51 protein-coding genes and 1 riboswitch (1 of these 52 cut by a window edge) are annotated in these 56,869 nt (G+C 71.2%); of the genes, 22 read left to right on the top strand and 29 right to left on the bottom strand.

Annotation, left to right across the window (positions count from 1 at the left end):
- Positions 1 to 457 carry the start of an elongation factor Tu gene (gene tuf / locus ACFWB8_RS15860; RefSeq protein WP_385226322.1) on the bottom strand. The gene continues 725 nt to the left of window position 1, outside the view, so only the first 457 of its 1,182 coding nucleotides appear in the window; it begins with the start codon at positions 455 to 457; its stop codon lies beyond the left edge, outside the window.
- A gap of 249 nt (positions 458 to 706) precedes the next feature.
- Positions 707 to 1,423 (bottom strand): DNA alkylation repair protein, encoded by a 717-nt coding sequence (locus ACFWB8_RS15855; RefSeq protein ID WP_385226320.1) that lies wholly within the window; start codon positions 1,421 to 1,423, stop codon positions 707 to 709.
- A 49-nt stretch (positions 1,424 to 1,472) separates the two neighbouring features.
- On the opposite strand from ACFWB8_RS15855, the gene ACFWB8_RS15850 reads away from it, so the two are divergent.
- From ACFWB8_RS15850 to lnt, 5 genes are all read left to right on the top strand, one after another.
- Complete coding sequence (locus ACFWB8_RS15850) at positions 1,473 to 2,189, top strand: TVP38/TMEM64 family protein (protein ID WP_385226318.1); 717 nt, start codon at positions 1,473 to 1,475, stop codon at positions 2,187 to 2,189.
- A gap of 48 nt (positions 2,190 to 2,237) precedes the next feature.
- Entirely contained in the window at positions 2,238 to 3,116 is an 879-nt protein-coding gene (locus ACFWB8_RS15845) for an undecaprenyl-diphosphate phosphatase (RefSeq protein WP_385226316.1), read from the top strand.
- 121 nt (positions 3,117 to 3,237) lie between these two features.
- Entirely contained in the window at positions 3,238 to 3,414 is a 177-nt protein-coding gene (locus tag ACFWB8_RS15840) for a hypothetical protein (protein WP_385226314.1), read from the top strand.
- A gap of 69 nt (positions 3,415 to 3,483) precedes the next feature.
- Complete coding sequence (locus ACFWB8_RS15835; RefSeq protein WP_385226312.1) at positions 3,484 to 3,954, top strand: nuclear transport factor 2 family protein; 471 nt, start codon at positions 3,484 to 3,486, stop codon at positions 3,952 to 3,954.
- A gap of 54 nt (positions 3,955 to 4,008) precedes the next feature.
- Positions 4,009 to 5,544, top strand: coding sequence for an apolipoprotein N-acyltransferase (lnt, locus tag ACFWB8_RS15830; protein ID WP_385226310.1), 1,536 nt, complete (start codon positions 4,009 to 4,011; stop codon positions 5,542 to 5,544).
- Here lnt and ACFWB8_RS15825 read toward each other — a convergent pair.
- A complete protein-coding gene (locus ACFWB8_RS15825) occupies positions 5,489 to 6,394 on the bottom strand; it encodes a Gfo/Idh/MocA family protein (RefSeq protein ID WP_385226308.1) in 906 nt (301 codons plus the stop codon). The genes lnt and ACFWB8_RS15825 overlap by 56 nt on opposite strands.
- Before the next feature lie 83 nt (positions 6,395 to 6,477).
- Between ACFWB8_RS15825 and ACFWB8_RS15820 the strand changes: the two genes are divergently transcribed.
- On the top strand, positions 6,478 to 7,002 hold the full coding sequence (locus tag ACFWB8_RS15820; protein WP_385226306.1) for a DinB family protein: 525 nt from the start codon (positions 6,478 to 6,480) through the stop codon (positions 7,000 to 7,002).
- Positions 7,003 to 7,098: 96 nt separating this feature from the next.
- On the top strand, positions 7,099 to 7,671 hold the full coding sequence (locus ACFWB8_RS15815) for a hypothetical protein (protein ID WP_385226304.1): 573 nt from the start codon (positions 7,099 to 7,101) through the stop codon (positions 7,669 to 7,671).
- 41 nt (positions 7,672 to 7,712) lie between these two features.
- On the opposite strand, the gene ACFWB8_RS15810 is transcribed toward ACFWB8_RS15815, so the two are convergent.
- The 7 genes from ACFWB8_RS15810 to ACFWB8_RS15780 form a co-directional block, all read right to left on the bottom strand.
- Entirely contained in the window at positions 7,713 to 8,270 is a 558-nt protein-coding gene (locus tag ACFWB8_RS15810) for a hypothetical protein (protein ID WP_385226370.1), read from the bottom strand.
- Positions 8,271 to 8,365: 95 nt separating this feature from the next.
- Entirely contained in the window at positions 8,366 to 9,034 is a 669-nt protein-coding gene (locus tag ACFWB8_RS15805; RefSeq protein ID WP_385226368.1) for a uracil-DNA glycosylase, read from the bottom strand.
- Between the two features lie 112 nt (positions 9,035 to 9,146).
- Positions 9,147 to 10,730, bottom strand: a complete 1,584-nt coding sequence (locus tag ACFWB8_RS15800; RefSeq protein ID WP_385226302.1) for an ABC transporter substrate-binding protein — start codon at positions 10,728 to 10,730, stop codon at positions 9,147 to 9,149.
- Positions 10,731 to 10,882: 152 nt separating this feature from the next.
- Positions 10,883 to 11,665 carry an SDR family oxidoreductase gene (locus tag ACFWB8_RS15795; protein WP_385226300.1) on the bottom strand — a complete coding sequence of 261 codons (783 nt, stop codon included), beginning with the start codon at positions 11,663 to 11,665 and terminating at the stop codon, positions 10,883 to 10,885.
- A 29-nt stretch (positions 11,666 to 11,694) separates the two neighbouring features.
- Positions 11,695 to 12,456 carry a 3-oxoacyl-ACP reductase FabG gene (gene fabG / locus ACFWB8_RS15790; RefSeq protein WP_385226298.1) on the bottom strand — a complete coding sequence of 254 codons (762 nt, stop codon included), beginning with the start codon at positions 12,454 to 12,456 and terminating at the stop codon, positions 11,695 to 11,697.
- A 136-nt stretch (positions 12,457 to 12,592) separates the two neighbouring features.
- Positions 12,593 to 12,976, bottom strand: coding sequence for a DUF3037 domain-containing protein (locus ACFWB8_RS15785; protein ID WP_385226296.1), 384 nt, complete (start codon positions 12,974 to 12,976; stop codon positions 12,593 to 12,595).
- Positions 12,973 to 13,812, bottom strand: a complete 840-nt coding sequence (locus ACFWB8_RS15780; RefSeq protein WP_385226294.1) for a HipA family kinase — start codon at positions 13,810 to 13,812, stop codon at positions 12,973 to 12,975. Before ACFWB8_RS15780 ends, ACFWB8_RS15785 begins: the two co-directional genes overlap by 4 nt.
- Positions 13,813 to 15,254: 1,442 nt before the next feature.
- Here ACFWB8_RS15780 and ACFWB8_RS15775 point away from each other — a divergent pair.
- The 7 genes from ACFWB8_RS15775 (at position 15,255) to ACFWB8_RS15745 (ending at position 29,129) form a co-directional block, all read left to right on the top strand.
- Positions 15,255 to 18,074, top strand: coding sequence for a DUF6603 domain-containing protein (locus ACFWB8_RS15775; RefSeq protein ID WP_385226292.1), 2,820 nt, complete (start codon positions 15,255 to 15,257; stop codon positions 18,072 to 18,074).
- Positions 18,074 to 20,248: a hypothetical protein gene (locus ACFWB8_RS15770; protein ID WP_385226290.1), complete on the top strand. Its 2,175-nt coding sequence runs from the start codon at positions 18,074 to 18,076 to the stop codon at positions 20,246 to 20,248. The genes ACFWB8_RS15775 and ACFWB8_RS15770 overlap by 1 nt, the downstream gene beginning before the upstream one ends.
- Before the next feature lie 3 nt (positions 20,249 to 20,251).
- Complete coding sequence (locus ACFWB8_RS15765; RefSeq protein ID WP_385226288.1) at positions 20,252 to 23,683, top strand: hypothetical protein; 3,432 nt, start codon at positions 20,252 to 20,254, stop codon at positions 23,681 to 23,683.
- 51 nt (positions 23,684 to 23,734) lie between these two features.
- On the top strand, positions 23,735 to 24,595 hold the full coding sequence (locus ACFWB8_RS15760) for a hypothetical protein (protein ID WP_385226286.1): 861 nt from the start codon (positions 23,735 to 23,737) through the stop codon (positions 24,593 to 24,595).
- Complete coding sequence (locus ACFWB8_RS15755) at positions 24,595 to 26,325, top strand: hypothetical protein (protein WP_385226284.1); 1,731 nt, start codon at positions 24,595 to 24,597, stop codon at positions 26,323 to 26,325. Before ACFWB8_RS15760 ends, ACFWB8_RS15755 begins: the two co-directional genes overlap by 1 nt.
- A gap of 46 nt (positions 26,326 to 26,371) precedes the next feature.
- On the top strand, positions 26,372 to 28,111 hold the full coding sequence (locus ACFWB8_RS15750; protein WP_385226282.1) for a hypothetical protein: 1,740 nt from the start codon (positions 26,372 to 26,374) through the stop codon (positions 28,109 to 28,111).
- A 256-nt stretch (positions 28,112 to 28,367) separates the two neighbouring features.
- The gene (locus ACFWB8_RS15745; RefSeq protein WP_385226280.1) at positions 28,368 to 29,129 is read left to right on the top strand and encodes an NPP1 family protein; all 762 of its coding nucleotides are present in this window, start codon (positions 28,368 to 28,370) and stop codon (positions 29,127 to 29,129) included.
- Positions 29,130 to 29,136: 7 nt separating this feature from the next.
- On the opposite strand, the gene ACFWB8_RS15740 is transcribed toward ACFWB8_RS15745, so the two are convergent.
- Complete coding sequence (locus ACFWB8_RS15740; protein WP_385226278.1) at positions 29,137 to 29,757, bottom strand: cysteine hydrolase; 621 nt, start codon at positions 29,755 to 29,757, stop codon at positions 29,137 to 29,139.
- 76 nt (positions 29,758 to 29,833) lie between these two features.
- Here ACFWB8_RS15740 and ACFWB8_RS15735 point away from each other — a divergent pair, with 76 nt between their 5' ends.
- Positions 29,834 to 30,310 carry a pyridoxamine 5'-phosphate oxidase family protein gene (locus ACFWB8_RS15735; protein WP_385226276.1) on the top strand — a complete coding sequence of 159 codons (477 nt, stop codon included), beginning with the start codon at positions 29,834 to 29,836 and terminating at the stop codon, positions 30,308 to 30,310.
- A 39-nt stretch (positions 30,311 to 30,349) separates the two neighbouring features.
- Here the strand turns inward: ACFWB8_RS15735 and ACFWB8_RS15730 are convergent, their stop codons facing one another.
- Positions 30,350 to 31,249, bottom strand: coding sequence for a LysR family transcriptional regulator (locus tag ACFWB8_RS15730; RefSeq protein WP_385226274.1), 900 nt, complete (start codon positions 31,247 to 31,249; stop codon positions 30,350 to 30,352).
- A 74-nt stretch (positions 31,250 to 31,323) separates the two neighbouring features.
- On the opposite strand from ACFWB8_RS15730, the gene ACFWB8_RS15725 reads away from it, so the two are divergent.
- Complete coding sequence (locus tag ACFWB8_RS15725; protein WP_385226272.1) at positions 31,324 to 32,292, top strand: DMT family transporter; 969 nt, start codon at positions 31,324 to 31,326, stop codon at positions 32,290 to 32,292.
- A gap of 22 nt (positions 32,293 to 32,314) precedes the next feature.
- Here the strand turns inward: ACFWB8_RS15725 and ACFWB8_RS15720 are convergent, their stop codons facing one another.
- On the bottom strand, positions 32,315 to 33,646 hold the full coding sequence (locus tag ACFWB8_RS15720) for an aminotransferase class I/II-fold pyridoxal phosphate-dependent enzyme (protein WP_385226270.1): 1,332 nt from the start codon (positions 33,644 to 33,646) through the stop codon (positions 32,315 to 32,317).
- A gap of 37 nt (positions 33,647 to 33,683) precedes the next feature.
- Between ACFWB8_RS15720 and ACFWB8_RS15715 the strand changes: the two genes are divergently transcribed.
- Positions 33,684 to 34,400, top strand: coding sequence for a pyridoxamine 5'-phosphate oxidase family protein (locus ACFWB8_RS15715; protein ID WP_385226267.1), 717 nt, complete (start codon positions 33,684 to 33,686; stop codon positions 34,398 to 34,400).
- On the opposite strand, the gene ACFWB8_RS15710 is transcribed toward ACFWB8_RS15715, so the two are convergent.
- Positions 34,382 to 35,350 (bottom strand): DMT family transporter, encoded by a 969-nt coding sequence (locus ACFWB8_RS15710; protein WP_385226265.1) that lies wholly within the window; start codon positions 35,348 to 35,350, stop codon positions 34,382 to 34,384. The genes ACFWB8_RS15715 and ACFWB8_RS15710 overlap by 19 nt on opposite strands.
- A 165-nt stretch (positions 35,351 to 35,515) precedes the next feature.
- A complete protein-coding gene (locus ACFWB8_RS15705) occupies positions 35,516 to 36,472 on the bottom strand; it encodes a DMT family transporter (protein ID WP_385226263.1) in 957 nt (318 codons plus the stop codon).
- 171 nt (positions 36,473 to 36,643) lie between these two features.
- Between ACFWB8_RS15705 and ACFWB8_RS15700 the strand changes: the two genes are divergently transcribed.
- Positions 36,644 to 37,072, top strand: coding sequence for an SRPBCC family protein (locus ACFWB8_RS15700; protein ID WP_385226261.1), 429 nt, complete (start codon positions 36,644 to 36,646; stop codon positions 37,070 to 37,072).
- 105 nt (positions 37,073 to 37,177) lie between these two features.
- On the opposite strand, the gene ACFWB8_RS15695 is transcribed toward ACFWB8_RS15700, so the two are convergent.
- Positions 37,178 to 37,801 (bottom strand): PadR family transcriptional regulator, encoded by a 624-nt coding sequence (locus tag ACFWB8_RS15695; protein WP_385226259.1) that lies wholly within the window; start codon positions 37,799 to 37,801, stop codon positions 37,178 to 37,180.
- Between the two features lie 190 nt (positions 37,802 to 37,991).
- On the opposite strand from ACFWB8_RS15695, the gene ACFWB8_RS15690 reads away from it, so the two are divergent.
- Entirely contained in the window at positions 37,992 to 38,825 is an 834-nt protein-coding gene (locus ACFWB8_RS15690) for a PhzF family phenazine biosynthesis protein (protein ID WP_385226257.1), read from the top strand.
- A gap of 43 nt (positions 38,826 to 38,868) precedes the next feature.
- Here ACFWB8_RS15690 and ACFWB8_RS15685 read toward each other — a convergent pair whose 3' ends face one another.
- Entirely contained in the window at positions 38,869 to 39,693 is an 825-nt protein-coding gene (locus ACFWB8_RS15685) for a CPBP family intramembrane glutamic endopeptidase (RefSeq protein WP_385226255.1), read from the bottom strand.
- 55 nt (positions 39,694 to 39,748) lie between these two features.
- Entirely contained in the window at positions 39,749 to 41,290 is a 1,542-nt protein-coding gene (locus tag ACFWB8_RS15680; RefSeq protein ID WP_385226253.1) for a glutamate-cysteine ligase family protein, read from the bottom strand.
- Positions 41,291 to 41,787: 497 nt separating this feature from the next.
- On the opposite strand from ACFWB8_RS15680, the gene ACFWB8_RS15675 reads away from it, so the two are divergent.
- Positions 41,788 to 42,408: a hypothetical protein gene (locus ACFWB8_RS15675; RefSeq protein WP_385226251.1), complete on the top strand. Its 621-nt coding sequence runs from the start codon at positions 41,788 to 41,790 to the stop codon at positions 42,406 to 42,408.
- A gap of 269 nt (positions 42,409 to 42,677) precedes the next feature.
- A complete protein-coding gene (locus tag ACFWB8_RS15670) occupies positions 42,678 to 42,866 on the top strand; it encodes a DUF5999 family protein (protein ID WP_385226249.1) in 189 nt (62 codons plus the stop codon).
- A 60-nt stretch (positions 42,867 to 42,926) separates the two neighbouring features.
- Here ACFWB8_RS15670 and gcvP read toward each other — a convergent pair whose 3' ends face one another.
- Positions 42,927 to 45,812, bottom strand: coding sequence for an aminomethyl-transferring glycine dehydrogenase (gene gcvP, locus ACFWB8_RS15665; protein ID WP_385226247.1), 2,886 nt, complete (start codon positions 45,810 to 45,812; stop codon positions 42,927 to 42,929).
- Between the two features lie 196 nt (positions 45,813 to 46,008).
- A riboswitch (glycine riboswitch) is annotated at positions 46,009 to 46,107 on the bottom strand.
- A gap of 113 nt (positions 46,108 to 46,220) precedes the next feature.
- Here gcvP and ACFWB8_RS15660 point away from each other — a divergent pair.
- A complete protein-coding gene (locus ACFWB8_RS15660) occupies positions 46,221 to 46,589 on the top strand; it encodes a PRC-barrel domain-containing protein (RefSeq protein ID WP_385226245.1) in 369 nt (122 codons plus the stop codon).
- A gap of 3 nt (positions 46,590 to 46,592) precedes the next feature.
- On the opposite strand, the gene ACFWB8_RS15655 is transcribed toward ACFWB8_RS15660, so the two are convergent.
- The 10 genes from ACFWB8_RS15655 to ACFWB8_RS15610 all read right to left on the bottom strand — a co-directional run bounded on the left by ACFWB8_RS15655 (position 46,593) and on the right by ACFWB8_RS15610 (position 56,699).
- Positions 46,593 to 48,071, bottom strand: a complete 1,479-nt coding sequence (locus ACFWB8_RS15655) for a DNA polymerase IV (RefSeq protein WP_385226243.1) — start codon at positions 48,069 to 48,071, stop codon at positions 46,593 to 46,595.
- Positions 48,072 to 48,125: 54 nt separating this feature from the next.
- Entirely contained in the window at positions 48,126 to 48,764 is a 639-nt protein-coding gene (locus tag ACFWB8_RS15650) for a MerR family transcriptional regulator (protein WP_385226241.1), read from the bottom strand.
- 192 nt (positions 48,765 to 48,956) lie between these two features.
- A complete protein-coding gene (locus tag ACFWB8_RS15645) occupies positions 48,957 to 49,430 on the bottom strand; it encodes a bifunctional nuclease family protein (RefSeq protein WP_030009777.1) in 474 nt (157 codons plus the stop codon).
- A 98-nt stretch (positions 49,431 to 49,528) separates the two neighbouring features.
- A complete protein-coding gene (locus tag ACFWB8_RS15640; protein ID WP_385226239.1) occupies positions 49,529 to 50,290 on the bottom strand; it encodes a MerR family transcriptional regulator in 762 nt (253 codons plus the stop codon).
- Between the two features lie 19 nt (positions 50,291 to 50,309).
- Entirely contained in the window at positions 50,310 to 50,852 is a 543-nt protein-coding gene (locus tag ACFWB8_RS15635) for an FHA domain-containing protein (RefSeq protein ID WP_385226236.1), read from the bottom strand.
- A 487-nt stretch (positions 50,853 to 51,339) separates the two neighbouring features.
- Positions 51,340 to 52,161, bottom strand: coding sequence for a DUF881 domain-containing protein (locus ACFWB8_RS15630; protein WP_385226234.1), 822 nt, complete (start codon positions 52,159 to 52,161; stop codon positions 51,340 to 51,342).
- 5 nt (positions 52,162 to 52,166) lie between these two features.
- Entirely contained in the window at positions 52,167 to 52,499 is a 333-nt protein-coding gene (locus ACFWB8_RS15625; RefSeq protein ID WP_030158423.1) for a small basic family protein, read from the bottom strand.
- Positions 52,496 to 53,398: a DUF881 domain-containing protein gene (locus ACFWB8_RS15620; RefSeq protein WP_385226232.1), complete on the bottom strand. Its 903-nt coding sequence runs from the start codon at positions 53,396 to 53,398 to the stop codon at positions 52,496 to 52,498. Before ACFWB8_RS15620 ends, ACFWB8_RS15625 begins: the two co-directional genes overlap by 4 nt.
- A gap of 114 nt (positions 53,399 to 53,512) precedes the next feature.
- Positions 53,513 to 56,008, bottom strand: a complete 2,496-nt coding sequence (locus tag ACFWB8_RS15615) for a sugar phosphate nucleotidyltransferase (protein WP_385226230.1) — start codon at positions 56,006 to 56,008, stop codon at positions 53,513 to 53,515.
- Positions 56,009 to 56,108: 100 nt separating this feature from the next.
- On the bottom strand, positions 56,109 to 56,699 hold the full coding sequence (locus tag ACFWB8_RS15610) for a CDP-alcohol phosphatidyltransferase family protein (RefSeq protein ID WP_385226228.1): 591 nt from the start codon (positions 56,697 to 56,699) through the stop codon (positions 56,109 to 56,111).
- Positions 56,700 to 56,869: the final 170 nt, after the last annotated feature.

The following is a 56,869-nucleotide window of genomic DNA, read 5'->3' as shown; positions in this document are numbered from 1 at the left end:
CCTCCAGCTCGACCAGGTCGGTGAGCTCGGGGTCGCCGGCGTCGGCCTTGTTGAGGGCCACCACGATGTGGTTGACGCCGACCTGCCGGGCGAGGAGCACGTGCTCGGCGGTCTGTGGCATGACCCCGTCGAGCGCGGAGACGACGAGGATCGCCCCGTCGAGCTGCGCGGCGCCGGTGACCATGTTCTTGACGTAGTCGGCGTGGCCGGGCATGTCGACGTGGGCGTAGTGGCGGGTGTCGGTCTCGTACTCGACGTGCGTCAGGTTGATGGTGATCCCGCGGCGGGCCTCCTCCGGGGCCCGGTCGATGCGGTCGAACGGCACGAAGGAGGCGCCGCCGCGCTCGGCGAGGACCTTGGTGATGGCGGCGGTGAGGGTGGTCTTGCCGTGGTCGACGTGACCCATGGTGCCGATGTTGAGGTGCGGCTTGGTGCGCACGAAGGCCGTCTTGGCCATGATGTTCTTCCCGTGTGGTCCGAAGCTGGAACGGGACCCCTGGAGCGAGCCGACCCTCCCCCTGTGGGGTCCGCCGGACTGTCCGGGAAGGGTCAGCTTCGTGCGCCGTCGAGTGCGGCGGGTGCCTCTGCGAAGACGGCAGCCTTCGGCGCGTCCGCGACTGCGGACGGCGCTGCGAGGAAGGCGTACCGGAACATGGGGCCGATCCTGCCGCAGTGGGAGCGGACCGTCGAATGAATTTCCCCGCGTCTACAGGTTCTTCAGGGCCTCTCGCACCGAGAGCGGGGACAGCGTGTTCCGCTCGGCGGCGACGAAGGCGCGGACCGCCGCCGGGTCGGTCTTGGCGTACTCGCGCAGGCACCAGCCGATCGCCTTGCGGATGAAGAAGTCCGGACGGGCCGCCTGCCGCCGGCAGTAGGCGAAGAGCCGCCCGCTGTCGGTCGCAGACTTGTAGCGGAGCTGGTGGAGCAGGGCGGTGCGGGCCGCCCAGAGGTTCTCGTCCTCGATCCACTCGTCCATCACGGCGGTGAGGGCCGGGTCCGCGGCCACCAGCGGGCCCACGGTGTGCGCGGCGAGCACGTCCACGGTGTCCCACCACGGCACGGTGACGATCAGGTGCCGCACCACCGGCAGGAAGCCCGAGGAGCACCGCGACGCGTGCCGGCGCAGGTAGTCGGCCGCGAAGTACTGGTACTCGCGCTCCGGGAGCCCCCAGCAGCGCAGCGCGAGCGCCGCGCAGTCCGCCTCCGTCGGCGCCGGGGTGTCCTTGGTCACCGCCCGGGACAGCTCGCGGCGCAGCGGGGTGCGGATCCCGAGGAAAGGAGCCGCGCCCTTCATGTACGCGGCCATGTGCCGGGCCTGCTCAGGGTCGGCGGCGGCGCCGTACGCCGTCACGAGGCGCTCCGTCAGCAGGTCCGCGAGGGCGCTGCGGGGAACCGGTGGGCGCCGCTCCTCGTTCGACAGCATGAGGCCCAGATTACGGCGGGGGGCCGTCCGGGTCGGTTAGTCTCCCGGAATGTCCCTCCTCCTCGCGCCGTGGACCCGGCTGGCGCTGCTCGTCGTGCTGCTCGCGTCGGCGGGCGTCGGCGTACTGCTGTACGAGCCCCAGCGCCTCCTCTCGGAGGGGTGGCCTCCGGGGCTCCCGATGGGCACGGCGGTGCTGCTCTTCGCCGCGACGTACGGACTGTGCACGGCGGCCTTCGTGCCCCGCCCGCTGCTGAACCTCGCCGCGGGGGCCGTCTTCGCCACCCAGTTCGGCCTGGTCGCGGCCGTCGGCGGCACCGTGCTGGGCGCCGGGATCTCCTTCGGGCTCGGCCGGATCATGGGCCAGGAGGCGCTGCGCCCACTGTTGCGCGGCCGCTGGCTGAAGGCGGCGGACAGCCAGCTCAGCCGGCACGGGTTCCGCTCGATGCTCGCCGTCCGGATCTTCCCCGGTGTCCCCTTCGCCGCGGCCAACTACTGCGCCGCCGTTTCCCGCTGCGGCTGGCTCCCCTTCCTGCTCGCCACCGCGATCGGCACGGTTCCCAACACCGGTGCCTACGTGATCGCCGGCGCCAGCGCCTCCTCCCCCGGATCCCCGGCCTTCCTGGCCTCCTTCGGCTTCATCGCCGTCTCGGGAGTGGTCGCGGCGGCCGTCGCCTGGCGCAAGCGGGACCGGCTCGCGCCCGCTCCGCCCCGCGAACTGACGCCGTCACACCCCCCCGTGGTCACGGCCGCACCGCACGGGCCCTAGCATCGGACGCGAACTTCCCGACGATCACAAGGACGAGCACACCCCGACATGAGCTGGTTCGAATCCCTAATCCTCGGTCTCGTCCAAGGGCTCACGGAGTTCCTCCCGATCTCCTCCAGCGCCCACTTGCGGCTGACCGCGGCGTTCGCCGGCTGGCAGGACCCGGGTGCGGCCTTCACCGCCATCACCCAGATCGGCACCGAGGCCGCCGTGTTGATCTACTTCCGCAAGGACATCGCGCGGATCGTCTCCACGTGGTTCCGCTCGCTGTTCAAGAAGGCGCTGCGGTCGGAGCAGGACGCCAAGATGGGCTGGCTGGTGATCGTCGGCTCGATCCCGATCGGCGTCCTCGGCCTCGCCTTCAAGGACCAGATCGAGGGCCCGTTCCGCGACCTGCGGCTGATCGCCACGACCCTCATCGTGATGGGCGTCGTGCTGGGCATCGCCGACCGGCTCGCCGCACGCGACGAGGAGGGCGGCCGGCACCGCGCCATCCGCGAGCGCAAGACGCTCAAGGAACTGGGCGTCAAGGACGGTCTGATCTTCGGACTCTGCCAGGCGATGGCCCTGATCCCCGGTGTCTCCCGCTCCGGTGCGACGATCTCCGGCGGTCTGCTGCTGGGCTTCACCCGTGAGGCGGCGGCCCGTTACTCCTTCCTCCTCGCCATCCCGGCCGTCCTGGCATCGGGTGCGTTCGAGATCAAGGACGTGGTCGAGGACCCGGGTCACATCTCCTGGGGGCCGACGATCTTCGCGACGGTCATCGCCTTCGTCGTGGGCTACGTCGTCATCGCCTGGTTCATGAAGTTCATCTCCAGCAAGAGCTTCATGCCGTTCGTGATCTACCGGATCGCGCTGGGCATCGCCCTGTTCATCCTGGTGGGAACGGACGTACTGAGCCCCCACGCCGGCGAGTCGAGCCAGTAGGGCGCCAACACTCACCGCTTCGCGTGAACCGCGGGCCGCTCGGGAACGTTCCCGGGCGGCCCGCGCGTCATTATCCCAGGAGAAGACCTGGAGGGTGAAGGCAAGCAGCAGGGGGTGTCCCATGGGTCGAGTGGTGCTGGAGCGGTTTCCGGCCGGAAGTCCGAGGGGGAGCTGGCCCGCCGAGGAGTACGCGGCGCAGCGGATGCGCGAGGGTGTTCCGGCCGAGGTGGTGATGGACCTGGCCAGTGACGCGTTCCTCGTGGTCGTGCGCCAGCGGGAGGCGCTTTCCCGTCACTGATCGCCCGTACGGAGATCCGGTGCGCGCAGGCCCCTTGGCCTCCGGGTCCCACAGCCCCACACTGACCCGATGACGCAGCGTGTGGACCTAGCGACCGTAATGGACCGGCTCGCGATCGACGAGGTGGTGACGGGGTACGCGGTGGCCGTGGACGACGGCGACTGGGCGGCCTACCGCGCCCTGTTCACGCCGGGCGGGCGGGCCGACTACCGCTCCGCCGGCGGGATCGAGGGTCCGGCCGGCGAGGTCGCGGACTGGCTCGCGGAGACCATGAAGCTCTTCCCGGTGCGTCAGCACCTCATCGTCAACCGACTGGTCCGGCTGGCGGACCTGGGCGGCTCCCCCGGTGACTCGGCGGAGGTCCGGGCGGACTTCGTGAATCCGATGCGGCTGGCCGGGGAGGAGTCCGACGCCGCCGTGACCGCGCCCAACTTCGTCGCCGCCGGTCGCTACGCCTTCTCCCTCGCCCGCACCCCCTACTCGGGCTGGCGGCTGTCCCGCGTCACGGTCCACGAGAAGTGGCGCCACCTGTCGGCCTGATGCCGAACCGGCCCGGCTGTTCCACACTGGAAGCGGAGGCGCGTCTTGGTCCCGATGTCCGACCGGTGGTGTCGTGCGGCGGCCGCGGTCGCCGCCGGGGCACTGCCGTGCCTCGCCTTCCCCGCCCCCGCGCTCTGGTGGTTCGCGTACGTCGCCCTCGTGCCCTGGATGCTGCTGCTGAGGTCCGCCCCCACCGGGCGGCGCGCGGCGCTGGAGGGCTGGCTGGGCGGCGCCGGCTTCATCGTGGCCGTGCACCACTGGCTGCTGCCCAGCCTGCACGTGTTCCTGGTGCCGCTGGCGGCGCTGCTGGGCCTGCTGTGGATCCCCTGGGCGCTGCTGGTACGGGAATTGCTCAGCGGGGCCCCGGCGGCGGGTCGGGCGACCGCCGCGCTGGTGCTCGTACCGGCGGGGTGGCTGCTGTCCGAACTGGCCAGGTCCTGGCAGGGGCTGGGCGGGCCGTGGGGGCTGCTCGGCGCCAGTCAGTGGCAGGTCCCGCCGGCGCTGCGGCTGGCTTCGGCGGGCGGGGTCTGGCTGGTGAGCCTGCTGGTCGTGGCGGTGAACTGCGCGCTGGTGCTGCTGATCGCGGTGCCGGGGGCGCGGGCCCCCGCGGTGGCCGGGGTGACGGGCTGCGCCGTGCTGACCGGGGTGGTGTGGCTGTGGACGCCCCGCCCGGAGGTGTCGGGCTCGCTGCGCGTGGCCCTCGTACAGCCGGGCATGGTGGCGGAGGGTCCCGCCAGCGCGGAGCGGCGGTTCGCGACCGGGGAGCGGCTGACCCGGGACCTGGCCGGGCAGCGGGCCGACCTGGTGGTGTGGGGCGAGAGCAGCGTCGGCGAGGACCTGACGGCGCGCCCGGACCTGGCCGCCCGGCTGGCCGCCCTGTCGGCGCAGGTCGGGGCTCCGCTGCTGGTCAACGTGGACGCGCACCGCTCGGACCGGCCCGGCATCTACAAGTCGGCGGTGCTGGTCGGACCCCAGGGGCTCACCGGCGACCGGTACGACAAGATGCGCCTGGTTCCGTTCGGAGAGTACATACCGGCCCGCGCGCTGCTCGGCTGGGCCACCTCGGTCGGCAAGGCGGCCGGCGAGGACCGCATGCGCGGCGCGGCCCCGGTGGTCATGGACCTGCCCGGGGGCGTCCGCGTCGGCCCGCTGGTCTGCTTCGAGTCGGCCTTCCCCGACATGAGCCGGCGACTCGCGCGCGAAGGCGCCGCCCTGCTCGTCGCCCAGTCGGCCACCTCCAGCTTCCAGGACAGCTGGGCACCCGCCCAGCACGCCTCGCTGGCCGCACTGCGCGCCGCCGAGACGGGCCGGCCCGTGGTGCACGCCACCCTCACGGGCATCAGCGAGGTGCACGGACCGTCCGGCGAGCGGATCGGTCCGGCCCTGCCCACCTCCGCGAGCACGGCGCAGGTCTACCAGGTGCCGCTCGCCCGCGGCGCGACCGTCTACGTGCGCTTCGGGGACTGGCCGGTGGGCGCGGCGCTGGCCGCCCTGGCCGCGTACTGCTCGGTGCAGGGCGCCCGTTCGCCCGTACTCAGGAGGCCTGCTCCAGAGCCGAGCGCACCACCCGCTCGCACAGCTCGTGGGTGAGCAGCGCGTCCCGGGCACTGATGGTCTTGCCCGCCGCCACGGATTCCAGGAAGGCGTCAACGACCTGTTCGACGCCGCGCTGGCGGGCGACCGACACCCAGTCCCCGCGCCGCCGCACGGTGGGCTGGCCCCGGTGGTCGATGACCTCGGCGAGGTTGACGACCTGCCGCTTGCTGTCCTGCCCGGACACCTCGAGGATCTCCTCGGTGGAGCCGGACCGCCGGTTCATGATGCCGACGGCCGTGAAATCCGGTCCCGACATCTGGAGCATCACCTGGTGCATGAGCCCCTCGCGCACCACGGCCCGTACGTCGATGTGGTCGGCCTCGCCGGGCAGCAGGAAGCGCAGGGTGTCGACGACGTGGATGAAGTCGTCCAGGACGAAGGTCCGCGGGTCCTCGGGCAGTCCGACGCGGTTCTTCTGCATGACGATCAGCTCGCGCGGGTGGTCGGCGCACTGCGCGTAGCCGGGCGCGTGACGGCGGTTGAAGCCGACGGCGAGCGAGACCCCGCGCTCCTGCGCGAGCTCCACCAGCCTCGCCGAGTCCGCGAACTCGTAGGCGAGCGGCTTGTCCACGTACGTGGGCACGCCCGCCTCCAGCAGCCGTTCCACGATCTCGGGATGGACGGCGGTCGGTGCGTGCACGAAGGCCGCGTCGAGCCCCTGCGCGAGCAGCGCGTCGAGATCGGTGTGCAGGCGCCCCGCCGGGATGTGGTGGAGCGCCCCGACCCGTTCCAGGGTGGCGGGGGTACGGGTCTGCAGGTGCAGTTCCAGCCCCGGGCGCGTGGTGAGGACGGGCAGGTACGCCTTCTGCGCGATGTCGCCGAGTCCGATACAGCCGACCTTCACCGGGAGCCTCCAGGTTGTGCCTCGTGTGACGTGCGCAGCCTAATCGCTGGTGGCGGCGCGTGCGTTCGACCAGGATGTGGACCATGACCATCAGTGCTGCATCCGACCGCAACGAACCCTCCACCACCGCGAACGAACGGGACATGCTCGACGGCTGGCTCGATTACCACCGCGCCACCCTCGTCTGGAAGTGCGAGGGGCTCCAGGACGAGCAGCTTCGGCTGACCCCGCTCGCGCCCTCCGAGCTGAGCCTGCTGGGCCTGGTGCGGCACATGGCGGAGGTGGAGCGCTACTGGTTCCGGGAGATCATGCTGGGCAAGGAGCTCCCCGAGCTGTACTGCACCGAGGAGGACCCGGACGGGGACTTCCACGTCACCGGCAGGGATACGTGGGCCCAGGCCGAACAGGTGTGGCAGACCGAGGTCGAGCAGGCCAAGCAGGCTGCCGCGGGACGGTCCCTGGACCTGCTGTCGGACGCCGGGAGCCACCACCGCGGCGAGGTTTTCAGCCTGCGCTGGGTCTACACCCACATGATCGAGGAGTACGCCCGCCACAACGGCCACGCGGACCTGCTCCGGGAGCACATCGACGGCTCGACGGGCGACTGACCTTCCCGTCGGGCGGGCGAGCAGCCGTCACCCGTGCGGGGTGAATATCGGCTGCGGATTTTCGCAACGGGGTCCTCGCCCAGCAGAGTTGCGCGGGTGCACCCAACCCGAACCACGACGAAGCTGCTGCTCGGAGTCGCCTGTGCCGTCTCGGCTGTCTCCGGCTGTGTGAATGTGACCCCCGCCCCGATGCGGCCGGCGACCGCCCCCGGCACCCCGGGTGCGCCGCCGCGGCACGAGCCGCGCGGCGGGCCGGGGGGCGCGGCGCCGGTGGTCGTCGAGGCGCCCGCCCTGGAGGCGCTGAAGGCACTGCCGAAGCAGGCCGCGCGGCCGGGCGCCTCGGCCGCGGCCGCCGCCGCCCGCCGGTCCGCGGCGCAGGGCGCCACCACGCACGGGGCGGTCCCGGAACCCGCGGACGTGGACCCTCCGGTCCCGGACATCCCGGAGCCGCAGCCTCCCGCCGGACACGCCGGCCACTCCGGTCACCCCGACGGCCGGCCGGGAGGCCGCCGCCCGCACCGCCAGGGCCCGGACCGGGAGGCGGCGCGCGAGCTGGTACGGGAGCTGCCGGTGCGGCCGGCCGACGTGTGCGCGCTGGGCCGCCGGCACGGGCGCTGGCACCCGGACAGCCCGGAGGCCCGCATCTGCGCGGGTGCCCACGGCGACTGAGGGGCAGAGTCCGGCCATCCCGCGCCGGGAGGACCGCCGGCCTACGGGCCCTGCTCCGGGAACGGCCGGGGCCCCTCGCCGGGTTCCGCGGCGAGCCGCCGCTCCAGCCGGGCGATGGCGGCCCGTACGCCGTTCCCGTACCCGTCGTCGCCCAGCGCGCCGGTGGCCGCCCGGGCCCGTGCCAGGTGCACCCGGGCGGCCTCGGGCCGCCGCAGTTTCACGTAGTCGGCGGCCAGGCTCAGGTGCAGCGACGGGTAGAAGACCCGTACGGCGTGGTCAGACCCGTTGCGTACGCCCTCGCGGACACCTTCGAGGACACCCTCCCGGGCATTCTCCGCCCGGGCGCCCCCGGCGAGCCCTTCGGCGGCGGTCAGGGCCCGCAGGTCCCACGCCAGTTCGTCGGCGGGGTCGTCCTGGGCGTCGGCCATGTAGTGCGCGAGCGTGCACCGGTGGAGGGAGTGTCCCTCGTCGCCGATCTCGGACCAGATCTCGCCGAGCCGGTTGCGGGCCTCCTCGCGGTCCCCTGCGTGCAGCAGGATGACCGCCTGGCCGATCCTGGTCATGACGGCGTCCTCAGACGCCTCCTGCTGCTCCGTCAACGGGGCCTCCGGCTCGCTCTGCCAGACCTGCCGCGGTCTGATCGTCAAGACGCTAGCCGGAGGCACCGGCAATGGCACCGAGGCGCGGTGGGGCGTCAGCCCAGGTCCGGGATCCGCCAGTCGATCGGCTCATGGCCCTGTGCGGCGACGGCCTCGTTGATCTGCGTGAAGGGCCGGGAGCCGAAGAACTTCTTGGCCGACAGCGGGGAGGGGTGGGCGCCCTTGACGACCGCGTGCCGCTCCTCGTCGATCAGCGGGAGCTTCTTCTGGGCGTAGGCGCCCCAGAGCACGAAGACCGCCGGGTCGGGACGCTCGGCCACCGCGCGGATGACCGCGTCGGTGAACTTCTCCCAGCCCTTGCCCTTGTGCGAGTTGGGCTCGGCCTCGCGGACGGTGAGCACCGCATTGAGCAGCAGGACGCCCTGCCGCGCCCACGGCATCAGGTAGCCGTTGTCGGGGATGGGCGTATCCAGCTCGGCCTGCATCTCCTTGTAGATGTTGCGCAGCGAGGGCGGGGTCTTGACCCCGGGCTGCACGGAGAAGCACAGGCCGTGGCCCTGGCCGGCGCCGTGGTACGGGTCCTGGCCGAGGACCAGCACCTTCACCTGGTCGAAGGGCGTGGCCTCCAGGGCCGCGAAGACCTGCTCGCGGGGCGGGTAGACCGGCCCGTTCGCCCGCTCCTTCTCGACGAACTCGGTGAGTTCTTTGAAGTAGGGCTGCTCCAGCTCCCCGCCGAGGACGGGGAGCCAGGAGTCGGGCAGCATCTGGGTCACGTCTACAACCTCCGGTACAAGTTCGCGCAACTGCGTCGTGCAGCGCTTCAGAACCTACCGGGGGCCACTGACAACGCCCCAGCCGAGTGTGCCGCCGCGGCGGCTACCAGCTGGTCTTGCGGTACAGCTCCCACATCTGCATGACCGTCTGCGGGTCGAGTGCCCGCTCGGCGCCCGCGATGTCGTCGCGCGCGGCGACGTACAGCTTGCCCTGCCACAGCGGCAGCAGCCGCACGTCCTGGGCGAAGATCTGCTGGGCCTCCTCGAACTCGTGGACGCCGGCCGACCGGTCGCTCTCACGCCGGGACTTGGGCAGCAGGGTGTTCAGGATCTCGGTGGGCTCGTAGGGGGTGCCGACCGCGTTGTCCTTGCCGACGAACGGCGCGATGAAGTTGTCCGGGTCCGGGAAGTCGGGGAACCAGCCTCGGCCGAAGACCGGGTACTCGCCGTTCTTGTAGCCCACCTGGAAGGCCTTCCAGGGCTGGCCGCGCAGGTTGATCTTGAAGAGATCACTCGCCTCCAGCTGCCGCTTGATCTCGGTGAACTCGTCGGCGGTGGAGGCGCCGTAGCGGTCGGTGGTGTACCAGAAGGTCAGCTCCACCTGCTGGGTGATCCCGGCGGCCCGGAGGATCTTCCTCGCCTTGTCGACGTCCGCGTGGCCGTACACGTCGTAGAAGGGCGTCTTGTGGCCGACGACCCCCTTGGGGACCATCGAGTACAGCGGCTCGGCGGTGCCCTGGTAGACCTTGGAGACGAGCTCCCCCCGGTCGATGACCTGCGCGATGGCCTGGCGCACCGCGGGCTTGGCGACCTGCGGGTCCTTGGGGTTGAAGACGAGGTAGCGGATCTCCGCGCCGACGTTCTCGACGACCTGGACGCCCGCGTTGTGCGACTCGGGGGTCTGCAGGTCCTTGATCTGCACGGCGGAGAGGCCGCGGTAGGTCGCGTCGATCTCCTTGCCCTTGAGCGCCGAGATCATCTTCGCGGAGTCCGTGAAGTAACGGATGGTGACGCCGTCGTTGCGGCGGTTCGCGAAGCCGGTGTAGTTGCCGTTGCGGCCGAGGACGGCCTCGGCGCCCTCCTTGTAGGACTCGAGCACGTACGGGCCCGAGCCGGTGACCTTCCCGTCCTCGCGCAGCTTGTCGGCCGGGTAGTCCTTGGGCGCGACCAGCGAGGCGGCGGGCGATCCGAGGACGTAGGGGAAGGTGGCGTCCGAGGTGTTCAGGTGGAAGACGACCGTCAGCGGGTCCGGGGTCTCGATCTTGTCCAGGCTGCCGAAGAGGCCCTTGGGGCCGTTCTGGGAGTTGATCGTCCGGATCCGGTCGAGGGAGTGCTTGACCGCCTTGGCGTCGAGCACCTCGCCGTTGGAGAACTTCAGCCCCTTGCGCAGGGTGCACCGGTACGACTCGCTCGCGGCGTCCGTGAACTCGCAGCTCTGCGCGGCGTCCGGCTGGGGCTTGGTGGAGCCCGTGGGGAAGGCCAGCAGGGTCTGGTAGATGTTCCGGTACAGCTCCCAGGAGCCGTCCCAGGCGTCGGCGGGATCGAGGGTGGTCGGCGTGCTCGTCGTGCCGACGACGATCCGCTTGGCACCGTCGCCACTGTCGTCCGAGAGCAGTCCGCACCCGGCGAGCAGGGATATGGACGCAAGGGCCGCAGTGATCTGCAGGCATCTGGTCCGGTTGAACACGTGCACGCTCCTCGATCAGCCAGGGGTGCGGCAGACCCTACCGCAGTGCCCCACAAATCCAATGGGCAGGTTTCGTGGGGCACTTGACCGGTTCCGTGCATATTAGGTATGCATTTGACCGGCTATCGGGCTCAAATGCGTCCGACTATCGGTCAGTGCACTCCGGCATTGAGGAACATTCCCCCGTCAACGACCAGAGTTTGCCCTGTGATCCATTCCGCTTGTGCAGATGTGAGAAATGCGGCAGCCCCTCCGATGTCCTGCGGGACCCCGAGCCGGCCGAGCGGATAGGCCGCCGCGGCCTCCTGTTCGCGGCCCTCGTAGAGCGCCTGGGCGAACTGGGTCTTGACCACCGCGGGGGCGATCGCGTTGACCCGGACACCCGGTGCCATCTCGTGGGCGAGCTGGAGGGTGAGGTTGACCATCGCGGCCTTGCTCATCCCGTACGCGCCGATGAAGGGCGAGGCGGAGAGGCCGGCGATGGAGGCGATGTTCACGATCGCGCCGCCGTTGTCCTTCTGCCAGGCGTGCCAGGTCCGCTGCGCGAACCCGAGCGCCGAGATCACATTGGTCTCGAAGACCTTGCGCGCGACCCCGAGGTCCAGGTCCGCGATGGGGCCGAAGACCGGATTGGTGCCGGCGTTGTTCACCAGGAAGTCCACACGCCCGAACGCCTCCATGGTGCGCTCCACCGCGACGGCCTGGTGGGCCTCGTCGTGCGCCTTGCCGGCCACGCCGATCACCCGGTCCGCGCCGAGCCGCTCGACGGCCTCCTTGAGGGCGTCCTCGTTGCGCCCGGTGATGCAGAGCCGGTCGCCGCGGGCGACCAGCGCCTCGGCGACGCCGTAGCCGATGCCCCGGCTGGCGCCGGTGATCAGCGCGACCTTGCCGCTGTCGACGCCGCTGTCGATGCCGCTTTCCTTGCTGTCCGTCATGGCCGTACGTCCCGCCTCTCTCGAACTCGTCAGTTGAGCGGGCCGCCGGCCACGTACATGACCTGGCCGGAGACGAAGCCGGCGGCCTCGCCCGCGAAGAACGCGATGGCGTTGGCGATGTCGTCCGGGCGGCCGACGCGCTGCACCGGGATCTGGGTGGCGGCGGCGGCCTGGAAGTCCTCGAAGCCCATGCCGACGCGGGCGGCCGTCTGGGCCGTCATCTCGGTGACGATGAAGCCGGGGGCGACGGCGTTCGCGGTGACGCCGAACTTGCCGAGCTCGATGGCCAGGGTCTTCGTGAGGCCCTGCAGTCCGGCCTTGGCGGCGGAGTAGTTGGCCTGGCCGCGGTTGCCGAGGGCGGAGCTGCTGGAGAGGTTCACGATGCGGCCGAACTTGGCCTCCACCATGTACTTCTGGCAGGCCTTCGACATCAGGAACGCGCCGCGCAGGTGCACGTTCATGACCGTGTCCCAGTCGGTGTCGCTCATCTTGAAGAGGAGGTTGTCGCGCAGCACCCCGGCGTTGTTGACCAGGATGGTCGGGGCGCCGAGCTCGCTCGCCACGCGCTCGACGGCCGCCTCCACCTGCGCGCTGTCGGAGACGTCGCAGCCGACCGCGAGGGCCTTGCCGCCGGCCGCCGTGATCGCCTCCACGGTGTCCTTGCAGGCCGCCTCGTCGAGGTCGAGTACGGCGACCGCCCGGCCTTCGGCGGCCAGGCGTACGGCGGTGGCCGCGCCGATGCCCCGGGCCGCCCCGGTCACGATCGCGACGCGCTGCTCGGTGGTGGACATGCTGGATCTCCTCGCCCTTGAGAAACGGCCGCCCAGAGGTGAGCAACCGCTTAGTAGCTTCAGCTGAGGAGACGCTAGGAGCCCTGGCACCCGGTGTCAACGGCTCCCCCGCCCCGCCACCCGCCCCGCCCAGGGGTCAGCGGACCAGCAGGTCCAGCAGTCGCTCCACCTCCGCGGCGGGATCGGCCGTCAGGCCGGTGTGCACGGGCCCCGGCTGGACCACCGTGCTGCGCGGTGCGATCAGCCACCGGAACCGGCGGCCGGGATCGTCTCCCGCCGCCTGCCCGGCCTCCTCACCGCCGGTGCACACGCCTTCCACCGCGCGCAGGGCTGCCCGCACGCCGGCCACATCGGCCTTCGGGTCCAGCGCGAGGAGCTTGGCCTCGTCCAGGTGGGTGCGCGCGGCCACGTAGGAGTGCGCACGGCAGTAGACGATCACGCCGGCGTTGAAACACTCGCCGCGTTCCATCCGGGGAACCACGCGCACCAGCGCGTACTCGAACACGTCCCGCTTGGTCACTCGCTGTCGCTCTTCTTCCGGTGGGGCTGGGGGGCGAGGCGCTCGGCGAGCCAGCCGGGCGGAGCCGAACGGGGCTTCACCTCGGCCTCCATCGAGATCCTCTCGTGGATCGTGGCCGCGCGCGGCAGCAGCACCTCGACGTAGGCGCGGCGCACCGCGTCGGTGCTCTCGTAGCCGGGCTCGTCGACCAGCCACTCGTCCGGGACGTCGGCGGCCACCTCCGTCAGCAGTTCCTCGGTGACCAGGGGTGCCAGCGCCTCGGCGGCGGCCGCGACGTCGGGGCCGACGGGGGCCAGGACGTGGTCGGAGGCGTTGTACGGCTTGGCGGCCGCGGCCGCGGCGGTGGGCCAGTTGTGGTGCCAGATCATGGTGGCGCCGTGGTCGATGAGCCAGAGGTCGCCGTGCCAGACCAGCATGTTGGGGTTGCGCCAGGACCGGTCGACGTTGTTGATCAGCGCGTCGAACCAGACCACGCGCCCCGCCTCGACGGGGTCCACCTGGTACGCGAGCGGGTCGAAGCCGATCGAGCCGGGCAGGTAGTCCATCCCGAGGTTCAGCCCGCCGCTCGCCTTGAGCAGCTCCTGGACCTCCTGGTCGGGTTCGCCGAGCCCGATCACCGGGTCGAGCTGCATCTGCACCAGCCGCGGGACCCGCAGTCCCAGCCGCTGGGCCAGGCGGCCGCAGATGACCTCGGCGACCAGGGTCTTGCGGCCCTGGCCGGCTCCGGTGAACTTCATGACGTAAGTCCCGAGATCATCGGCCTCGACGATCCCCGGGAGCGAGCCGCCCTCACGCAGGGGCGTGACGTAACGGGTCGCGATCACTTCTGTGAGCATCGGCCCAGGCTACATAGCCCGCAACCCTGCACATCCAAGGCTCCGCCAGGGAATAACCCGCCTTTCCGAGCCCCGACCAGTCAACACTGGGGAGTGAGTGGCTCCAGGTGCCGAGATCGCCCGGGGCGAGGATACCGGGAGGGGATCACCTGCTTGCAGGGATGTAAATGGCAAGTCAGAGCTACTTCGACAGCTCCATTCCCAGGCTACTCCGCACCCCTCCTTTCAATTCCAAGTCCTACGCCCAGACCGAGTGCGGCCGCAGCATGGTCCGTAATCTGTCCTGGGGAGAATCCGGGGAGTTTCAGCCCAAGGGTCATGGCGTCACCTCGGGGCCTGATCGCAAACGACTGCGGCTCCTGCCGGATCCGCAGCGCCGCGGGGTGCGGCACCCCGTCGTGCCGGTGCTGCTGATCAGGGCCTCCTCGGTCGTTGCCGACACGCGTCGTTCGCTGCTTTCGACCGGTGGGCCGAGAACGCGCCGCGCGCTCGGCGTGCCGGCCCCGCCCAAACGCCTCGACGCTCCTTCAGGGCATCGCCCTGGCATGCCCGGGCGGCCCGGCCGATCCGACTGGCGCCGATCCCGCCGGCTCGGACTCACTGTCTTTCGAAGGCAAGGCGGCCACCCCTGGCCCGCCGCCCACCTCTTGGCCGCGATGAGCGGCGACAGCCGGACCGTCAGCCAACTGCGCCTTCCCGGCGGCGTGCCGCCGCCCGTGCGGCTCGACGAACCCGACGACCACCTCGGCACCGGCCGCGGCAAGCCGCTGCCCCCTCCTCCGGCATGGCGTACGTCTTTCACACCCCCCGGGGCGGCCCCGAGGTAGATCCATCCGCAACCGTCCGCGCACCATCGGAGTGCTCCTGCCCGGCCGTCACATCGCTCCGCCCCCTCCATGGTGCTCCTCGCTCGCCTCCGCCGGGCTCCGTCCTGCCCGGAAGCCCGGGCGCCACCGACGCGGCTGCCGTCCCGTGCAGAGGATCGATCACATCCCTGTCGATCAGGCGCACCTCAGCTCATGCCCGGGGCACTCACCGTGGAACACCCCGCAGCGGCCACCCGGCTGCGCGGCAGCTCTGCCTGGCCGGCGCTCCGTACGGGTGAATCCCGCGCCGCGCTGTCCACTGACGCCGACTGGCGCCGGGCGCGACACCGGACCGCGTTCACCGGGTCGCGCGCCTCATCCATGACACGCTCCGCGCGCACCTGAGCTCGATGCGCGCCTCCGGCCGTCACCAGAAACCGTCCTCGTAGCGGCCGCGGGAGACGCGGACACAGAAAGCGGCAATCCGGCCACTTTGAGTAATCATCCGTCCGATTCGCGACCTTCTTCTCGGCAGGGCGCAAACCCTAAGATCGCGCCAGGCGGCCACCGGTACGTGCCTGCCGTTGAGGGAATCCGTGAACGGGCTGTCGGCCGCGTACAAGGAGATTCGCCACCATGCATGAAAGTGACCTACGCAAGGCGCTGGAAGGCGAGATCGCCGAGCCATGCGTCCTCCCGCTACGTGATCTGGGGCCCGCCGATGGTGCGGCCCCCCTGTTCCCGGGCGGCACACTCCAGCTGACACGCAATGACGGGGACGCGGCGGGGCTTCGAGTTCGGGGGCGGGCCCCGATCGCCATCTGCTCCGAACCCGCCGACGTGCGGGCGGAGTTCGGGAGCACTGACGGAGAAGTCTCCGGGATCGCCCTCGCCATCACGCTCCCCGGGACGGGGGTACGCGCAAGCGAGATCGCCCGGCTGTACGGGTACGAGCTGCCCGAGCTGCCCGCGCCGCCAGTGACGGGGCTGACGTTCCGTGGGGACGCCGGCGGATTCACGCTGGCGCTGGACGGTCTCTCTGGGGACGGCGGCATCCTGGACCGGGACGGCGCGCAGGTGCTGGTGGTGCCCGCCCCGGGCGGTCATGTCCTGGCCACCCGGAGCGACCTGACGGCACGCCAGGTCAGCGGCCTGGGCGTGCCGGTGGCGGTCGCGCTGCCCGCCGGAGTGTGGCTCGCCCTGCCGGACGGGACGGTGGTGCCGGTGAGCGCGCCCCGCACCGTGGTCCCCGACCACTCCGGTGGCACGGACGGGCTGGGCCGCCCGAGGACGGGCGCCACCCGAGTTCCGTACGCGCAGCACCCCTATCCGGGACTGTCGCCGCGTACCCGCGCCGTGCCTACCGCGGACGGCTTCGTGGTGCTCAACGCGCCGAAGTTCGGTGGTCCGGGCGTGAGCTTCATCCCAGGCGGGCTGCTGGACGGTCATCACGGCATCGAGGTCGTCTACGACAAGAGCCCGTTGTCGGTGAAGGGCGCGCTGCAGGTACAGCCCGCCCAGTCCCCGTACCGCGCGGTGGTCGGCGGCTTGCTGACCTTCGCGTTCGGGGGCGGCGCCCCGGGCAGTCGCGGCCTGTACGGCATGGGTACGGGGGCGGTGGTCTTCCCGCAGGACGCCGGCACCCGGCCCTCGTTCTTCGCCTTCGCCTCGCTCGGTGCCGAACCGGGGCTGGGGATCCCGGCGTTCCGGCTCACCGGTGTCGCGGCCGGCTTCGGCTGGAACAGCCGTCTGCGCACACCGGGACTCGGCGACCTGACAACCTTTCCGTTCCTCCAGGCGCTCCACGACCCCTCCGCCATCGGCGGGGACGACACCAATCCGGTGGCCGTTCTGAACACCTTGATCGGTGGCCCGAGCCCGTGGATCACACCCCAGCAGGGTGCGTTGTGGATGACCGCCGGCCTTGCCTTCACCATCGGCGAGCTGATCGACGGCACCGCAATGGCGGTGCTCCAGACCGGGGCGGACCTCACGATCGGGTTGCTGGGCACGGCCGGGACGTCGTTCCCCAAGACCGGCGACAAGAAGTACGCCCGGATCGAGGCCGGGCTCCAGCTGGTCATCAAGCCGAACGCCGGTGAACTGACCGTCGGCACCTCCCTCAACCCCAGTTCGTACCTCATCGACGAGGACTGCAAGCTGCGCGGCGGCGTCGGCCTGACGGTCTGGTACGGAAACCACCCCGACCGCGGGGACTTCGTCTTCAGCGCGGGCGGCTACCACGACAGCTACCACGCCCCCGCGCACTATCCCCGGCTGCCCAGGATCGGCTTCGACTGGTCGCTCGGCGGCAAGGTCACCGTCTCCGGAAACGCCTACTTCGCGCTCACCCCACGTGCAGCGATGGCGGGTGGCAGCCTCGATGTGCGCTACAAGTCGGGGATCATCAAGGCATGGTGCACCGCCACGGTCGACGCACTCATCGAATGGAAACCGTTCTACATCGATGTCGGCCTGTCGCTGTCGATCGGCGTCGAAGGCTCGGTCAAGGTGCTCTTCGTACGGATCACCGTACGCATCGAGGTCGGCGTGTCGCTGCGGATCTGGGGTCCGCCGACCGGGGGCGAGGCCCGGGTGAAGGTGTGGTTCGTCTCCTTCACCATCAACTTCGGCCATGCCGCGCGCGGCCAGGGGGACAAGACCCTGGACTGGCCCGGCACCCGCGCGATGCTGCCCGAACCGGGGGCCCGAGCGCGGCTGCGGCCCGGTGACGGCCTGATCTCCGAGGGCACCCCGGACAACCCGCACCAGGGCGACTGGCTGGTCAAGGCGTCCGGGTTCACCTTCGGCACCGATACGCAGGTGCCGCTGAGCCGGATCGAGCTCGCCACCACCGGGGCCGACGAGGTCGTTGACGGGTCGCCATTCGGCGTCCACCCGATGCGGGCGACCGGCCTCAATACCCGCCAGCGCATCCAGGTGACGCTGGAGGGGCAACGGGTCGACCTGGCCCGGTGGACGGCGACCGCGCAGTACACCGCGCTGCCGCCGCAGCTGTGGGACGACACGGGCGACCCCGAACACGGCGCCGGGCAGGAGCCGCACCTGACCGGCGTCACGCTTACCTCACCCGACCCCGACTACGGCACGTCGACCGGCTACATCGGCGAGGACACCTTCACGATCGACCCCGTCTACCCGGAGGGCAAGGTCCCGCTCAAGGCCACCGATGCGCCGCTGACACCGGCCCCGACCCGGCCCGACGGCGTCATCGGACAGATCGCGGACGGCGTGGACACCGCCGCATCACGCACCGCCCGCACCCGGCTGCACGCGCTGATGGGCGCACTCGGCCTGGACACCGAGGGCGCCAAGGCCGACCTCCCCGGCTACGCCCGGAACATGACCGGCTACTTCACCGCCGAACCGCTGCTGGTGCCCGCAGGTGCCACGCGCACCGCGAACGTGCCGAGCGCCCCCGAGGGAGACAACTGATGGCAGGCCCCGGACACCGCACCCGGTTCTTCGACCACCGGCTGCCGTCGCTCTACCCCGGGCGGCACACCATCACCGTCGACCACACCGTCAGCGGAGACCCCCGCGTCGGCGGCGACCTGCTGCCGGACCTCGAGCAGGTCTTCGATGTGCGCCAGCCCCGCCTCCAACTGCTCCCGGAGGACGTCGCCGCCTGCTATCCGCCGCCCGGCGCGGAGGGCGAGTACGGCATGGTGCTGCCGCACATCACCCTCACCCGGCCGGGTCTGCCCTGGTTCCATCGGCTGGGCGGCGCCCGGGTGGGATCCCCCTGGCTGGCACTGATGGTCTTCCGGGCGGGTGAACTGCCGGAGGACCGGGAGGCCGTGGGCCAGGTCAAGGTCTCCACGGCGGCCCAGCTCTCCGCCGGACAGGCGGGCCCCGGCCGCCCGCCGGCCTTCGTCCCGGCGCTGTACGACGACGAGCGGGAACTGACCGTCACCAGCGTCCTGGTGCCGGGCCCGCTCTTCACGGCCCTGTGCCCCACCACGTACGAACTGGGCATGCTCGCGCACATCCGCGAGGGCGGCCCGCCGGACGCCTCCCGCCGGGTCGGTGAGGACCCGCCGCCGGACGAGGAGGACATCAAGGCCGTGGTGGTCTCCGGCCGATTCCCTGACGCGGGGGGCCTTCACGTCGCCCACCTGGTCTCCCTCGACGGCTTCGAGGACTATCTCGACGGCAAGGTCCCGCCGCCCGCTGACGGGCTGCGGCTGGTGTCGCTCCACTCGTGGGCGTTCACCTCGGCCGACGACGGGAAGCTGGACTTCGGCGAGCTAGCCCGGCACCTGGCCGCCGACCCGGACCCGCTGCTTCGTCACCCCGGGCTGCCGACGACCTCCGATGTGCCGCTCGCCCTGGACCTGTTGCGCCAGGGCGGCACCGTGCTGCCGCAGAGCCTGGAGTCCGGAGAGCCGACCGTCGGGTTCTACCGGGGCCCGCTGACGGCCGCCCCCGCCCATCGGCTGCCGCAGGGCACGGGGGTCCGCCTGGAGTCGGCGGGTGAGGGGCTGGTGTACCTGGAGGAGCTGGGCGCGTACGACACCGGGTACGCGGTCGCGTTCAGCCTGGGTCGCGGGCTCGCCCTGGCCGACGCCGAGTTCCGCAGCGCACTCGTGGCGTTCCGCAAGGCGGCGCGGCGGGCGGCCCGCAGGCTGCTGGCCTTCCCCGAACTGGCCGCGCTCGGTGAACGGGACGCTGCCGCCGGCATCGACACCCGCGTCGTACGGCGTTCCTTCGACCGGCTGCTGGGCGACAACGGCCCACTGGCCACCGCACTCACCCGGCCGGGCGCCGAGGTGAAGGCCGGGGGCCGGCGGCCCACGGCACGGACCGCGACCGTCGCCCCGATGAGCGTCGACCGGCTGCGCACCGCCGTCGCCGATGCCTCGACCCGTTCGGTGCTGGCAGCGGCCGTGCGGGCCGAACTGACGCCGGTCCAGGTGTGGCTGACCCGGCTGGCCCGGCTGGAGATGGTGCCGTTCGGATATCTCGTACCGGCCCCGCAGCAGCTGCCGCAGGAGTCGGTGCGGTTCTTCCACGTCGACACCGGCTGGATCCAGGCGGCCGTCGACGGGGCGCTGAGCGTCGGGGAGGGACACGCGCTGGACGCCGACCTCAACGACCTGGCACGGGAGCTACGCGGCATTCCGCAGCTCGCCTCCGGGGTGCTGATCCACTCCGAGCTACTGGCCAACTGGCCCGAGGCCATCCTCAGCGCGTTCAGCGAGGACCGCGAGATCGCGCCCGTCCAGCAGCGGAATCTCGGCGACGACCTGCGGATGCTGCTGTACCCCCAGGTGATCGACCGGTTCGCGCTCGGCGAGCCCGCGCAGGGCCTGCACTTCGGGCTGAGCTTCAACAACACCACGGAGCTGCGCTCCATCGTCGCCCCGGTGGGGCAGACGCTCGGCGACTTCCCCACCGACGGCAGCGGATACGGGCCGTTCCTCCGGCCCGGCGGACACGATGTCCTCGACATCGAGCACCGGCTCGCACCGGCTCTGGCCGCCGCCCTGTCCGTGGGTGAACTCTCCTCCGCGCAGTTCGCGCTCCAGGTCGTGAAGGCCCCGTTGGCCCAGGAGTTCACCCTGAATCCGCAATTGTCGTCCGAGCCCACCGAAGGGACGCTGTAACCCATGGCCCTGAACGACACGCTGGTGGTGCCTGTCGAGGTCGCCGCGTTCGCGGTGAACCCCCAAGTGCGCGATACCGACGACTCGTATGTGATGCACCGCTGGGAGTCCAGTTTCCTCACCTTCGCCTCGCGCAACGACGCACCGGAGCCCCCGGCGTTCGAGGGCCTGGATGTCTGGCGGGACAAGCCGGAGCGGCTCGGCGCGTACGTGATGTGGCAGCTGCCGTCCGGCCTGGCCCACGGCCGGGAGACGGAGGACGGCATCGGTGGCTTCCCGCTGGTCCCCAACCGCTGGCTGGTGACCCGCCGCTGGGACGGCGGCATCCGCAGCTGGCTGGTCGAAAGCGACCATCTCGGTGCCACGGGCACCGTCTCCTACCTCGACCCGCACACCACCACGGCCACCCCCACCAAGATCGGCCGCAAGCACGAGCTCACCGCCTCCGCGCCCTGGCGGGAGCCGACGGACCGCCGCGACCCCTTCCTCACCGCGCTCGGCCCCGGCCTGCTGACCTTCTCCGTCTACCAGCCGTACAACACCAACGTGCTCTCCCTCCACGACACGCTGGAGGACGTGACCACTGACGCCCGGGTCAGCTACCGGGTGATCGGCTGGTACGCGCAGGAGGACAGCGACCCCCTGCGCGGCGAGGGCGAGTTCCGCGACCTCATGGCCGAGCTGGAGTGGATTCTGCCGCCCGGCTACGGCACCCCCGGACGCTCGCTCTACGCGGGCAGCGTGCTCGGCGTCGACTGGCAGCCCCGCGGGCCCGTCCCCGCCCGGACCAACCCGCACCCCGACGAGGTGGCCGTCGGCATCGGCAATTCCACCGCCGAGGCGTCCGCCGCGGTGGCGGACCAGTACGGCGGTACGGGCGCGCTGCACGCCGACGAGGCGCGACTGTACGAGGCGTTCGCCCTCGGCTGCCTGGAGCGGCTCGACCGCACGGACGGGGACCTGTTCCCGCCGCGGGCCGCGCACCGTTCCGGCTTCGGCCCGGTGCCGGGCGGCTTCGCCTGGCGCGTGGTGGACCGCGGGAACCCGGACGCCCTGCCCCCGCTCTCCGCCGCCGAGGCGGCCCGCGAACGGACCGCAGAAGCGAACGTCCTCGCCGACCTCAACGCCACTCAGCGCGAACTGGACTCCCTCGAACGCGAGTTGCGGAGCGCTCAAGAGCACCTCTTCCACCTCTGGTCGCTGAACAAGCTGCGCGACAAACCGGCCTTCTTCACCGAGCAGATCAATTCCAAGCTCAACCCCGAGGTGGCGGGATCGCCCGCCCGGAAGGTCGCCGAGCTGACCGCCGAGGTCACCGCCAAGCGCGCTGACCTGCCCTGGTCGATGGACCAGGACGAACTCCACGCGCAGGCGCTGCGGCACGCCGCCGACCACGGCATGCGCGCGTCCCGCGTTCTCCAGCGCGTCCCGCTCGCCCCGTACGAGGAGTCCAGCGACCCGGTCGTCCTGCTGCGCGGTGCCAAGCTCCACGCGCCCCTGGACCGGGACTCGCTCCTGCCCTGCCGCACCGAAGAGCGCCTGGTCACAGCGGTCGGCCCGGTCACCGAACTCACAGTGGCCGCAGATGTCGCCCGGGTCAACACGGCCGGGCTGCCCGCCCTCGTCCCCCGGCTGCTGGCCGAGTTCTTCATCCTCGACCGGGCCCTCGCCCAGGGCCTGGACCTGGCGCAGGCCGAGGGCATGCTGCCCGAATACGGAACGGCGGCATGGGTCCAGCCCTGGCAGCCGCTGTATCTGGCCTGGAAGGCCGACTACGTGGCCATCCCCTTCCAGGAGGCGGACGGCACCGAGAACTGGCGCTTCGACGGCACCCGCTACCGCTGGACGGGCAACGGAAACATCACCCAGCGCATCCCCGCCTCCGGCCGGCAGATCCTCACCCCCACCAGCGGGCACCAGTCGGAGGGCCGCCTCGCCGCTCACGCCAACGGCCGTACGGACCTCGATCAGGACATGATCCGCTCCCTGCGCTCCCGGCTCCGTGAGACCGACGAGCTCTCGCAGCGCCTCGACGGGCTCTCCGCGCAGATCGGCCAGCGGATCATCGGCTCGGGGCTGCGGCCCGACGGGACGCTCGGCGCGCTGATCGCCGACGGCGACCAGGGCAAGCCCCGGCCGGGGAACTTCCCCGAGGAGGACTGGGAGGGGGGAGACTGGGAGGCCACCGATTTCCAGGAACTGCGCTCCGGGCAGCTGGAGTTCACCCGTCTCGCCGTCGTGGACCGGTTCGGCCGGGCCGTCAATCTCATCGACGACCCGGTCCACTTCGACTACGCCAGGCCCACGACGTTCGTGCCCGACGAGGAAGTCGGCGAGATCGAGCAGGACCGGTTCGCGCAGTTGGGCCCGCGGCTGCTCCAGCCCGGTCGGCTCGCCTTCCACTTCGTGGACGGGAAGACCGGCCGGGAGGTGGACGTCACCGCCGGAGCGAACCCGGTGTGCGGCTGGCTGATCCACAACCGGCTCGACCGGTCCATCGCGTGCTACGGGCCCGAGGGCACGGCGCTCGGTGACGTCCGGGTCGTCGTCGGCGCCGGCGGACAGCAGGTGGTCGGCTGGAATCCGCTGCCGGGCTCGCCCGTCCCGGACTTCGCCGGCCTCGCGGACCTCTCCCCCCACGCCCACGGCTTCCTCGCCGGGGTGATCCGGCAGGGCCCCACCGGTTTCGACGCGCTGCGCCATCACCTGGACGCCTCGCTCGCCGGAATCGACCCGGACGGCCCGGACGACGCGGGCCTCGCCTACTTCTTCGGACGCCCGCTGGCCCTGGTACGGGCCGAACTGGGCCTGGAACTGTGCGGGCCCGCCCGGAGGGACGTGCACTGGCAGACCATCTTCGACCAGCCGGAACCGAAGCTGGGGGGCTACGAGTGGCGCGTGCGGCTCGGCGAGGCCGCCCAGCTGGACGACGGCCTGATCGGATACGTGCGCGGGGACGACTACGACCACATCGAGACCGCCCTGAATCCCGGCGGGGACGGCTATCTGCGGTGGATCGACACCGCGGAACGGCTGAAGCTGTCGTTCGACGGCCCCCGGGCGCAGGTGACGCTCCTGCTGGACGCGCGCGCCTCGGTGCACGCGACGACCGAGATCCTGCCGACGGGAGAGGTGTTCGTACCGCAGGAGTTCACGGACGAGGCGGTCGCGGCCATGGCGGTGGCCTTCCGGGCGGGCCCGCTGCTCGCTCCCGTGGAGCCGGCCACCTCCGGCCCGGACACCGTGCTGGCCCCGCACCCGGCGACGGCCACCGGCACCTGGTCGTGGGCCGAGCGCGACGGCGACGCATGGCCCCGCTCGCCCATGTCGGCGCCGGACCCGGCGGTGTGGCCCCAGGGGGTCCGGCCCCGGATCCGCAGCGGATTCATGGTGCTGGACGACGCGGCGGGGGCGAGCCGCGACGGCGAGGGCTGACGCCCGTCACCCCGCCCGCACACCGCCCCATACGTCACGAGGAGCGTCACCATGACCGAGTACATCCCGGCGGGCGCGCCACGCGCCTCCGAGAGCCGCATGGCCTTCCGATTGGCCACCGTTCCCGAGCCGGTGCGGGTCTCGCCCGGAACCGGAGACACCGAGTACGCCAAGATCACCGCCGTCGGATCGGTGACCGACGGCGAGAAGATCACCCTTAACGAGATCACCGTGAAGGTCCTGGCCGGGCCTGACTCCCCCCACTTCGCCTCCTCACTCACCGGAGTGGAGCCCTCGGTCGACCGCTCCGGCTGGACCTACACCGGAGTGCAGCAGTCCACCTTCTCCTTCATGCCGTCCTCCGGTGGTGAGTTGGTGGGACCAGGCACGAGCCTGACCGTCACCCTCGACCGTATCCCCGTCAACAAGGCGACCGGCTCGTCCCAGGTGACCGTCACCGCGTACTGGAACGACGAATCGGGCACAGGAAAGACCATCTTCGAGGTCGGCAAGTTCCCGCCCGGCTTCTCCCTGCGGGACTTCACCCCCTCGCGAGCCGTGGTGAACAACGGCGAGGACGTCGAGCTGCGCTGGCAGGCGTCCGGCGGCGCGACCCTGCACCTGCTCCACGAGAACGTGCAGTACGACGTCACCGGGCGCAGCGAGTTCACCGTGCCCGACATGCGCCGTACCACCGTGTTCTATCTGCGCGGCAGCCACGGGGCGGCCGAGCTGACGCTGGGCACGATCGTCGGGGTCGCCGACCCGGACTTCGAGGTGAACAACATGGTCGTCACGGGCGCTCTCCGTACCGACCGGCTGGAGAGCCACACCCTGGACCGGATCAGGATCGCAGCACCGATCGCGCAGAGCGCGGCAGCCGTACCGGAGCCCACCCCCGAGGAGGTCTGATGTCACTCGTCCGCCACGTGACGGCTCCACCGTCGGGCCGGGCCACCGCCGACACCGATCCGCTCTACTTCGATCTCGCCGTCCACCCGGACCCACTGCGGGTCTCCCCGTCCAGCGGGGCCGCGGCCAAGGGCGACCTGATCGTGGTGGCCTCGCTGGCCGCCGAGGCACCCGTCGAATGCCGGTCGTTCACGCTCACCCTGAAGGTCGGCGCCGGCGAGAACGACCTGTGCTCAAGCCTGACCGGCGTCACCGGGCGGATCAGCCTGGCGGGCTGGACGGGGACGGTGAACGCGTCGGCCGGCACCCTCACCTTCGCTCCCGGGCCCGGCGCCTCCGCGCAGACGGAGTTCGGGCCCGACACCGGTGTGACCTTCCAGGTGATGGGCCTGCCGGTCAACCAGCGCGTCGGACTCAGCCAGGTGGACATCAGCGCCTCCTGGCGCACGCCAGGCACGGCCAACTGGCAGTCACAGAGCACCGGCCTGGGGGTCGGCAAGTTCCCGCTCGGCTTCCATCTGCGGTCGTTCGTCGCCGAGCCGCAGAGCGTTCCGAAGGGCGGCTCGGTCACCCTTCGCTGGGACGCGAGCGCCGCCACCCACCTCACGCTGTACTACGACGGTCAGTCGCACCCCGCGACCGGGGAGTCCTCGGTCACCGTCCCCGACATGAGGCAGACGACCTTCTTCCATCTGCGGGCGGTCGCGCAGGAGGGCGCGGGCAGCGTGGAGCGCACGCTCACTGTGCTGGTGCAGGTCTCCGGTCCCGTGGAGTCGGTCGGCCGGTTGATCGTCCACGGGACGTTGCAGGTGGGGGAGATCGGCCCGGCGGCTTCTCCCACCACCCCGCTCGTCTTCCCGCAGCGGCTGCCCGCACTCCCGGAAGCGCACCATAACGACAAATTCGGATGGCAGGACAGTCACTGGATCCGGAGCGCACTGCCGGTCGGCGCCCCGGCAGTCCTCTCGCACAGCACGCTCCAATCCGCGGCGGCCTCGCGCCATCCCTACGTCGAGCTGCTGTACCAGCCGCTCGGCGGATCGGACCTGGTGTGGTCGTCGTTCGACGGCTACGCGTGGGCCCGCGTCGAGGAGCCGTTCGGTCCGGGTGCGGATCCGTCCTTGTCGGTCTTCGCGGATCCCTTTCCCATGCTATGGGCCGCTTACCGCGGCGGCGAGAACAAGGCACAGGTGATGACCCGCCAGTTGAATCTGGACGGTAAATGGGTGGAACCGCAGACTATTTCGACGAGCGTCACGACCCGGTTCGGCCCCGCCCTGGCCGAAAGCAGCCTGCGGCTCTACCTCGTGGCGACCGACAACACCAATGCGCCCCCGCTGTACTGGTTGCGCAAGAACGACCAATGGACCGGGCCTCGGCGGTTGCCGGGCGCCGTATCCACCGGCACCCCGGCACTCGCGGAGTTCAACGACGACAAAGTGGTCTGCGTATACCCCTCCCATGACAGCCTCCAGGTGGCCTACGAGACCTTCGACGGCACCAGATGGGCCGCGGGCCCGCCGCTGCCGACCGGGCCGAAGCCCGCGGGCCCGCCCTCACTCGCGGTCCACGAAGGCCGGATGTACTGCAGCTACCGCGATGTCTCCGGCCGTGCCCAGCTCATGAGTTACAACGGCACGACATGGACCAGCGCGACGCCGGTCTCCGACCGGATCTACGCCCACGACCCGGCACTGGTGGCGACCGGGGGCCGGCTGTGGCTGTTCTGAACCACACCCGTCCCCGCGACCGCGCCCGCCGAGGAGGAGACCCGTCATGACCACCGACATCGCGGCACCCGATGCCGCACCGGACGAAGCCTCCCCGGCAGGCGCTTCGACCGAAGCCGGCGTGGAACTGCTGTACACGCTGTCCACAGCACCCTTCCCGGTCCAGGTGTCCGCGGCCTCCGGTGCGTACCGCCCGGCGGATATGACCCTCGTCCTCACCCGCCGCGCCGCCCGCCCGATCGAGTGCGGCGGTATCACCGTCTCCGTGCCCGTCGGCACCGCGGCCACCGCACTGGCCGCCCAGACCACCGGGATGACGGCCTCCACCGACCCGGCCGGGTGGGGCGCCACGGTCGCGGCCACCGGGGCGGTGACGTTCACCCCGCCCGGCGGCGTAGCCGAGATCGACAAGGCGAACGGTCTCGCGCTGTCGATCGCCAAAGTCCCCGTCAACCGCACCGAGGGACGCGCCCAGCTGACCGTGGCCGTACGCTGGCGGGTCCCCGGGGACCCCAGTAAGAACCCCTGGAGTACGGAGACCGTCCAGCTGCCCGTTCCGAAGTTCCCACCCACCTTCAGCCTGGGCGAACTGCGCGCGGACCCCCTGCGCGTCGCCCACGGCGGCAGTGTCGCCCTCAGCTGGCAGGTGGCGAACGGCAGCTTCCGGCTGCGCTACGACAAGGCGGACATCTCCGTCACCGACCGGGACGGCTACACCGCGCACAACATCACCCAGGACACCCTCTTCCAGCTGCGCGGCACTTCCGCGTCCGGTTCCGGAGAAGCCGAGGCGGTACGTTCGGTGTGGGTGACCGTCGACGTGCCCGACGTCGTGGTTCCGACGCTGACGGCGACCCGGGGTGTCGTCACGGACCGGCTCGCGGCCCGCACCCACACCGTGCCGGCCTTTACCGCGACCGCCATGGAACACCGTCCGGAGCTGTCCATGCGCAGCTTCGATCCGCGCCAGCGCCGCTGGAGCGAACCGGTCCGGCTGCCGTTCGGCCCCGCCGCCGCGCCGCCCGCCATCGCCGTGCGCGACGGGAAACTCCATCTTCTCTTCCGGCCGTATGGCAGCGAGCAGTTGACATGGGCGGAATACCAGGGACGCAACTGGCGGACCTTGTCCAACTCCCCCGGACCGGCTGCGGCGGCTCCGGTCGCGCTGACTGCTGCGGGCACCTCGCTGGTCTGCTCCTACCAGGCCCCCAGCGGCGAACAGTTCACCCGTACCAGCAGTGACGGCGCCTCCTGGGGCGCGGCTTCGGCGATGCCTGCCCCTACTCGTGGATCGGTATCGCTCTGCTGGGACGGCACCGCGCTGAACGCGGCGATGTGGACGCAGAATGGTGCGTTACCGATGCTGGGCCATTTCCGGCGTGATGCCCAGGGCGAGTGGCCGGTGACCTACGGCAACATGTTCCACCCCTCGGTCCACTCCCCCGAGCTCGTCCTGTGGAAGGAGAACCTGACGTGCTACTACCGTCACTTGCACGGTGAAATGTGGACACGATGGCGGCCCAAGGCCGGGCCGCCCGAGACCTGGAACGCACAGAAAGTGGATGACGTGCGAGCCTCGAGCAACGTACGGCTCGCGGTCGCGGGGACGACGCTGTACATGCTGTTCCCCGACTCCGAGGGCACGCTGCACCTGCGCTCCTCGGACGGCTCGACCTGGTCGGCAGCGGCCCCGGTAGACGCGTACCGCACCCTGGAGACCCCCGCCCTGGCCTGGTACGGCGACCGCCTGATCGCCATCGGCCGGGGAGGCGCCTGCTCGCCGTGACCCCGCCGGGACGCCACAACCCGTACGGGTACGAGTGATGGCATGCCTCCCGCCCTGGCGCACACCTTGGCCCATTGCGTCGCCCGCTGAGACACGGCCATCACACACCACCATCCCAGGCAACATCTGCGGCCCGTCCGGACGGTCCGGGGCACCGCCGCCCGGAGCTTGGTCCAGTCCCTTGACGGGCCAACTCGGCCGCCCGTTGAATGGCCCGGATCCGGAGCCCCCGGCCCCCCACAGAGCTGGACTTGACATGCACAGAACACCCTTGTCGATGTTCGCGAGCGCCATCGGCGCCGCGGCCCTCGTCCTGGCACTGCCGACCGGCGCGAGTGCCAACGTCCTGCGACTGCTGCCCCAGAACGCCGATGGCCTGGAACAGACCTTCTCCCCCGCGTACGACTACGACGGGGACGGCTGCTACGCCACCGCCGCCATCGGCGCCGACGGCACCCTCAACCCGGGCCTGCGGCTGGGCGGTGCCGTGAACGGCCACTGCCACGACCCCGCCCAACTCGCCAACGCCAACACGTACTCGCGCCAGAAGTGCAACAACGGCTGGTGCGCGGTCATGTACGCCAGCTACTTCGAGAAGGACCAGGCCACGCTGGGGCCCGCGGCCATCGGCCACACCCACGACTGGGAACACGTCGTCGTGTGGATCAACAACAACCAGGTCCGGTACGTCTCGGTGTCCCAGCACAGCGGCTATCAGGTGGCCGCCGCGTCGTCCCTCCGCTTCGACGGAACCCACCCGAAGATCGTCTACCACAAGGACGGCGTCTCGACCCACGACTTCCGCTTCGCGAACCCCAACGACGATCCGCCGGAGAATTCCACCCACGGCTGGTTCTTCCCGCGCCTCGTGGGCTGGGAAGGCTATCCGGCCGGATTTCGCGACAAGCTCATGAACGCCGATTTCGGGGCGGCCACGATCAAAATCAAGGACGGGTCCTTCAGCGACCACCTCGCCCGCTCCATGCCCGCCGCAATCGCGTTCGACCCCCGCGCCTGAGGTCGGCTCAGCTCACGGGCGCGGGAACCCACTGCCCGAGGAGGTCCGCGGCCGTCGTGATCGTCGCGACCAGGGCGAGCGAGTTGCGGATCACCTCGGCCGTGCAGGCGGCGGGCACCCCGGCGATGGCGTCGGACGGGACCACGACCCGGTAGCCGAGGTTCACCGCGTCGAAGACGGTGTTCGGAATCGCGATGTTCGAGGAGACACCGGTGACGACGAGCGTACGGACCCCGAGGTTGCGCAGCAGCGCGTCCAGGTCGGTGCCGGCCATCGGCGAGAGGCCGTGCAGCCGGCGCACCACCAGATCCTGCTCCGCGACGACGATGGGCGGCGCGACCTGCACCGCCGCACTGCCGGACAGCTGGCGCACCGGCAGTTTCGCGGCGGCCCGGAACAGCCGCGCGTTGGAGTTCGCCCCCAGCCCGTCCGGCCGCCGCTCGGCGACCGCGTGCAGCACCTGTACACCGGCCCCGCGGGCGGCGTCGACCAGCGCGGCCACCCGGCCCAGCATCCCGGAGGCCTGCGCCTCCTTGGCGAGTTCGGGCAGCGCGCTCTCCTCGCCGACGACACCGTTTTGGCACTCGACGGTGAGGAGCGCGGTGGTGGCGGGATCGAGTTCGGGCATGGCTCCCCCTGGCGTGGCGACGGAAGAGCCTTCATGATTCCTGACACATAGTCAGATGTGAAGGGGCGCGGGACGGATGGACGACACACGCTCGGAGCACACCACCCAGCGGCGGGGCCGCCGCATCATGATGACCGACGGGGAAGTGGACGCATTCCTGCGCGAGCAGCGCACCTGCCGGGTGGCCACGGTCTCCCCCGACGGGCGCCCGCACGTGGGCGCGCTCTGGTTCGCCTGGGACGGCACCTCGCTCTGGCTGTACTCGATCACGCGCAGCCGGCGCTGGTCCGACCTGCGGGGGGACCCCCGCATATCGGTGGTGGTCGACTCCGGAGAGGCGTACGACGAACTGCGCGGCGTGGAGCTGTCCGGCAGCGCCGTCTTCGTGGGCGAGGCACCACGGACGGGCGGGCCGTGCCCGGAACTGGCAGAAGCGGAACGGATCTTCCCCCTCAAGAACTTCGGCATCGAGGAGATGCCGCACGACGGGCGGCACGCCTGGATCCGCCTCACCCCGGACTCGATCGTCTCCTGGGACTTCCGCAAGATGTAGTGCCGTGGCCGGGCAGGATCCGAAAGGAAGGCAGCCGGCCTAGTACTGCGCGGCCGCCTGCCGGAGCGAGTCGACGGCGGCCCGGATGGAGGGCCGCCGGTCGGCGTCCGCGCGCCAGACGGCGTACACGTGACGGCGGACGGAGTCGGCGACCGGCAGCAGCCGGACCCCCGGCGGCACCGGACCGCGCCCCATCCGGGGGGCCACGCACACGCCGAGTCCGGCCTCGACGAAGGCGAGTTGGGTGTGGTGCTCCTCGGCGATGTGCGCGATGCGGGGCTCGATGCCGGTGCCGCGCAGCGTGTACACCAGCCATTCGTGGCAGAACTGCCCCTCGTTCCAGGAGATCCAGTCGTCATCGGCGAACTCGGCGAGGGAGATCTCGGTGCGCCCGGCCAGCGGATGCCCGGCCGGGACCGCGATGTCCACGCAGTCGTCGAGCAGATGGGCGCGGGTGAGCTCGGCGGGGACCGGCATCCGCTTGTTGTGCCAGTCGATGGCCAGGGCCAGATCGAGGTCCCCGCGGACGACCGCGGCCATGCTCTCCTCGGGTTCCTGCTCCCTGACCCGGGCCCGCAGTTCGGGATGTTCGACGCGCAGGGCGGCCAGCGCCCGGGGCAGCAGTCCGCGCATGGCGGTCGGGAAGGCGCCGATCCGCAACTCGCCCACCGCGCACCCGCGCCGGGCTTCGACATCGGCCTGCGCGAGCTCCACCTGGGAGATGATCCGGGCCGCGTGATCGGCGAGCAGCCGGCCCGCGTCGGTGAGGCGCACCCCCCGCCCGTTCTTGGCCAGCAGCGGCTGGCCGACCTCGCGCTCCAGCTTCGCCATCTGCTGCGACACGGCGGAGGTGGTGACGTGCAGTCCGTCGGCCGCGCCGCTCACCGAGCCGTGGCGGGCGAGGGCGTCGAGGGTGCGGAGCCGCTCCAGGTTCAACATGTAAGCAATGCTACGTCGTCACCGCCAACAAATCTCGCTTGTCCTAAGAGGTTGAAGTCGACAGAGTGAGCGCCATGAGCGCACCCACCACGCCCCGCCCCACCCTCTCCCCGCCGACCGCACCGGCCCGGACCGCCGGCCGCCTGGACTGGCGGATGCGCTTCGCGATCCTCTCGGTGATCTGGGGCTTCAGCTTCCTTCTGATCAAGGTGGGGACCGAGGCGTACGCGCCCTTCCAGGTCGCCCTCGGCCGGGTCTTCTTCGGTGCGCTCGCCCTGCTGACGGTCATGCTGGTCCGCCGCGAGGCGCTCCCCCGGGGCCGGCGCACCTGGGCCCACCTGACCGTCGCGGCCCTGTTGCTCAACGCGGCCCCCTTCTCCCTCTTCGCGTACGCGGAGCTGAGCATCCCCTCCAGCCTCGCGGGGATCTGCAACGCCACCTCGCCGCTGTGGGGCATGGCCCTGTCGCTGGTGGCCCTGTCCGAGGACCGCCCGACGCGCCGCCGCTTCGCGGGCCTCGGCCTCGGCTTCCTCGGCGTGCTCACCGTCCTGGGTGCCTGGCAGGGCTTCTCGGGCCTGGACGCCAAGGGCACCGCGCTCGCACTGCTCGCCTCGCTCTGCTACCCGATCGGCTGGATCTACGTCCGCCGCACCCTCGCCTCGGCCCCGGGCTCCCCGGTCGCCCTGACGGGCGCGCAGCTCCTGCTCGCCACGCTCCAACTCGCGGTGGTCAGCTCCCTGTTCACGAGCGTCCCGACGTCGTTCCCGCTGTGGCCGACGCTGTCGGTGATCGCCCTGGGCGCGCTCGGCACGGGCCTGGCGCTGCAGATGCAGTACGGCCTGGTGACGGAGATCGGCCCGACCACGGCCCAGATGGTCACCTACTTCATCCCGGTCATCGCGACCACCGCGGGCGTCCTGCTGCTGGGCGAGCAACTCCACTGGAACACCCCGGTCGGCGCCGCGATCGTCCTGACCGGAGCCGCCCTCACCCAGTCCCGCCCCACCCCGCGGGCGCCGGCGGTAGCGGCTGGGTCTCGCTGAACATCCGCGGCACGGCCGCGCGTCAGCCGAAGCGGCCGCCGCCCACCGGACGGACCGCCGCCGTCACCGCGGCCGCGAGGCCCGGCACCTCCGCGGCCGACAGCGAGGACACCGTCATACGGATCCCCGGGCCCGCCTCCATCCGGAAGCGGCTGCCCGGGGCCACCGCCCAGCCGGCCCCCATCAGCCTCGTCACCACGGCCGTCTCGTCGGCCACCGGCACCCACACGTTCATCCCGCTCCGGCCGTGCGCCCGTACCCCCCGCTCCGCCAGCGCCGCGACCAGCCCGTCCCGCCGCTCCGCGTAGGCCCGCGCCACCGCCGCCCGGTCCACCGCCCCGGAACGCCACAGCTCCACCATCGCGTACTGGAGCAGCCGGCTCACCCACCCCGCGCCCAGCCGCTGCCGTCCCCGCAGCCGGTCCAGCGTGACGGCGTCACCGGTCAGCACCGCCAGCCGCAGGTCCGGGCCGTACGCCTTCGCCGTCGAGCGGATCAGCGCCCAGTGCCGGGTCACCCCGCCCAGGGTGTGCAGCGGGACGTCCACGATGCCGTGCGCGTGGTCGTCGCCGATGACCAGTACGTCCGGGTGGCCCGCCAGCAGCGCCCGCAGCTCCGCCGCGCGCCCCTCGCCCACCGCCGCGCCCGTCGGGTTCTGCGCCCGCGCCGTCACGATCAGCGCCCGCGCCCCCGCTTCCAGCGCCCGTGCCACCGCGTCCGGAACCGGGCCGTCGTCGTCCACCGCCATCGGCAGCGCGCGCAGCCCCAGCGCCGGAACCAGGTCCAGCACCCCGCCCCAGCCCGGGTCCTCCACCGCCACCGCGTCCCCCGGCCGCAGGTGCGCGACCAGCACCCGCTCGACCCCGTCCAGAGCCCCCGAGGTCACGGCCACCGGCCCGGCGGGCACCCCGTCGGCGTCGAAGTCGGCCCTGGCGAGGGCCGCCAGCTCCGGGGCGACCGGGTCGTCCCCGTACAGGGTCGGCGCCTGCGCGTACCGTCGCGCCGCCTCGGCGAGCGCCGCGTCCAGCGCGGGCAGCAGCCGTACATCCGGATTGCCCGAGGCGATGTCGCGGACCCCCGCCGGTACGGCCATCCGTAGCTCGTCCCGGGGCGCACTCGCCGGTCGGGCGCGCACCCGGCTGCCGCGCCGCCCGTCGGTCTCGATGACCCCGCGCTCGCGCAGCGTCCGGTACGCCGCGGCCACGGTGTTGGGATTCACCCCCAGCGCACCGGCCAGCTCCCGCATCGGCGGCAGCACCGCTCCCGGCGCCAAGGCGCCCGAGCCCACGCCCGCCTCGACACTGGCCGCGATGTCCGATGCGCGCCGCCCTGCAATCCGATAGTCTCCTAGCACAAACCACATTATGCACTAGTACAACGGAGTCCGCACCATGAGCGCCACGACCGCGACGGAGAAGACCACTTCGGCCGACAGCCCGGCCCGGGAGACGGGCGACGACCGGTACGCCCCCACGGACCGCACCGTGCCCACCCGCTCCCGCGACCGCGCGCGCTACGACCGCGAGACGGTGCACTCGATACTCGACCAGGCCTACATCTGCCACCTCGGCTTCGTCCGCGACGGCGCCCCGGTGGTCCTGCCCACCCTCTTCGGCCGGGTCGGCGAGACCCTGTACATCCACGGTTCCACCGGATCGCGCCCGCTCCTCGCCGCCGGCAAGAGCGACCCGGGCCTGCCGGTCTGCGTGACGGTGACCCACGTCGACGCACTGGTGCTGGCCCGCTCGGCCTTCCACCACTCCCTCAACTACCGCTCGGTGGTCGTCCACGGCACCGCCTACCAGGTCACCGATGAGGCGGAGTGCCGGATGGCGCTCGACGCCCTCGTCGACCAGGTCGTACCCGGCCGCTCCGCCGACTCCCGGCCCGCCAACGCAAAGGAGCTCGCGGCCACGGCCGTGATCCGCCTGGACCTCACCGAGGTGTCCGCGAAGCTGCGCACGGGCGGGCCGAACGACGACGCCGAGGACCTCGGCCTGCCCTACTGGTCGGGCGTGGTCCCGGTCGCACCCGCCTACGGAGCGCCCGTCCCGGCCGCCGACCTGGCCCCCGGCATCGTCGCGCCGGACTACCTCGCGGCGCTCTGAACAGCAGGGGCGGGCCGGACCACCGGCCCGCCCGCGGGCCGCCGCGCCTCGGCCGCGATCAGCGCGCCCACCGCCGTCAGCAGCAGTACGGTTCCCAGCACCACGGCGCCGGTCAGCCGCTCGCCGAGCAGCAGGACGGCGATCACCGCCGCGCTGACCGGCTCGATCAGCATGATCACCGACACCGTGGCGGCCCGTACCGCGGCGGCCCCGGTGAAGTAGAGCGCGTACGCGAGCGCCGTCGGCACGGTGGCCACGTACACCAGCAGCCACAGCACCCGCGCCGGTTCCGCGGTGTGCGGCAGCGCCCCCTCCACGACCGCGAGCGGCAGCAGGCACACCGTGCCCACCGCGACCGACCAGGCGGTGGTGACCAGCGGGTCCCCGCCGATCCCGCGCTGCCCGAGCCACCGGGCCCGCAGCGTCATCCCCGCGTACCCGGCGGCCGACAGCAGCGCGAGGCCGACGCCGAGCGGCCGCACCTCGCCGCCCCCGCTGCCCAGGACGAGCACGGCCAGGCCGGCCAGTGCCCCGCCGACGGCGGCCGCACCGCCCCGGCCGAGCCGCTCGCCCATCCAGTGGCGCGCGCCGAGCGCGATCAGTACGGGTCCGGCGCCGAGGGTGACCACCGTGCCGACGGCGAGGCCGGTCTCCCGCACGGCTGCGAAGTACGCGGACTGGAAGAGGGTGAACAGCAGTCCGGTCCCGATCAGGGACCGCGCCGACGGCCGCGCGACCACCGCCCGGGCCCCGGCCCGGGGCCGGCGTACGGCGAGCACGGCGAGCAGCACCGCCAGGCCGCCCGCGCACCGCCAGAACGAGAGGGCCAGCGGGCCGAGGTCACTGGCCAGGAAGAGCAGGGAGGCGGCCGCCCCGGCGGTTCCCCAGGCGGCTCCGGCGACGACGAGGTAGAGCAGATTGCGCCCGGCAGCGGGCGAATGGTTCGACACGAAAGTCTCCGCGCATGCGTGAAGTGAGGGGTGAAGGAAGCCGGTCATCACTTCGCGGGCAGCGCGAACCCGCCCGGGAACTCCCGGGCCGGGTCATCTGCGCAAGGCAGCCGCCCGCGCTAGGCGGCGGGAGGCGGAAGCACGGTCGAATGCATGATCGGCAGCCTAGGCCTTGGCCGTCACGCGGTCCAGTACGGCCGGATCCGCAGCCCCCGGCGGGGTCGGCCGCGAGGTCTGCGCGATGAAGGCACCGCCCAGCACCAGCGCGCCGCCGACGATCTGCGGGGTGGAGAGGTGTTCGCCGAGCAGCACCCAGGCCAGCACGGTCGCGACGACGGCCTCCAGGCAGGCCACCACGCCGGCGATCTGCGGCGACAGCTTGCGCACGGACACCACGCCGGTCAGGTACGCGAACACGGTCGCGATCAGCACCACCCAGCCCAGCAGGACGGGCGCCGGCACCGTCAGGTCGCCGACCGCGGCGTCCGAGCCCAGGATCTGCCAGTCGATCTGCCACGGCCGGGCGATCACGGTCATCACCAGCGCGCCGACGATCATGCCGTACGCGATCACGCCGAGCGGGTCGGGCACGTCGTCCCCGTCGGTGCCCTGGTCGGCGAAGACGAAGTAGAACGCCTGGCAGCAGGCGGCGGCGACACCGAGCAGCACGCCGACCAGGTCCAGGCTCAGCCCGGCCCAGATCTCGACCACGCACGCCAGACCCACGACGGCGACGGCCGCCCCGGTCGCGGCGGCCCGCGTGACCGGCTTGCGCTGCACGAAGCGGATCCAGCCGAGGAGCAGCGACGGGCCGAGGTACTCCAGCAGCAGGGCCACGCCCACCGGGATCCGGGACAGGGAGGCGAAGTAGAAGGCCTGCACACCCGCCACCGCGACGAGTCCGAAGCCGGCGAGCAGCAGGGGCTTGCGGCGTATGAGGTCACGGTGGCGCCAGGCCAGCGGGGACAGGACGAGCGCCGCTCCGGCCACCCTGAGCCACACCATGTGCAGCGGGTCCAGACCCGCCTCGATCAGCGGCTTCGCCGCGACCCCGGAACCACCGAACGCAACTGCCGAGACGAGGGCGAGGCCCAGCCCGGCGTTCTTCCCTGACGCTTGCATCCGGACATCATGACAGGGCCCGTCAGGACCAATGAGCACGTGACACCTGTTGAGACGTACCTGACACTCCGCGCTCCCCAGAACCCAATATCTGACAGGTCGTCAGTCTTGAATGTTCCGTCCGCCGGGGCTACCTTCCGCCGCACGTACCTGACGAGAAGGGGTGGTCGCATGGCTGAAGTCACCGCGGAATCACGCATCGAGGCGCCCGCCGCCAAGCTGTGGGCCCAGCTGACGGACTGGGACGCGTACGGCCAGTGGAGCATGACCCACACCAACTTCCCGAAGGGCGGTCCCGAGACCCTCGCGGTCGGGGCCACCTTCGCCGAGAACATGAAGATGATGGGCTTCCCGGCCGAGGTCCTGTGGACCGTCTCGGAGCTGGAGGACGAGCGCGTCTTCGCCATCACCGGCAAGGGCCCGATGGGCGTGGCCGTCCTGACCCGCTACACCCTGACCCCGGACGGCGGAGCCACCACGGTCCGCATCGACGGCGAGTTCACGGGGGCCGCCGTCTCCCTCATGGCGGGCAAGCTCAAGGACTCGGCGACGGCCGCGCTGAACGAGTCGCTGCGCAAGCTCGCCGGCCTGGCCGCCTGACCCCGCCGCCCCCGGGCACGTCCGTACGCAGGACAGCGCGCCCCGCGAGAAGGCTCGCGGGGCGCGCTGCTGCGCACACCGCGCAGTGGGGGGGTCCGGCCGGACTCAGTGCTCGTCGGCCAGGATCAGGTAGAGCTTCTTGCGGGCGTCGTTGATGACCGCGAGGGCCTTCTCCCGCTGCGCGGGGGTGCCGGTCTTGAAGACCTGGCCGAAGGCTTCCATCAGGCCGAAGCCGGCCGTCCGGATCTCGCTCATCGCCTCGAAGTCGAAGCCTCGCCCGGCCTCCGCCCAGGGGGCGTCCGGGCCCGACTCGGCCTCGGTGCGGCCGGCGTCGGTGAGCGTGAACAGCTTCTTGCCGCCCTCGCTCTCGTTGGTGATGAGCCCCTCGTCCTCGAGCAGTTGCAGGGTCGGGTAGACCGACCCCGGGCTGGGCTTCCAGGCCCCGCCGCTGCGCTCGCCGATCTCCTGGATCATCTCGTAGCCGTGCATCGGCCGGTCGGTGAGCAGCGCCAGGATCGAAGCGCGCACGTCACCCCTCCGGGCCCGGCCGCGCGGTCCGCCGCGTCCGCCCCGCCCACCGAAGGGCCCGCCACCGAAGGGCGGCCCGAACGGCCCGAAGGCGGCGCGCCGCCCCATGAACTCCTCCCGACGCTCCGGCCCGCAGTGGCCGTGGCCCCGTCCGTGCTCGTGCTCGTTGCCGTGCCCGTTGCCGTGTCCGTGTGAACGCATGACTGCGCTCCTTTCGCCATTCGTTTTCGTGTCATCGGTGTTCCGATGCCTCAACTATCGTTGACCCATCGCGATGCGTCAACGATATATCGGAAACTCCTCAACGAACACCGCGCCCACGCCTCTGACCAGGCCAGTCATCCCGGATTGGCCTTGGCCCACGTCACAGGACCGGCCTACGGTCGGGACCATGCGCATCCGAATCGTCGACGCCTTCACCGATCGCCCGTTCCGCGGGAACCCCGCCGGAGTCCTGCTCCTCGACGGCGTCTTCCCCTCCGACACCTGGCTCCAGCAGGTCGCCGCCGAGGTCAACCTCTCCGAGACGGCCTTCGCCCACCCCCTGCCGCCCGGCGGGCACGCCGACTGGGCGCTGCGCTGGTTCACCCCGGCCGGCGAGGTCGACATGTGCGGACACGCCACGCTCGCCACCGCCCACGTCCTGAACGAGGACAGCCTCGCGACGACCGGCCGCCCCTCGGGGCCGGTCCGCTTCGCCGCACGCTGCGGCATCCTCACCACCGGGTTCGCCCCGGACGGCACGGTCACCATGGACTTCCCGACGTCCTCGCTGACCCCGGTCGCGCCGGTCCCCGAGGTGCGGGACGCCCTGGGCGTCCCGGTCACATCGGTCCACGACACCTCGGCCCACATCGGTGACCTGGTCGTCGAGCTGACGGACGAGCGGGCGGTACGCGAACTCGCGCCCGACCTGAACGCCCTGCGCGGCTACTCCCGGCGCGGGGTCATCGTCACCGCGGCCGCCGAGGACCCCGCGCGGGGGTACGACTTCGTCTCCCGCGGCTTCTTCCCCGCCTTCGGCATCGACGAGGACCCGGTCACGGGCAGCGCCCACACCGCACTGGCCCCCTTCTGGGCCCGGCGCCTGGGCCGCGACGAACTCGTCGGCCTCCAGGGCGGAGCCCGCCGGGGCCTGGTCAGGGTGCGCCTCGCGGGCGACCGCACGCTGCTCACCGGCCACGCCGTCACCGTCATCGACGGCGAGCTGCTGGCCACCCCCTGAACGAAGCCGGCCGCAGCAGCCGCGGCCGCTGCAGCCCCGGCCGCTACGGCGTGGGCAGCCAGCCCACCTTGCCCGCGAGCAGGGCGTACCCGCCGAAGGCGACGATGTCGAGCAGCGCGTGCGCGACGACCAGCGGCCCGACCCGGCCCCAGCGGCGGTAGGCCAGCACGAAGACGACGCCCATCACCATGTTGCCGATGAAGCCGCCGATGCCCTGGTAGAGGTGGTACGAGCCGCGCAGCACGGAGCTGGCCAGCAGCGCGGCCGTCGGCGACCACCCCAGCTGGTCCAGCCGGCGCAGCAGGTACGCCAGCACGATGACCTCCTCCACCACGGAGTTCTGCACCGCGGAGAGGATCAGCACGGGGAACTTCCACCACACGTCGGGCAGCGCCTCCGGCACCACCGTCAGGTTGAAGCCGGTCGCCCGCGCCCCGAGGTAGAAGGCCAGCCCCGCGCTCCCGATCCCGGCCGCGACGAGCGCACCGCGGCCCAGGTCCGGCCAGGGCCGGGTGCGGTCGAAGCCGAGTACCCGCAGGCCCGGCGCGCCCTCGCGGGTCAGCAGGTGCGCGACCAGCAGTACGGGAACCAGCGCCGACGCGATCCCGAACAGCTGCCAGGCCAGGTCGAGCCAGGGCCGGCCGGGGGCGTACGAGCCGTTGAGCGTGGCGGCCTGGTCCTTGAGCCCGCCCGGCTTGGTCAGCGAGCCGATGAAGCTGATCAGCGCCGAGACGCCGCTCGCGCCCAGCGACAGCGCCAGCACGAGCAGCGTCTCGCTGCGCAGGACCACCCGCCCGTCCCCGCGCAGGCGCGACTCCCCCACGACCGCTTCCGGCTCCGTCCGCACGCCAGACTCCCGTCCCGCCATCCCGTTCCGACGACCCCATACTGCCTCGTCGCACGGCCGGGCGGGCGGCGCCCGGTCAGCGCCCGGCGGCGGCCGCCGTGCTCACCTCCTCCTCCGCCAGGCCCACCGGCCAGGTGTGCACCGGGTCACCCCGGTGCATCAGCTCGCTGTAGCGACGCGTGGTCGCGGCCAGCGCCGCGTCCCGCTCCAGCCCGGCCGCGAGCGCCCGGTGGTAGGTCTCCACCTGCCAGGTCGCCCCGTTCGCCCGGCGCCGGCACCGCTCCTCGATGATGCCGAGGTAGTGGTCCCGGTCGGCGGGCTCGATGCCCCAGGCGTCCAGCCCGGCGGCCGCCATCGGCAACAGCTCGTCCAGCACCAGCCGTACGGCGGGCACGCTCGCCAGCCCCCCGCCGCCGCCCCGGCCCCGGCGCGGCCAGCGGATCCGCGCGTCGATCCCGTACCGGCAGGCCGCGTCGAAGTTGGCCTCCGCCTCCGCGAACGGCAGCCGGCTCCACACCGGGCGCTGCTCGTCCGCGAGGGTGCGCACGAGTCCGTAGTAGAAGGCGGCGTTGGCGACGACGTCGGCCACGGTGGGCCCGGCCGGCAGCACCCGGTTCTCCACCCGCAGGTGCGGCACCCCGTCGGCGACCCCGTACACGGGCCGGTTCCACCGGTACACCGTGCCGTTGTGCAGGACCAGCTCCTGCAGGCTCGGCACCCCGCCCTGCGCGAGCACCCGCAACGGCTCCTGCTCGTCACAGATCGGCAGCAGGGCCGGGAAGTAGCGGACGTTCTCCGCGAACAGCTCGTACGCCGAGTCCACCCACCGCTCCCCGAACCAGGTACGCGGCCTCACCCCCTGTGCCTGGAGCTCGGGCGGCCTCGTGTCGGTGGCCTGCGTGAACAGCGGCGGCCGCGACTCCCGCCACAGCTCCCGCCCGAACAGGAAAGGCGAGTTGGCGCCGACCGCTATCTGTACGGCGGCCACCGCCTGCGCGGCGTTCCACACGTCGGCGAACCGGGCCGGCGTCACCTGCAGATGCAGTTGTACGGAGGTACAGGCGGCCTCCGGCACGATCGACCCGGAAGTCCAGGTCAGCCGCTCGACCCCGTCGATGTCGAGCGTGAAGTCCTCACCGCGCATCATCAGGATCTGCTCGTTCAGCAGCGAGTAGCGGTCCACCGCCGACAGGTTGGCGGTGACCAGGTCCTCGCGCGAGATCGTCGGCAGAATACCGATCATCACCACCCCGGCATCGATCAGGGAAGCCTGCCGGTGGGCATAGCCCAGTCCCGCGCTCAGCTCCTCCGCGAGCTGGTCGAAAACCCGGCCGCCGAGCCAGTGCGGAAGTACGTTCACCTCCAGGTTGAACATTCCCAGTTCGGTCTGGAAATCGGGGCTGGCAATCCGCTCCAGAACCTGTGCATTCACCATTCTCGGCAAACCGTCGGCACCCGCGAGATTCAACTCGATCTCAAGCCCCATCATGTTCTTGGGGCGATCGAACCTCTTCTCCGCCAGAAGCCGCTCCAGTCCCTCCAAGCACTCGTGAAGCTTCCTCCGATACCGTTGCCGATCGGACAGGTCGAATCCGCCTGCCACGACCTTCTCCCCCATCGAAGCGTCCCTCCTCGAGTGGGCCTGGCCCGGCACTCCCCAGGCGCGCGTTACGGTCGATGATGCCCCGACGGTGTGATCGATAACGCGGCGGGGGCGTGAGTGGCGGGGAGCGCGCGCCGGTTTGGCCGACAGGCTCTTCGGCACATTCCGGTGGCAAGTCACCTCATGCAAATTCCGCATCGACTTTGCCAGTATCGGATAACAGGCGCTTTCCAGCCGAGCGCCGTTCCGGTAGCCTCCAAGGTCAGCGCGGCATGTTTGCGCGCCACCGGCATGAAAGCCATGACAGTGGGACCGGTAAGCGCCTTGTCAGCAATAGGCGGGACAGCTAGCCGAAACACTGCGTGAACACATGTCGTATAAACTCCGCAAACGAGGCAGAGAGTTGGCGCGCGGCCATTGCCCCTCAGCCCCCCTCTGGCCCCAGAATGCGACAGCGCCGTCCCCGCACCTTCCCCCGATCCACAGGTCTCCCAAGTGAGAGGCGACCCACCATGCCGCTGCATGTCCCTCCGGCCCCCGCGCCCGCCCTGCGCAGCGTCCTCGCGGCACTCGCGTCCCCCACCGCCGTCCACGAGGCACACACTCCCGCGTTGCGCGCCCTCCAGGGGCCGATGACCGCCGAACTGCCGCTCCCCGTCCACGTCCTGGACCGGCTGAACGTCTCCCAGCTGGCGGCCGGCGGCAGGCCGCCCCGTACCCGGCTGACGGGCTGGCGGTTCCTGATCCGCAGCGGGGACCGCTACGTCGCGGCGGCCGACACCAGGCTCACCCCGGACGGCTGGGCCTTCTCCCACTTCTTCGAGGGCCCGTACGTCGCGGCCACCGAACGCGCCCTGCGCCAGGCCGAGTCGCTGGGGAAGAACTATCAGCCGCGGCTGCTGTCCGTACCGGAGCTGTACATGCTGACCCTGTGGCTGCACGGGGCGGTGGGCGCCGACGCCTCCGCCGGACTGCCGGCGGCCGCGGACCTGCTGGTCCCGCTGGCACCCGCCCCGCCCGGCATCGCCGCGTACCGGCCGCATCCGGTGTCCGAGCTGCTGCCCGTGCTGACCCACCGGCTCACCCCGCCGGCGCCGCCGCTGCCGCCCTCGCTGGCCGCCCCGGCCGCCTGATCCGGGCCGATGGCCGATACTGCCCATTCGGCCTAGCCCACTGGGACCACTCGCGAACCACCCGAAATGACAGGTGAGTTGACCTGAACCGCCCGCACGAGTGATGCGTCATCAATCTATGAGGACAGCTGCCGGGAAATCCCTGCGGAGGGAAGTCCGTAGGGCAACACTGGGACCCTGACCAAACCAAGACGTTGATACGGGGGGCGGCCATGAACAACGCATCGAGCCGCAGCACACAGACCACACCGCAGCGAAAGAACGCATCCATGTGCCAGCACAAGCCAGCATGCCCGTCTGCCGACTCCGCCGACCGTGAGGCCGCGCACCCTGTGGCCACCCACCCGGAGCAGGGCTGGAGCCTGCTGTGCAACGGTGTCCTGCTCTTCGAGGACACCGGCGAGCTGCTGCCGGACGGCCAGATCATCGCCCCGCACCGCACGCTCGCGGCGGCGTAACAGCACGAAAAGGGGCCGGCCCAGGAGCACGAAGCTCCCGGACCGGCCCCTTCGTCATGCCTAGTTGTCGTACTCGTCCAGCGGCGGGCAGGAGCAGACCAGGTTGCGGTCACCGAAGGCGCCGTCGATCCGGCGCACCGGCGGCCAGTACTTCTCCGCGGCCGACACCCCGCCGGGGAAGACGGCCTCGTCCCGGGTGTACGGGTGGTTCCATTCGCCGCCCAGCGCCGCCGCCGTGTGCGGGGAGTTGGCCAGCGGGTTGTCGTCCACCGGCCACTCGCCGGCCGCGACCCGCTCGATCTCGCCGCGGATGGCGATCATCGCATCGCAGAAGCGGTCGATCTCGGCGAGGTCCTCGGACTCCGTCGGCTCGATCATCAGGGTGCCGGCCACCGGGAAGGACATCGTCGGCGCGTGGAAGCCGTAGTCGATCAGGCGCTTGGCGATGTCGTCCACGCTGACCCCCGTCGCCTTCGACAGCGGGCGCAGGTCGATGATGCACTCGTGCGCGACCAGGTCGCCCGGACCGGTGTAGAGCACCGGGTAGTGCGGCTCCAGGCGCTTGGCGATGTAGTTCGCACCCAGCACGGCCACCTGGGTGGCGCGCTTGAGGCCCTCGCCACCCATCAGGCGTACGTACGACCAGGAGATCGGCAGGATGCCGGCCGAACCCCACGGCGCGGCCGAGATCGGGCCGACGCCCGTCTCGGGGCCGGCGGTCGGCTGCAGCGGGTGGTTCGGCAGGTACGGGGCCAGGTGCGCCCGGACGCCGACCGGGCCGACGCCCGGACCGCCGCCGCCGTGCGGGATGCAGAAGGTCTTGTGCAGGTTCAGGTGCGAGACGTCGCCGCCGAAGTGACCCGGCTTGGCCAGGCCCACCAGGGCATTGAGGTTGGCGCCGTCCACGTAGACCTGGCCGCCGGCCTCGTGCACCTGGGCGCAGATCTCGGCGACGTGCTCCTCGAACACACCGTGGGTCGAGGGGTAGGTGATCATCAGCACGGCGAGCTCGTCGCGGTACTGCTCGATCTTGGCGCGCAGGTCGGCCGCGTCCACCTCGCCGTCGTCGGCGGTCTTGACGACGACGACCTTCATGCCGGCCATCACGGCGCTGGCGGCGTTGGTGCCGTGCGCGGAGGACGGGATGAGGCAGATGGTGCGCTGCTCGTCACCGTTCGCACGGTGGTACGCGCGGACCGCGAGCAGACCGGCGAGCTCACCCTGGGAACCGGCGTTCGGCTGGATGGAGACCTTGTCGTAACCGGTGACCTCGCAGAGACGTTCCTCCAGCTCGGTGATGAGCGTGAGGTACCCCTCGGCCTGGTCCACCGGGGCGAACGGGTGCAGCTGGCCGAATTCGGGCCAGGTGACCGGCTCCATCTCGGTTGTCGCGTTGAGCTTCATGGTGCAGGAGCCCAGCGGGATCATGCCGCGGTCCAGCGCGTAGTCCTTGTCCGAGAGCTTGCGCAGGTAGCGCAGCATCGCGGTCTCGGAACGGTGCTGGTGGAACACCGGGTGCGTCAGGTACGCGTCCGAGCGCAGCAGCCCCTCGGGCAGCGTGTCGGCGGTGGTCTCGTCGAGCGCCTCGATGTCGGCGCTGACGCCGAAGGCGGCCCAGACGGCCTCGATGTCGGCGCGCAGGGTCGTTTCGTCGCAGGAGACGGAGACGAGGTCGGCGTCGACCTGGTACAGGTTGACCCCGCCCTCGCGGGCGGCGGCGATGACCTCGGCCGCGCGGCCCGGCACCCGGGCGGTGATGGTGTCGAAGTACGCGCCGTGCACGACCTCGACCCCGCCCGCGGTCAGACCGGCGGCGAGCAGGGCCGCGTAGCGGTGGGTGCGGCGGGCGATCGTCCGCAGCCCGTCCGGCCCGTGGTAGACGGCGTACATGCCGGCCATGACGGCGAGCAGCACCTGAGCGGTACAGATGTTGCTCGTGGCCTTCTCGCGGCGGATGTGCTGCTCACGGGTCTGCAGGGCCAGGCGGTAGGCCTTGTTGCCGTCCGCGTCCACCGAGACGCCGACGAGGCGGCCGGGCAGCGAGCGGGCGTGCTTGGCCTGGACGGCCATGTAGCCGGCGTGCGGACCGCCGAAGCCCATCGGCACACCGAAGCGCTGCGTGGTGCCGACGGCGATGTCCGCGCCCAGCTCACCGGGGGAGGTCAGCAGGGTCAGGGCGAGCAGGTCGGCCGAGACGGTGACGATGGCACCGAGCTCGTGCGCCTGGTCGATGACCGGCTTGATCTCCCGCACGGCGCCGGAGGCGCCCGGGTACTGGAGCAGTACGCCGAACACACCGCGCTCGGCGATCTCCGCGGGAATGCCCTCGGACAGGTCGGCGACGACGATCTCGACCCCGACCGGCTCGGCGCGGGTCTCGATCACGGCGATGGTCTGCGGCAGCGCGTCGGCGTCGATCAGGAAGACGCCGTCCTTGACCTTGCCCACGCGGCGGGCCAGGGACATGGCCTCGGCGGCCGCGGTGCCCTCGTCGAGCAGCGAGGCGCCGGAGGTCGGCAGACCGGTCAGGTCGGCGACGACGGTCTGGAAGTTCAGCAGCGCCTCGAGGCGGCCCTGCGAGATCTCGGGCTGGTACGGCGTGTACGCGGTGTACCAGGCCGGGTTCTCCATCACGTTGCGCAGGATCACCGGCGGCGTGAAGGTGCCGTAGTAGCCCAGGCCGATCATCGGGGAGAGGACCTGGTTGCGGTCCGCGAGGAGCCGCAGCTCGGCCAGCACCTCGGCCTCGGTGCGCGCCTCGGGCAGGTTCAGCGCGGCAGCGGTCTTGATCACATCCGGTACCGCGGCGGCGGTCAGTTCGTCCAGGGAGCCGTAGCCCACCTGGGCGAGCATCTTCGCCTGCGCCTCGGCATCCGGGCCGATGTGGCGCTGCTCGAAGGGGATGCCTCGCTCCAGCTGAGAGAGCGGAATGCGGTTGGCGGTCATGTACGGAGGCCTCCTGGTCGTACGACCTGCGAGGGGCACCACGGCGCGGGCACCCGGACGGCCTCCCCCTCTGTCATCTCAACCTGAGAGCTTCACCGGAGTCGCGGGCAGGCCCGTGAGCTCCGGCTTTCACCGTCGGTGAGGAGGGGAACCGGCACTGCGCGCCCGGTACCCGCCCCTGCTTTCCAGAGTGGCCTCGTCGCGTGCGGTACGTATGCCTGAGAGATTCCGGGGAGGATTTGCTCCTTCGGCGCCTCCGTCACGTTCACTCGGAGGACTCTCCCGCACAGGGTCAACAGCCGTCACCCAGCCTACCAGCGAGGATCTGGGCACTCCCTCGAGTGGCCCCCTCTCCGAATATGCACTTTTGTAGTCATTACGGAGGAGTTGCGACCAATTGGAGGGACCGTGCAGACCGACATCGATCCGCGCAGCCTGATCGGCCGCAAGGCGTTCGACCGCAATGGGACCAAGATCGGCACCATCGACGAGGTCTACCTCGACGATGCCACAGGAGTTCCGGAATGGGCCGCCGTCCGGACCGGCCTGTTCAGCCGGGACGCCTTCGTCCCCCTGGAACCGAGCGAGCTGGTGGGCGACACCCTGCGGGTGCCCTTCGAGCGCTCGCTCATCCGCGACGCCCCGGACTTCGGCGTCGGCCGCCACCTCTCCCCCGAACAGGAGCTGCAGCTCTACCACCACTACGGCCTGGACATCGCCGTCCCCTCCGACTTCCAGCGCGACTTCGGACGCCTGGCCGGCGAGGACACCCCTTAGGGATCACGCCTCCGGGATCACGCCTCCGGGATCACGCGACTCCCCGACGAGGGGCAGCGGATCGGACGGCTCCAGCTCGGGGTCGTCCACCAGGAACGTCCGCACCCGGCCCGGCCGCGACCCGGGCCGCTCGAACCGTACGGTCACCCGCCCGACCCCGCTGCCCTGCACCCACCCGGGCCCGTACACCGCGTGCAGTACGTCGCTCCCGGCCGCCCAGCGGCGCTCGGGAGCGGGCTCGGGGTCCGCGGGCCCCGGGGTCTCGCCCGGGCCCCCGCCCGGCCCCGTGCCACCGCCGTCGGCGGCGTCCTTCACCCCGTCGGCCGCACCGGCCGCACCGGCCGCGCCAGCCGCACCGGCCCCCAGGGCCCCACCGGCCTCGTCCTCCCCGTCGGCCACGGTGACCAGCGACGCGGCCTGGGCGAAGAGGTCCTCCTGCGTGTAGTCCGCCAGCCCCGTCACCCCCACCCCCAGCAGCCGCACCCCGCCCGTGGTGTCCACCGACTCCAGCAGCCGCGCGGCCGCCTCCCGGACCACCCCCGGGTCGTCCGTCGGCCCGCGCAGCGTCTCGGACCGGGTCAGCGTCGAGAAGTCGTACCGGCGCACCTTCAGCACGATCGTGCGCCCCGAGTGCCCCGACTCCCGCAGCCGTCGCACACACCGGTCGGCGAGCCGCTGCACCTCGCCCCGGATCCGCACCCGGTCGTGGATGTCCACGTCGAAGGTGTCCTCGACCGACACCGATTTCGCATCGCGCTCGGCCACCACCGGCCGCTCGTCCAGCCCCAGCGCCATCCGGTACAGCCCGACCCCGTGCGAGCGCCCCACCATCCGGACCAGCTCGTCCTCACCCGCCTCGGCGAGCTCCCCCACCGTGGTGATCCCGGCCCGCCGCAGGTGTTCCCCGGTGGCCGGCCCCACCCCGGGCAGGGTCCGTACCGACATCGGCGCGAGCAGCTCGCGCTCCGTGCCCACCTCGATCAGCAGCAGACCGTTCGGCTTGGCCTCCTCGGAGGCCACCTTGGCCAGCATCTTGGAGCCGGCGAGCCCCACCGACCCGCTGAGCCCGGTCGCGGCCCGGATGTCCGCCCTGAGCCGCTCACCCACCACCCGCGCGCCCTGGGCGTCGAAGGCGACCCCGCCGGCCTCCAGGTCCACGAAGGCCTCGTCCAGGCTGAGCGGCTCCACCAGCGGCGACAGCTCCCGCAGCAATGCCATGACCACGTCGCTGACCGCCCGGTACAGGCTGAAGCGCGGGATGAGATAGGCGCCGTTCGGGCACAGCCGGCGCGCCTGGGCCGTCGGCATCGCCGAGTGCACCCCGAAGCGCCTGGCCTCGTACGAGGCGGTCGCGACGACCCCGCGCGGCCCGAGCCCGCCGACGATGACGGCCTTGCCGCGCAGGCTCGGCTTCGCCGCCTGCTCCACGGCGGCGTAGAAGGCGTCCATGTCCAGGTGCAGGATCGTCGGGGCGGCTCTCACAGCACCGATGCTGCACTACGCCACTGACAATCCGGTGGCGGGACCCGGTCCGCCTCAGACGGCCCGGTTGCGGCGCGCGGCGAGCTCGTCGGACGGGTTGTGCCCGACCACCGTCTCGCCGGTGTCCACGCGCTCCCCGTGCAGCTGCGAGAGGGCGTTCTCGACGTCCCGCCAGACCACGCCGACGGCGATGCCGAAGACGCCCTGCCCGCCCTGGAGCAGGCTCACCACCTGGTCCGGCGAGGTGCACTCGTACACGGTGGCGCCGTCGCTCATCAGCGTCATGCGCTCAAGGTCCGAGAAACCGCGGTCGCGCAGGTGCTGCACGGCGGTGCGGATGTTCTGCAGCGCCACCCCGGTGTCGAGGAAACGCTTGACGATCTTGAGGACGACGACGTCCCGGAAGCTGTACAGCCGCTGCGCGCCCGCCCCGTACGCGGGACGCACGCTCGGCTCCACCAGCCCCGTACGCGCCCAGTAGTCCAGCTGCCGGTACGTGATGCCGGCCGCGGCGCACGCCGTCGGCCCCCGGTATCCCACCTGCTCGGGCGCCGGCTCGCCGCCCACCGGTCCGACCGGCGTCGACTCCGGCTGGCGGCGCGCGGAGCCCACCGCACCGCCGTGCAGCGGGTACGGTCCACCGTCACTCCGTGCGGGGGTGCCCCCGGTCGTACCGTCGCCCGTGATCCTCACGCCGACCCTCCGTCCTTGACCTGCCACCTCGAAGGTAGGCAGTCACCAGGGGTGCGTCAACGATCGCCACACTCGGCACGCCGAGTGATAATCACCCTGAGAGTGGTTTCCCGTACCCCGCTGCCGGGAAAGGCTAATCGAATGGGCTGAATTTTCCTGGAGGACGCCCAGAGGATGCCCGGGCCGAGGCGGTCACTGGGGCCCGGTACCGAAGTCCTCCGGCGAGATCTGGTCGAGGAACTCGCGGAACTTCTCCACCTCGTCCTCCTGCTCGTCCGGAATGGCGATTCCGGCGTCGTCCAGCACGCCGTCACTGCCGTAGATCGGCGTCCCCGTCCGCAGGGCCAGCGCTATGGCGTCGGAAGGGCGCGCGCTCACCTCGACCCCGCTGGCGAAGACGAGCTCCGCGTAGAAGACGCCCTCCCGCAGATCCGTGATCCGGACCTCGGTGAGCTCCTCGCCGATCGCTTCCAGCACGTCCTTGAACAGGTCATGCGTCAGCGGCCGGGCAGGGGCCATCCCCTGCTGCGCGAAGGCAATGGCGGTCGCCTCCCCTGGTCCGATCCAGATGGGGAGGTACCGGTCGCCTCCCACTTCACGCAGGAGCACGATCGGTTGGTTCGAGGGCATTTCCACCCGGACACCCACAACGTCGAGCTCATTCACACAGCAACCCTAGGACCTGCTCGGCCGGTTTGGGTAGTCGGGCTCCCCCAAGGCGCCTCCCGGGCTCCCCCCGGCGACCCCTGGGAGGCCGCCGCAGCTCAGGACAGCCGCACCCCGAGAGCCGTCTGTACGAGGGCCTCGTGAAGCCGTACGGAGAGCCCCGCGAGCTCCTTCATGGTGGCCTCGGCATGCGCCCTGGTCTGGGGGTTGCGGTGCCGGCGCAGCGGGGCCACGACCTGCTCCACCAGGCCCGCCTCCCGGTCCGCGGCGGCCTTCATCGCCCGCAGGTGCCGGGGCTCCAGCCCGAACCGCCCCAGATCGGCCACCAGGCGGGCCACCGTGACCGCCTCGGCGTCGAACCCGCCGCCGGGCGCCTCCGCGAGCAGCCCGTACGACTCCCACTCCACCAGCTGCACCTCGTCCACGTCGGCCGCGGCCATCAGCTCGGCCCGGCCCACGCGCGCCACCGTCGGCCGTTCCCGGCCGACCTCCCCGTACACGGCGGCGGGGCTTGCGGGATCGACGGATTCCCCGTGCGCCGTCGGCGCCGGGATGCGGATCTGCTCGCCCCGTGCGAGGGCGTCGAGCTGCTCGCGGATGACTTTCAACGGAAGGTAGTGGTCGCGCTGGAGCCGCAGGATGCGGGCCAGCCGCTCGACGTCGTCGGTGCTGAACTTGCGATATCCGGAAGGTGTGCGTCTGGGCTCGACGAGCCCCTCCGCCTCCAGGAACCGGATCTTCGAAATCGTGACTTCGGGGAACTCGTCACGCAGCATGGTCAGCACCGTGCCGATGCTCACCAGCCGCCCGGCCGAGCCGGCGGTGCCGTTTCCGACACCGCCCGTCGGGGTGCGCAGCATGGGACCTTCCCTTGAAGGGTCAGATGCCCCGCAGGCTCGCGTAGAAGACCAGCCGGTACTTGCCGATCTGCACCTCGTCGCCGTTGTGCAGGGAGACGGATTCGATCGGCTCACGGTTCACGTACGTGCCGTTGAGGCTGCCGACGTCGGCGACGGTGAAGCCGCCGTCCTGGCTCCTGCGGAATTCGACATGGCGCCGGGAGACGGTGACGTCGTCCAGGAAGATGTCGCTCTGCGGGTGCCGGCCCGCCGTCGTCAGCTCGCCGTCCAGAAGGAAACGGCTTCCGGAGTTGGGCCCGCGCCGCACGATCAGCAGAGCGGAGCCCGGAGGAAGCGCTTCCACCGCGGCCTGGGCCTCGGGGGACAGCGAGGAGGACACGTGCTGTTGGCCCGACACCTCGGCCTCGTAGGCCTCAAGGCCCGAGATCGAGATGGTGGACGTGGTCTCCGAGGCACGCTCCGGCGTCAGACCCGCCCGCAGCGGCGCCCCGCAGTTGGAGCAGAAGCGGCTGGCCGCATCGCTGCGGTGCCCGCACCTGCTGCAAATCTGCTCGGCCGACATGGACGGCTCCTCGCGCCGCGGCTGCCCCGCGGAGGCATTGGTGGCATACGGGTCGGGCGCAAACCCTCCACCCGTACTTGAGGTTGATGGTTCACCGAAACCTATGCGTCCGGTACCGGCAGGGTCAACAGCCGACGCGCCCTGCGCGCCCGAAATGTCACCCGCCCCGGCAACCTCGTCCCGGAAGAGCGGCCGGTCGCCCTGCCCTTCCATGTCTCCGTGACCCGCGCGGTGCCTGGCCGCACCGCTCTCCTCACGGTTCTTCTTGCCGAACAACTTCTCAAACAACTTCACGGGCGATTCCCCTTGACCGAAACAGACCCGCCCGTGGGGCAGGACGAACTCCGAATGCAACACCTGCCGACCCGGACAATCTCACAACGTCCGTAACCACCAGACAGTTTCCACCACGCACCGCGACTTCGGCGCGCCGACCCCCCGCAGGCATCCGCCCGCATGAGCCGGTCCGCTCGTCCGTCACGCCGCCTCACGACGATGACGACCGAGCGTAGTCAGGCTGCTTCACAGCCCGCAAGGCATCCACAACGATCTTGGCCGACCGTGTGACGGCGACGGTGGCCTGCTCCTTCTCCAGCGTCTGCACGACACCGCCGGGAATGTTGAGCGCGGGCTCCAGATCCTGCGGCTTGCCGATCACCCTGAACTCATAAGGCTGTGTGATCTTCTTACCGTCGATCCCGACACCACCGCCCTCGTCCGAGAAGTACGAGCCGGCCACGATGCGCACACCATTGATCTGGATCGCCTCGGCGCCCGCGGCCCGCAGCTCCTGGAGCGTGTCCAGCAGCTGGTCCGACCGCACCTGGCCCTTCACATCGGTGATCTTCAGCGTGATGCCGGGCCCCTGCGCAGCCACCGTACCGGCCAGGATGCCGAGTTGGCGCTCCTTCTCCACGGTCTGCCTCCGGGCCTCCTCGGCCTGGTTGGAGCTGTTCTCCAGCTCCTTGCGCTGGTCCTCCAGCTTCGACTTCTCGTCCTCCAGGCGCTTGGTCCGCCCGTCGAGCTCGTCGAGGATCCGTACGAGGTCCTCCTGACGGGCCCCGCGCAGCGCACTGGAGTCGCTGTTGGACCGTACCTGGATGGCCAGCCCGAGTCCCAGGACGAAGAGCAGTACCGCGACGATCAATTGGGCCCGGCTCACGCGCGGCGGCCACAGCCCGGCCGCCAGCCGCTGCCGGCCCGTCTGCGCGGGCTCCCCGGCCGGGGGCGGGGCGTCCTTCGGCGGCGCGTCCTTCAGCGGCTGCTCCGGGACGTTCGGCTCCTCGGGCGGAGTGTCGTTCGTACTCATCGGCGTCACGCCCGGAAGACGTGCCGGCGGATGGCCGCGGCGTTGGAGAAGATGCGGATGCCGAGGACGACGACCACACCCGTCGACAGCTGCGAGCCCACGCCCAGCTTGTCGCCGAGGAAGACGATCAGCGCGGCGACGACCACGTTCGACAGGAACGACACCACGAACACCTTGTCCACGAAGATGCCGTCCAGCATCGCGCGCAGACCGCCGAACACCGCGTCCAGCGCCGCCACCACGGCGATCGGCAGATATGGCTCCACCACGGCCGGCACTTCGGGCCGGACCAGAAGTCCGACCACCACTCCGGCCACGAGGCCCAGTACCGCGATCACGATGCACCCTTCTTCGGCTCTTCTGCTGTAGCTGTCCGTACGGTCAGACTCGACGCGGCCGGCAGCCGTACCTCGTCCGCTGCGGACAACGTGTAGCGGATCCCGTAACTCTCCTGCAGCACGTGCAGGTACTGGCCGTCCGCGGAGTCCTGGAACGTGGTCCCCAGCCGCTTCTTGTCACCGACCGCCAGCACTTCGTACGGCGGCACCAGCGGCCTGTTGTCGACCAGTATCGCGTCACCCGCGGCCCGGATCGCCGACAGCGCCGTCAGCCGCTGCCCGTTGATCGACACGGCCTCCGCCCCCGACTGCCACAGCCCGTTGACGATCTTCTGCATGTCCCGGTCGCGGAGCCGCCCGGTGTCCGAGAAACCCGTGCTCTCCCGCGGCTTGCCACCACCACCCGACGAGGCGCCCTTGGCGTCGTCGATCACCAGCCTGATACCGGGCCCGCGGACCTCCGTGGCCCCGGACAGCAGCGCCACGAGCTGCCCCTGGTCGCCCCCGTGCTGCTTCAGCGCCTCGTTCTGGCGGTCCGCGACGGCATCACGCAGCCGCTCGATGTCCCGCTCCAGACCGTCGGCCCGCCCATCGGAGCGCTGTACCCGGTCGATCAGCTCCTGACGCTCCTTGGCCAGCACCGGCGCGGCCACCTGGGCCTGCGCGGCGCCGAGCGTGACGACCGCGGCGGCGAGCACCAGGCCTACGGCAAGCCCCAGTTTGGCCTTGAGGGTACGCGGCAGACCCGCCTTGCCCTCGGCCTCGCGCCGGGCCGTCGCTTCCGCGTAGCCCTCGTCGAGGCTGTGGTCCATCACGTGCGTCAGCAGCGACATGGACGCGTCCGGGCGGGCGGGAGGCGTCGAACTCCGGTTGTGGGGCGGCTGCGACATGCCGCACATCGTCGCATGTCGGCGCCGCCCGCACCGAATGCGCCCGACCGGTGGACCGGGCCGGGCCACCTCCGCCCGACCCGGCCCACCGGGCCGGGTCCTACCTCATCGCGTGACCGGCACTCAGTGCCCGCCCCCGTCCACCACAGCCGCCCACTCGTCGAGCAGCGCCTGCGCCGACGTGTCGTCGGGGCCCTCGGCCCACAGATGGGTGACGGCCTCCGCCGGGTCCGGCAGCACCAGCGCCCACCGCCCGTCGGCCTCGACCACCCGGACGCCGTCCGTGGTGTCCACCTGCCGGTCCCCGGCCGCCTCCACGACCCGCCGCATGACGAGGCCCTTCACCGCCCACGGCGTCGGCACGTCGCGCTTGAGCACGTGCGCCCGCGGGATCCGCGCATCGATCTGGCTCAGCGTGAGCTGCGTCCGCGCCACCAACCCGATCAGCTGCACGAAGGCCGCCGCTCCGTCGAAGACACTGCCGAACTCCGGAACGATGAACCCGCCCCGGCCGTCCCCGCCGAAGATGGTGTTCTCCGCCCGGCCCACCCGCGTCAGGTCGTCGGGCGAGGTGGTCGTCCACTCCACCTGCGTGCCGTGGTACGCCGCCACCTGCTCGGCGATACGGGTCGTGGTCACCGGCAGCGCCACCTTGCCACTGCGCTTCGCCGCGGCCACCAGGTCGAGCAGCACCAGCAGCGCCCGGTCGTCCTCGATGATCCGTCCGCGCTCGTCCACCAGGGAGATCCGCTCGCCCACCGGGTCGAAGCGCACTCCGAAGGCGGCCCGCGAAGAGGCCACGATCTCGCCGAGCCGCACCAGTCCGGCCCGACGCGACTCGGCGGTCTCCGTCGGCCGCGACTCGTCGAGCCCGGGATTGACCGTGAGCGCGTCCACACCGAGCTTGCCCAGGAGGCTCGGCAGCACCAGGCCGGCGCTGCCGTTGGAGGCGTCCACGACCACCTTGAGCCCCGAATCGGCGACCCCGGTGATGTCCACCCGCCGCAGCAGGGAGCCCGTGTACGAGTCGAAGACGCTGGACGGGAACTGCAGGTCGCCGATCTCGCCGGGGAAGGCACGCCGGTACTCCTGGCGCGCGTACACCCGGTCCAGCTTGCGCTGCCCCGCCTGCGAGAGGTCCGCCCCCCGCTCGTCCAGGAACATGATGTCCACGGAGTCCGGGATCCCCGGAGACGTCCGCAGCATGATCCCGCCGGCACTGCCGCGGGCGGTCTGCTGTCTGGCCACCGGCAGAGGTACGTTCTCCAGGTCCCGTACGTTGATGGCGCTGGCCTGCAGCGCCGAGATCACGGCCCGCTTGAGCGCTCGCGCACCACGGGAGTGGTCGCGGGCCGTGGTGACGATCGCGCCCTTCTTCAGGGTCGTCGCGTAAGCACCGGCGAGCCGCACCACCAGCTCCGGAGTGATCTCCACGTTCAGGATCCCCGTGACCCCGCGCGCGCCGAACAGATGCGCCTGTCCGCGCGACTCCCAGATCACCGAGGTGTTGACGAAGGCGCCCGCCTCGACCGTCTTGAAGGGGTAGACCCGCACGTTCCCCTGAACGATCGATTCCTCACCGACGAGGCATTCGTCGCCGATGACGGCCCCGTCCTCGATCCGGGCGGCCCGCATGATGTCGGTGTTCTTGCCGATCACGCAGCCGCGGAGATTGCTGTGGGGCCCGATGTACACGTTGTCGTGCACGACGGCTCGGTGCAGGAAGGCACCGCTCTTGACGACGACGTTCGACCCGATGACCGTGTGCTCGCGGATCTCCACGCCGGCCTCGATCTTGGCGTAGTCACCGATGTACAGCGGCCCGCGCAGCACCGCGTCCGGGCTGACCTCGGCCCCTTCGGCGATCCATACGCCCGGGGAGATCTCGAAGCCGTCCATGTCGACCTGGACCTTGCCCTCGAGTACGTCGGCCTGCGCCTTGACGTAGCTCTCGTGGGTGCCGACGTCCTCCCAGTAGCCCTCGGCCACGTAGCCGTAGATCGGCCGGCCTTCCTTCATCAACTGCGGGAAGACGTCGCCGGACCAGTCGACGGAAACGTCCGCGTCGACGTAGTCGAAGATCTCCGGCTCCATCACGTAGATGCCGGTGTTGATGGTGTCCGAGAAGACCTGGCCCCAGGTCGGCTTCTCGAGGAAGCGCTCGACCTTGCCCTCCTCGTCCACGATGGTGATGCCGAACTCGAGCGGATTCGGCACCCGGGTCAGGCACACCGTGACCAGTGCGCCCTTCTCCTTGTGGAATTTGATGAGATCGGTGAGGTCGAAGTCGGTGAGCGCATCGCCGGAGATCACGAGGAACGTGTCGTCCTTCAAGGCCTCCTCGGCGTTCTTCACGCTGCCGGCGGTCCCGAGTGGCTTCTCCTCATTGGCATAGGTGAGCTCCATTCCGAGCTCCTCGCCGTCACCGAAATAGTTCCTGACGAGTGATGCCAGGAATTGCACGGTGACCACGGTCTCGCTGAGCCCATGCCGCTTGAGCAGCCTGAGCACATGCTCCATGATCGGCCGGTTCGCAACCGGCAGGAGCGGCTTGGGCATGCTCGAGGTCATAGGGCGAAGGCGTGTGCCTTCGCCACCGGCCATCACGACGGCCTTCATGTCGGAAGAGTCCTCCTTGAGAGACGACGTTCTCGCCGACTTCACCCGCCCCGGACGGTGACGGGGCAACTCCTCCGCGTCAGTCCGGCACCGGGCGAGCTCAATCGGCCGCGGCGTCCGCCTTCACGAGCCGGCGGACCTGCACCACGTAAAGGATTCCTGCCCACCAATAGAGGGTTGTACCCCATCCGGCGAACGCCCATCCGAAAACTGCCCCCGTCCAGGCCAACCAACCCGTCCCGTCACTGAGCAACAGCAAGGGGAAGGCGTACATCAGGTTGAAGGTCGCGGCCTTCCCGAGGAAGTTGACCTGTGGCGGCGGATAGCCGTGTCGGCGCAGGATCCAGACCATGACCAGCAGCATCAGCTCACGGGCGAGCAGGGCCGCGGTGAGCCAGATCGGCAGAATGCCGCGATAGGTCAGCCCGAACAGTGTGGACAGGATGTACAGCCGGTCCGCAGCCGGGTCCAGCAGCCTCCCGAGGCTGCTGATCTGATTCCAGCGCCGGGCGAGCTTCCCGTCGAGGTAGTCACTGACCCCGCTGAGCATGAGGACGGCCAGCGCCCAGCCGTCATGCTCCGCCAGGATCAGCCACAGGAACAGCGGCACGCCGGCGAGGCGCGCCATGCTCAGGATGTTCGGAATGGTGAAAATTCGGTCAGTCTGAACCCGAGTCTCCTGGACCTCCACCCGGGGGCCTCCACTGTGACTGTAGAAATGTCGAACGATGCCCCCTGACCCTACAGGAGAGCGCACACCTACCCGGAACGCAGAAAAGCCCCGCACCATTAAAGGTGCGGGGCTTTCCCACAATGATTGTTCGGCGGCGTCCTACTCTCCCACAGGGTCCCCCCTGCAGT

The sequence above is a fragment of the Streptomyces sp. NPDC060031 genome, from assembly GCF_042736805.1.
Classification (GTDB): domain Bacteria; phylum Actinomycetota; class Actinomycetes; order Streptomycetales; family Streptomycetaceae; genus Streptomyces.
This window is presented reverse-complemented; position numbering and strand designations above follow the sequence as displayed.

Coding starts and splice junctions, on each gene's coding strand:
- ACFWB8_RS15855 (WP_385226320.1), bottom strand. CDS start 1,423: ATGCTGTCGAACGAGGAGCGGCGCCCACCGGTTCCCCGCAGCGCCCTC.
- ACFWB8_RS15850 (WP_385226318.1), top strand. CDS start 1,473: ATGTCCCTCCTCCTCGCGCCGTGGACCCGGCTGGCGCTGCTCGTCGTG.
- ACFWB8_RS15845 (WP_385226316.1), top strand. CDS start 2,238: ATGAGCTGGTTCGAATCCCTAATCCTCGGTCTCGTCCAAGGGCTCACG.
- ACFWB8_RS15840 (WP_385226314.1), top strand. CDS start 3,238: ATGGGTCGAGTGGTGCTGGAGCGGTTTCCGGCCGGAAGTCCGAGGGGG.
- ACFWB8_RS15835 (WP_385226312.1), top strand. CDS start 3,484: ATGACGCAGCGTGTGGACCTAGCGACCGTAATGGACCGGCTCGCGATC.
- lnt (WP_385226310.1), top strand. CDS start 4,009: ATGTCCGACCGGTGGTGTCGTGCGGCGGCCGCGGTCGCCGCCGGGGCA.
- ACFWB8_RS15820 (WP_385226306.1), top strand. CDS start 6,478: ATGACCATCAGTGCTGCATCCGACCGCAACGAACCCTCCACCACCGCG.
- ACFWB8_RS15805 (WP_385226368.1), bottom strand. CDS start 9,034: ATGCTGCCCGACTCCTGGCTCCCCGTCCTCGGCGGGGAGCTGGAGCAG.
- ACFWB8_RS15795 (WP_385226300.1), bottom strand. CDS start 11,665: ATGACGGACAGCAAGGAAAGCGGCATCGACAGCGGCGTCGACAGCGGC.
- fabG (WP_385226298.1), bottom strand. CDS start 12,456: ATGTCCACCACCGAGCAGCGCGTCGCGATCGTGACCGGGGCGGCCCGG.
- ACFWB8_RS15780 (WP_385226294.1), bottom strand. CDS start 13,812: ATGCTCACAGAAGTGATCGCGACCCGTTACGTCACGCCCCTGCGTGAG.
- ACFWB8_RS15775 (WP_385226292.1), top strand. CDS start 15,255: ATGCATGAAAGTGACCTACGCAAGGCGCTGGAAGGCGAGATCGCCGAG.
- ACFWB8_RS15770 (WP_385226290.1), top strand. CDS start 18,074: ATGGCAGGCCCCGGACACCGCACCCGGTTCTTCGACCACCGGCTGCCG.
- ACFWB8_RS15765 (WP_385226288.1), top strand. CDS start 20,252: ATGGCCCTGAACGACACGCTGGTGGTGCCTGTCGAGGTCGCCGCGTTC.
- ACFWB8_RS15760 (WP_385226286.1), top strand. CDS start 23,735: ATGACCGAGTACATCCCGGCGGGCGCGCCACGCGCCTCCGAGAGCCGC.
- ACFWB8_RS15755 (WP_385226284.1), top strand. CDS start 24,595: ATGTCACTCGTCCGCCACGTGACGGCTCCACCGTCGGGCCGGGCCACC.
- ACFWB8_RS15750 (WP_385226282.1), top strand. CDS start 26,372: ATGACCACCGACATCGCGGCACCCGATGCCGCACCGGACGAAGCCTCC.
- ACFWB8_RS15745 (WP_385226280.1), top strand. CDS start 28,368: ATGCACAGAACACCCTTGTCGATGTTCGCGAGCGCCATCGGCGCCGCG.
- ACFWB8_RS15740 (WP_385226278.1), bottom strand. CDS start 29,757: ATGCCCGAACTCGATCCCGCCACCACCGCGCTCCTCACCGTCGAGTGC.
- ACFWB8_RS15735 (WP_385226276.1), top strand. CDS start 29,834: ATGGACGACACACGCTCGGAGCACACCACCCAGCGGCGGGGCCGCCGC.
- ACFWB8_RS15730 (WP_385226274.1), bottom strand. CDS start 31,249: ATGTTGAACCTGGAGCGGCTCCGCACCCTCGACGCCCTCGCCCGCCAC.
- ACFWB8_RS15725 (WP_385226272.1), top strand. CDS start 31,324: ATGAGCGCACCCACCACGCCCCGCCCCACCCTCTCCCCGCCGACCGCA.
- ACFWB8_RS15715 (WP_385226267.1), top strand. CDS start 33,684: ATGAGCGCCACGACCGCGACGGAGAAGACCACTTCGGCCGACAGCCCG.
- ACFWB8_RS15705 (WP_385226263.1), bottom strand. CDS start 36,472: ATGCAAGCGTCAGGGAAGAACGCCGGGCTGGGCCTCGCCCTCGTCTCG.
- ACFWB8_RS15700 (WP_385226261.1), top strand. CDS start 36,644: ATGGCTGAAGTCACCGCGGAATCACGCATCGAGGCGCCCGCCGCCAAG.
- ACFWB8_RS15695 (WP_385226259.1), bottom strand. CDS start 37,801: ATGCGTTCACACGGACACGGCAACGGGCACGGCAACGAGCACGAGCAC.
- ACFWB8_RS15690 (WP_385226257.1), top strand. CDS start 37,992: ATGCGCATCCGAATCGTCGACGCCTTCACCGATCGCCCGTTCCGCGGG.
- ACFWB8_RS15685 (WP_385226255.1), bottom strand. CDS start 39,693: ATGGCGGGACGGGAGTCTGGCGTGCGGACGGAGCCGGAAGCGGTCGTG.
- ACFWB8_RS15680 (WP_385226253.1), bottom strand. CDS start 41,290: ATGGGGGAGAAGGTCGTGGCAGGCGGATTCGACCTGTCCGATCGGCAA.
- ACFWB8_RS15675 (WP_385226251.1), top strand. CDS start 41,788: ATGCCGCTGCATGTCCCTCCGGCCCCCGCGCCCGCCCTGCGCAGCGTC.
- ACFWB8_RS15670 (WP_385226249.1), top strand. CDS start 42,678: ATGTGCCAGCACAAGCCAGCATGCCCGTCTGCCGACTCCGCCGACCGT.
- gcvP (WP_385226247.1), bottom strand. CDS start 45,812: ATGACCGCCAACCGCATTCCGCTCTCTCAGCTGGAGCGAGGCATCCCC.
- ACFWB8_RS15640 (WP_385226239.1), bottom strand. CDS start 50,290: ATGCTGCGCACCCCGACGGGCGGTGTCGGAAACGGCACCGCCGGCTCG.
- ACFWB8_RS15635 (WP_385226236.1), bottom strand. CDS start 50,852: ATGTCGGCCGAGCAGATTTGCAGCAGGTGCGGGCACCGCAGCGATGCG.
- ACFWB8_RS15630 (WP_385226234.1), bottom strand. CDS start 52,161: ATGAGTACGAACGACACTCCGCCCGAGGAGCCGAACGTCCCGGAGCAG.
- ACFWB8_RS15620 (WP_385226232.1), bottom strand. CDS start 53,398: ATGTGCGGCATGTCGCAGCCGCCCCACAACCGGAGTTCGACGCCTCCC.
- ACFWB8_RS15615 (WP_385226230.1), bottom strand. CDS start 56,008: ATGAAGGCCGTCGTGATGGCCGGTGGCGAAGGCACACGCCTTCGCCCT.